Consider the following 54,566-nt stretch of genomic DNA (forward strand, 5'->3'; position numbering starts at 1 on the left):
AGTGGACCCCGACGCGCCGCTCGGCCGGGCCGAGCCGCCCCAGCCGTTGCGGGAGGTGTCGATCAGCATGCCGATGCCGCTCGGCAGGCCCGCGGAGACGAACGCGTTGTACATCGCCGTCGCGAACGGAACCTCCGAGAAGTACGGGTTCCACTGGTAGAACGTCGCCGACTTGAGCTGCTGCCCGCCGACGGTCAGGTTCGGATCGGGCAGGTTCGGCTCGGTCAGCGGGGTGTAGTTCGCCGTGTCGCTGATGAAGCCGTCGATGCTGTTCACCCCGGCCGTCGTGCCCTGCAGCACCTGCTTGACCAGGTTCACGAACGGGCCGAAGTTGCTGTCCCAGCCCAGCCACGCCGAGTGCGCGATGTCCAGGTAGTTGTAGACGTTGGAGATCGCGTGCAGCTTGTTCAGCGCGTACTGGATGCCCTGGGTGTACGCCCCGGTGGACTGCGCTTCGGCGCACTTGGCCGTCGAGGTGTTGGTGATCAGGTTGGGCAGCGAGTCCGGTTCGACGACCGCGACGACCCGCAGCGGCGCGTACTTCGCGTCCGAGAGGATCGAAGCGATCGGGTCGATGTACTCGCTCTTGTAGCGGGCCAGGCCGTCCGTGCCGGCCTGCAGCTCACCGTTGGACGCCAGCGCCGCGCAGTCGCGGTTGGGCAGGTCGTAGACGACGATCTGGATCGTCACCGGCGTCCCGCCGCTCGCCTGGCTCAGCGCCGCGTCGAGGTGCCCGCGCAGGCCGCGAGCGCTCGACGTGCCCTCGATCGCCGCGATCCGGTCCAGCCACACGGCGGTGGAGGTGTTGGCGACCTTGGCCATCTGGGTGCCGAGCGTGCCGCCCTTGGCCGCGGCCGCGGCCGACACCTCCGACGACCAGTCCGGGTTGACGTACCCCTTCGCCCCGGAGTACGGGTTGTCCACGTGGGTCCCGGGCTGGGGCGTCGTGGTCGGTCCCGTCGGGGTCGTGGGCGTCGTGGGGGTGGTCGGCGTGGTCGGGGTCGTCGGCGTGGTGGACGGGCCACCCGTGGTGCCGTCGCAGACGACGCCGTTCAGGGTGAACGTCGCGGGCACGGCGTTCGTGCCGGAGTACGAGCCGTTGAAGCCGAAGCTCGCCGTCGCGTTCGACCCGAGCGCGCCGCCCCACGAGGGGTTCTTCGCGCTCACGTGCTTGCCGCTCTGGCTGAACGTGGCGCTCCAGCCCTGCTGCACCTGCTGGTTGCCGGCGAAGTCCCACTGGACGTCCCAGCTCGTGAGGGCGTCGCCGAGGTTGGTCACCGCGAGGTTCGCGGTGAAGCCGGTGTCCCACTGGTTGACGGTGTAGGTGACCTTGCACCCGGTGGCGGCGGTCGCCGGGCTGCCGCCGGCCACCAGCAGCCCCGCGACGACCGCGGCGGCCGTCACCGAGGAAGCCGCGGCGAGCCGCACCTTCCTCTTCGGGGACCAGAATTCACTCCTCATCGAGTGTGCTCCTTCGTGTTCGGTGGACGGGTCAGGTGGTGCAGGCGGTCGCGCCGACGGCGAAGCCGCTCGGCGAGCCGGTCGAGGCGCCGGTCGCCTGGAAGCCGATCGACGTCGAGGCGCCGCCGGCCAGGTCGGGCGCCCAGGTCGGCGCCTTCGCGGTCGCTTGCTGCCCGGATTGGGTGACGGTGGCGCCCCAGCCGCCGGTGATCTGCACTCCCGAAGGCTCGGTCCAGCCGAGCGCCCAGGTCTTCAACGGCGACGTCCCGGTGTTCTTGAGGGTCACCGAGGCGACGAAGCCGCCCTGCCACGTGTTGTCGACGTGGTAGGTGACCGCGCAGCTCACCGCGGGTGGCGGATCGGTCGTCCCGCCGCCCGAGCCCACGGGCGGGATGAGGTAGGGCTGCAGGATCGCCTGCTTGGCCTGGTTGACCGTCGTCCAGTCGTCGTTGAGGATGCCGCCGGTGTCCCCGGAGTTGGGGTTCCACGACCAGTACGTGAAGCTCATCCCGGAGGTCCCGGTGCCGGCGTACTTCATCAGTTCCTGCAGCCACGTCTTGTCGCGCGGGTCGGCGAGGGTGGTGCCGAACTCGCCGAGCAGCACCGGCGCGATGTTCTGCTTCTGCAGGTAGCCGAAGAAGTGGTCCCACAGCGCCGGCAGGTTCGCCGGGAAGGACGGGTCGGAGAACCACGGCTGGGCGAACACCGAAGTCGCGTACTCGTGCGCCGAGTAGACGAGCTTGTCCGGTTTGGACAGCCGCACCGGGAACTGCTGTGCCCCGGAGAGGTTTCCGCCCCACCAGCCGCACTGCGGGTCGCCGGTGCCGCTGACGCAGTCCACGCCCTCGACGATGACCAGCCAGTCCGGGTTGGCCGCGAGCACGGCGTTGCCACCGCGTTCGGCGGCCAGGCGCCAGTCGGTCGCGGTGTCACCGCAGCCCCAGCACGCTCCCCCGCCACCCTGGATCGAGTGCGGTTCGTTGTGCAGGTCGGCGCCGATCACCGTGGTGTTGCCCTTGTAGTGCTGGGCGAGCATCGTCCAGTCCGACAGCCACCGGCTTTCCGGGTACGCGCTGGTGTACCAGAGCGGGGACTGCGCACCGGAGTCCGGCCGGTGCTGGTCGAGGATCACGCGCATGCCCTTGGTCCCGGCGTAGGCGATGATCTTGTCGAGCACCTGCAGCCCGGACAGCCCCTGCAGGTCCGGGTTCTGGACGGCGTCGATGCTGGTGGGTTTCGACCCGCTGTCGAACAGCTGGTTGGAGTACGGCAGCCGCAGCGTGTTGTAGCCGAGGCCCGCCATCTGGTCGAGCATGTCCTTGTAGTTGCGGCTCCACAGACCGTGCGGCGAGTAGTTGCCGGTCTCCGCGCCGAACCAGTTGATCCCGGTCATCCGGACCGGGGTCCCGGTCGCGTCGACGAGCTGGGAACCGTTGGCGTGCCAGTAACCCGTCCCGGTCCCGGAAGCGGCGGAGGCCGCGGTGGCCGGGGACGCCGTGAGAACGGCGCCCCCGACCAGTGCGGCGACCACCAAGGAGAGCAGTCGCTTCATCGAGTGCCTTTCAGCCGAACAGGGCGACGTGCGCGGCGAACGCCGTGGCGATCTCCGACTGCGCCCAGAACCGGTGGTAGGTGAACGTCGGCGCGGCGCCACCGTCCAGGTAGGACTGGACCTTCGGCCACTGCGGGTCGCTCTTGTAGAAGGAGCGGATCGACAGGAACGTCGAGCTGGAGCTGATCGCGTCGCCGTTCGGCATCGTGCCGGTCCACCCGGTGGGCACGTACAGCCCCTGGTCCGTGGTGGCGTTGTAGGTGTCGTCGAACCGGTTGTAGTCCGTCCGGGTCTCCGGCACCGCGATGCCCTTGGTGTCGGTGTTCGCCGAGAGCGCCGTGAGCAGCTGCTCCCCGACGGTCTTGGCCTGGGCGTTGCTCGACCCCGACGCGTAGTAGAGCAGCGTCTTGGCCAGCGAGGCCGCGACCCCGACGTCCTGGCTGAAGTTCTTCACCGTGACGTGCAGGCTCGTGTTCGAGCCCGGGCTGGTGGCGTTCCAGGTGTCCGGAGCGCCGCTCCAGGTCAGGTCGGCCGGGATCTGGAAGCTCCCGCCGGCGCCGACCGTGGTGTTCGCGATCGCCCAGGGGACCCACTTGTCGAGGATCTTCTTGGCGCGCGCGTCGCCGGTCGCCTGGTAGTACTCGGCGATCCGCTCCATGCCCCACGTCTGGAAGCCGAACCACTGGTTGCTCGGCGGGTCGTGCCAGACCGGCTGCTGGTCGTAGAACATCCCGTAGAACGTCGGCGTGCCGGACGGCGGGGTGCCGTACTGGCCTTCCCAGCTGTTGGTCGCGCCGCCGGCGAGCCCGCCTTCGGACGACTGCAGCCACTGCAGGAACTCCAGCTGCCGGCCGAGGCTGGTCGCCCAGTCGCTCGCGCCGGTCGCCGAGGTGACCTTCAGCCCCGGGTCGGCCGACAGCGCGTACGCGGCCAGCGGGTTCTGGTAGCCCTGGTGGGCCGCACCGTCACCGATGCGCCAGGCCCACGCGCTGGCCGAGTCCATCGACCCGCCCCAGGCGTAGTACCAGGAGACCAGGTAGTGCTCGCTGTCCTTGCCGGTGCCCGCGGCGCAGGTGGACGCGCCGACGCAGTTGCCGATCTTCTTGAAGTACTTGTCGAACAGCGAGTACCGGAGGTAGTCGCCCATCTTCGACGCCTTCTTCACGACCGCGGAGACGTCGGCGCTCTTGCCCTGCGCCGCCGCCCACTTCTCGGCCTGGAAGGCCACCTGCACGGCGCGGGCGTCCGCGTCGGGCGCGTCGGTGTACTTCCACTGCTTCGCGTACGACGAGTCGCCGGTGAACAGGTCGAGGTAACCGTTCTTGCCGCCGAACTTCAGGATGTCGCAGCTGGGCTGGGTGACCGTCTCCCAGACCGACTCCTGCGACCCGCGCTGGAAGGTGTTGATGAACGCGGGCGCGGTGTTCGTGCCGTCCTCGCAGTGGCCGAACTTGTAGATGTTGTCGACGTCGAGCAGCCAGTGCATGCCGTAGACGTCCGCCGAGCCGTAGGCCGCCTTGAGCTCGGCCGCGATCGGGTCGGCCCCGACGGAGACGCCGGACTGCAGCTGCGACGGGTACTGCTTCGGGCTCGGGTACTCGGCCGCGTAGGTCGCCGGCTTGCTCGCGTTGTAGCCGGAGTTGCCGGGCTGGTCGGTCGCGGACGGGATCGCGTAGGTCTCGATCGACGTCCAGGCCTGGTTGAACGGGGCCCAGTCACCGGTGATCCGGCCGTAGGACGCTTCCAGCCACAGGTAGTAGCTGAACGCCTCCGACGTCGTCTCGTGCCCGTGGTCCGGTGCCTCGACGATCAGCGTCTCGATCGAGTGGTAGGGCACCAGGATGTTCCCGAACTTGCGGAAGTAGCCGTTGTTCGGGTCCTTGATCTTGTTGTACTGCGTGAGGAACGCGAGCTGGTAGTCCGAAGTGGACGACGAGATCTCGTTGACCGTCACCGTCGCGGCGGTGTAGCCGCTGCTGCTCGCGGTGAAGGTCGCGCTGCCCAGATCTCCCCCGTTGTCGGCGCTCTTCACCGTGACGTTCTGCGGCGTGTTCCAGTCCGTCGTCGAGAAGCTGAGGCTCGTCGGCGTCGCAGAGAGGTCGGTGCTGCCCGCGGTCCGCGCGACGGTGACCGTGACCGGCGCGGTGGGCGCCCCGGCGAGGCTGACCGCGAACGTCGTCGTGCCGCCCTGCTTGACCTGCGCGGTCGCCGGGGTGGCGACGATCGTGGGTCCGGAGAGGACCTTCACGCTGACCGGGGTGGACGACGTGCTCGCGCCCTTGTTGTCGTAGGCCTTGGCCGTGATCGAGTAGGTCCCGGCCGGGACGTTGCCCCAGCTGCCTTCGAACGGCGCGGCCGTGTCGGTGGCCAGCAGCGTGTCCCCGGCGTAGAACTCGACCTTGCTCACGGTGCCGTCGCTGTCCGCGGCGGTCGCGGCGAGCGGGATCGACGCGGGTGCGTAGTAGGTGCCGCTCGCGGTGGGCGAGGTCAGGGTGACCGTCGGCGCCTTGTTGGCACCCGTGCACGCCGTGCCGTTGACGGAGAAGTCGGTCGGTGGCCGGTTGGCGGAGCCCTTCGACCCGTTGAAGCCGAAGCTGGTGCTCGCCCCGGTGTCGAGGTGGCCGTTGTAGGAGAGGTTCGTCGCGGTGACCGCGGCGCCGGACTGGGCGAAGGTGGCGCTCCAGCCTTGCTGGACCTTCTGGCCGTCGAGGAAGGTCCAGCCGACCTTCCAGCTGTCGAGCGGCGAGCCGTCGTTGCGCAGCGAGACGTTGGCGGTGAACCCGGTGTCCCAGTCGTTGGTGGTGTAGGTGACGGAACAGGCGACATCGGCGCCGAGCGCCGGGGGTGGTGCGACCAGCGCGGCGGCGGCCGCGACCGTGGCCGTGACCAGGGCCAGGCCGCGCGACCGGCGCAATCTGCGCCATCGGGGAGAGGAACGCATGGCTGCGGAACTCCTTTGTCCGTAGGGAGCCAGCGATCTGGGAGCGCTTCCAGGCGCAGACGGTAGCCAGCCGGAAACCTGGATGTAAAGAATCGAGTCAGAAGGACACCTCGCCCGCGGACGTCACTTCTGCGCACCGGGCGAACGACGGCTCACTGAACACTCCTGAACAGCTCCACCCGAAAGTGGGTACGCCACCTGTTCGGCGTAGTGAAGTGGTGACTTGGAGTGTTGAGGAAACGCTGTTTAGCGCCGAAAGCGTACATCTCGGCCCGCGAGGTGCCGCCCAGCGAGACCGCACGCTGGACCGGGGTGCGGGATCGTGCGCGGCCGAACGAGCGCACGGCGTGCTCCGCGTGCCGGACCCGGCCCGCCGGGCGCGCCCGCGTTTCAGCCAGCACAGCCGCACACCCGGCGGCTCGGCAAAGGTCAAGACACCTCGGCGAGGGAGTTCAGCTCGAGGCGCGCACCGCCAGCGACACCGGCAGTATCTGCTGCCGCGGCTTCAAGCTCTGGTCGTCGAGCAGCTGCAGCAGCGTCTCCACCATCGCGTGCACCTGCTCCCGCGGGTCCTGGTGCACCGACGTCAGCGGCGGGTCCATCGCCGGGGCGAGGGTGGCGTTGTCGTCGAAGCTGACCACCGCGACGTCGGCCGGGATGCGGCGGCCGGCCGCGTCCAGCGTGCGCAGGGCGCCCACCGCCATCATGTCGCTCGCCACGAACACCGCGTCGAGGTCCGCGTGGCGGGCCAGCAGCGCGGACATCGCGTTCGCGCCGCCGGACAGCGTGAAGTCGGCCTCTTCGGCCAGGTCGGCGGGGTCGAGGCCGGCGTCGAGGAGTGTCTTGCGCCAGCCCGCGAGGCGGTCGATCGAGGCGCTCTGGTCCTGCGGGCCGGCGATCGTCCCGATCCGCCGGCGCCCGGCCGCGACCAGGTGTTCCACCGCCAGGCGCGCGCCGCCTTCGTTGTCGAAGTCGACCACGTGGACGCCGCGGCGGATGCCGGCGGCCTGGCCGCCGAAGACCACCGGGATGCGCAGCAGTCGCAGGGCCTTGGGGAGCGGGTCCGCGCGGTGCGGCGCGAACACCAGTGCGCCGTCGACGTGGCCGCCTTCGAGGAAGCGGACGGTCTTGCTCAGGTCCTCGCGCGTGTCGCTGAAGATGAGCACCATCTGGCGGCCGACGTCGGCGAGTTCGCGGTACCCCGCGCGCATGACGGACGTCCGGTACGGGTCGTCGAGGAGCCGGTTTTCCGGCTCCGAGAGCACCACGGCGATCGCGCCGGTGCGGCGGGTGACCAGCGAGCGGGCCGCCTGGTTCGGGGAATAGCCCAGGTCACGGGCCGCGGCTTGGACCTTCTCGCGCGCCGCCGCGCTGACGTACGCGTCGTCGTTCAGCGCGCGCGACGCCGTCGACCGCGACACGCCGGCGAACGCCGCGACGTCCTCCAACGTCGGCCGCTCTTCATCCCCTGCTCGAGGCCCCACGCCTACCGCCCTCGCTCCCGCAACCACCTGGACGTCGACAGCTTAACCGGCAAGCGTGGTCAAGTCCGGGAGCGCTCCTCGCAGGAAACGCTCCGGTTACGACCCCTTGACACCGGTGAGACCCCCAAGCAGACTCTGCGACACCTGGGAGCGCTCCCAGATCGGCTCCCAGCAGTGAGAGCGCTCATTCCCGTCAACAAGGTGGTTGGACACGTGAGAACGATCCGGAACGGCCTGGTCCTGGCACTGGGCATCACGATGACGGCGCTCGGCGCCACGGCCTGTGGTGGGGGCGGTGACAGCAGCACCCCGCCCGCGGCGGGCCCGAACGAGCACGTGGACCTGACGCTGGCGACGTTCACCGAGTTCGGCTACGAGGCCCTCATCCCGGAGTACGAGCGGCTTCACCCGAACATCAAGATCACCCACCGCAAGACCGGCCAGGGCGGCCCGTACCACGAGGAGCTGGTCACCAAGCTCGCCGCCGGCTCGGGCCTCGCCGACGTCACGGCGCTCGAAGAAGGTCACCTGTCCGACTTCCTCGACAAGGGCTCGAAGTTCAACGACCTGAGCAAGATCGGCCCGGCCGACGCCTCCCCCGACCGCTGGCTGAGCTGGAAGTACGACGCCGCCAAGACCAAGGACGGCAAGCTCATCGGCTACGGCACCGACATCGGGCCGCTGGCCATGTGCTACCGCAAGGACATGTTCAAGGCCGCCGGCCTGCCGGACGACCCCGAAGCGGTCAAGCCGCTGTTCGCCACCTGGGACAGCTACTTCGCCGCGGGTGCGGACTTCGTGAAGAAGAGCAACGGCAAGGCCTGGTTCGACTCGGCCGCGCAGAACTTCAACGCCATGGTCAACCAGCTCCCCGAGGGCTACATCGGCAGCGACGACAAGCTCGCCGTCGAGAGCAACCAGGGCATCAAGGACGCCTGGACCAAGGTCACCGACGCGGTCGCCAAGGGCGAGTCGGCCAAGCTCACCGCGTTCAGCAACGAGTGGAACACCGGCTTCAAGCAGGGCGCGTTCGCCACGAAGGTGTGCCCGGCCTGGATGCTCGGCGTGATCAAGGAGCAGGCCGGCCCGGAGAACGCGAACAAGTGGGCGGTCACCGCGGCCTTCCCCGGCGGCGGCGGCAACTGGGGCGGCTCGTACCTGACCGTGCCGACGCAGTCGAAGCACCCGAAGGAGGCCGCCGAGCTCGCGGCCTGGCTGACCGCGCCGGAGCAGCAGATCAAGGCGTTCCAGGCCAAGGGCACGTTCCCGAGCCAGGTCAAGGCCCTCACCGACCCCGCGCTGCTGAACAAGACCGACGACTACTTCGGCGGCACGAAGGTCGGCGAGCTGTTCGCCGAGCAGGCCAAGAAGGTCCAGAAGCCGCAGTACAAGGGCCCGGGCGACGGCCAGATCCAGGAGAACGCGTCCAGCCCGGCACTGCAGGCCGTCGAACAGGGCAAGTCGGCGGCGGACGGCTGGAACCAGATGGTCGACGCCGCGAAGAAGATCACGCGCTGAGCCGATGACCGTCCTCGACAAGGTCGCGCCGGAAGGGAGTAAGGCCGGGGAGCGCACGTCTCCCCGGCCCACCTTCCGTCACCGGTTGAGCCGGTGGGACGTCAAGGTCTCGCCGTACCTCTACATCGCGCCGTTCTTCATCCTCTTCGGGATCGTCGGGCTGTTCCCGCTGCTCTACACCGCCTACGTCTCGCTGTTCAAGTGGGAAGCCGGGAGCGACGACCCCGACTTCATCGGCCTCGACAACTTCAAGGAGCTCTTCGCCGACGCGCAGTTCTGGAACGCGCTGACGAACACGATCAGCATCTTCCTGCTCTCCAGCGTCCCGCAGATCATCATCGCCGTGCTGCTGGCGGCCCTGCTCGGCGCCCGGCTGCGCGGGGCCACCGGCTGGCGGGTGGGCATCCTGCTGCCGTACGCGGCCAGCCTCGTCGCCATCGGCATCATCTTCGCCAACCTGTTCGGCCCCAAGTACGGGCTGATCAACGGCGTGTTGCAGACCATCGGGCTGGACCCGGTCGATTGGCAGGCCAGCCGCTTCGGCAGCCACGTCGCGATCGCGATCATGGTCAACTGGCGCTGGACCGGCTACAACGCCCTGATCGTGCTGGCGGCCATGCAGGCCATCCCGAAGGAGCTGCACGAGGCGGCGCTGATCGACGGCGCCGGCACGTGGCGCCGCTTCTGGAACGTCACCCTGCCACTGCTCCGGCCGACGCTGATCTTCGTCACCATCACCTCGACGATCGGCGGCCTGCAGATCTTCACCGAGCCGAAGCTGTTCGACGCCATGCCCGGGTCGAACAACGGCGGTTCCACCAACCAGTTCCAGACCGTGACGCTGTACCTCTACCAGACGGCGTTCCAGAACGCCGATCTCGGCTACGCCTCGGCGATCGCCTGGGTGCTGTTCCTGATCATCGTGCTGATCGCGCTGGGGAACTTCTTCCTCACCGGCCGGCTCGCCCGTCCCCAGGCGGTGAAGAAGAAATGACGACGCTCCAGAGTGGACTGCGGCAGAAGGTCGCCACGCTCGGCAAGCCACGCAAGGCGACCTACGTCGTGCTGGCGATCTTCGTGCTCGGTTCGCTGTTCCCGTTCTACTGGTCGTTCCTGGTGGCCAGCCGCGACAACGGGATGCTCACCGAGCGCATCCCGCCGTTCGTGCCCGGCGGCAACTTCTTCGCCAACGCCGCGCGGGTGTTCGACACCGTGCCGTTCTGGAAGGCACTGGCCAACAGCGTCATCGTGTCCGGCACGGTGACGCTGACGACGGTGCTGTTCTCGTCGCTGGCCGGGTTCGCCTTCGCCAAACTGCGGTTCCGGGGTCGCAACAAGCTGTTCGTGTTCATCGTCGTCACGCTCGCGGTGCCCACCCAGCTCGGCATCATCCCGCTGTTCATCGCGATGTCCGAACTGGGCTGGACCGGGAGCCTGACGGCGGTGATCGTGCCCAACCTGGTCACCGCGTTCGGCGTGTTCTGGATGCGGCAGTACACAGTGGACGCACTGCCGTACGAGCTGATCGAGGCCGCGCGCGTCGACGGCTGCAGCATGATCCGGATCTTCTGGAACGTCTGCCTGCCCGCGGTCCGGCCGGCCGCGGCGATCCTGGCGATGTTCACGTTCATGATGTCGTGGAACGACTTCCTGTGGCCGCTGGTGGTCCTGGACGCGGGCAACCCGACCGTCCAGGTCGCGCTGGAGAAGCTCCAGAGCGGCTACTACGTCGACTATTCGCTGGTGCTGGCCGGCACGACCCTGGCCACCATCCCGATCCTCATCGTCTTCGTCCTCCTCGGCCGCCAGATCGTGGCCGGGATCATGCAAGGTGCCGTGAAAGGGTGAACATGTCCGTACATCCCGACAGCGTTCGGGCGGAGACAGCGCTGATGTTCCCGCCCGGCTTCGTCTGGGGCGCCGCCACCGCGGCGTTCCAGGTGGAAGGGGCCACCACGGCCGACGGTCGCACCGACTCGGTCTGGGACGTCTTCGCGCGCCGTCCGGGTGCGGTCGTGGGCGGCGACACCGGCGACCCGGCGGCCGACCACTACCGCCGCTACTCCGAGGACGTCGCGCTCATGCGGCGCCTCGGGCTCGGTGCCTACCGCTTCTCGCTGGCCTGGCCGCGGGTCCGGCCGGACGGCGGCGAGCCGAACGCCGCCGGGCTCGCCTTCTACGACCGGCTGGTCGACTGCCTGCTCGAGGCGGGCGTCCAGCCGTGGGCGACGCTCTACCACTGGGACCTGCCGCAGGCCCTGGAGGAAAAGGGCGGCTGGACCTCGCGGGACACCGCGTACCGGTTCGCCGAGTACGCGGAGTCGATCGTGGAGCGCCTCGGTGACCGCGTCGCCAGCTGGTCGACGCTGAACGAGCCGTGGTGCGCGGCGATGCTGGGCTACGCGGGCGGCATCCACGCGCCCGGCCGCACCGATCACCCGGCCGCCGTCGCCGCCACCCACCACCTGCTGCTGGGCCACGGGCTGGCGATGGACGTCATCCGCCGCCACGCGGCGGGGGTCCCGGCCGGGATCACGCTGAATCTGTACCCGGTCGCCGCGCACGACCCGGCGAACGTCGCCGACGTCGCGGCGGCCCGGCGCATCGACGGCCTGCAGAACCGGCTGTTCCTCGACCCGGTGCTGCGCGGCGGCTACCCGGACGACCTGGTCGCCGACCTCGCGCCGTTCGGGCTGGAGTCGGTCGTGCGGGACGAAGACGCCGCCGTGATCGCCGCACACGTCGACTGGCTGGGCGTGAACTACTACCGCGACTACCGCGTCGCGGGCCGCCCGGTACCGGGCAGCGAGCCGGCGGGCCCGGAGTGGGTCGGCGCGGGCGACGTCCACTTCGTCCCGGACCCGGCGGCCCCGCGCACGGACTCGGGCTGGGAGGTCCAGCCGGCCGGCTTGACGGAGTCCCTACTGCAGGTGCACCGCGGCTACCGTCGGGTCCCGCTGTACATCACGGAGAACGGCGCGGCCTACCCAGACGTCATCAGCGACGGCGGTGACATCGTCGACACCGACCGGGTCGCGTTCCTGGACTCCCACCTCCGGGCAGCGCACGACGCCCTGGCGGCGGGAGTGGACCTGCGCGGGTACTTCTACTGGTCGCTGCTGGACAACTTCGAGTGGGCCGAGGGGTACGCGAAGCGGTTCGGCCTGGTCCACGTGGATTACGAAACGCAGGTCCGGACGCTGAAGCGCAGCGCGCAGTGGTATTCCCGCGTGATCGGGATGAACGGCCTGGGCTGACCCGGGGATCCGTGGCGGGCACCGGCGCGGGTGCCCGCCACGAGCCGCCCCAATGTGGCATTGGTTGCGTCAGACGCACCCAATGTGGCGTTCGGTGCGTCTGACGCACCGAACGCCACATTGGGGCGCTTGAGCCGAGGGCGTGCATTCCGGGACCGCCATTGCCAGACTGGCCGGTATGGGACTGCGCAGCGAAGCTTGGTTCAACAACCCCGCCGACCCCGGGATGACCGCGCTCTACCTCGAGCGGTACATGAACTGGGGCCTCACCCGGGAGGAGCTGCAGTCCGGCAAGCCGATCATCGGGATCGCGCAGACCGGCTCCGACCTGTCCCCCTGCAACCGGCACCACCTGCAGCTCGCCGACCGCACCCGCGAAGGCATCCGCGAGGCGGGCGGGATCGCCATCGAGTTCCCGGTGCATCCCATCCAGGAGACCGGCAAGCGCCCGACCGCCGCCCTCGACCGGAACCTCGCCTACCTCGGACTGGTCGAGACGCTCTACGGCTACCCCATCGACGGCGTCGTCCTGACCACCGGCTGCGACAAGACCACCCCCGCCTGCCTGATGGCAGCCGCGACCGTCGACCTCCCCGCCATCGTGCTGTCCGGCGGCCCCATGCTCAACGGCTGGCACAACGGCGAGCGCACCGGCTCCGGCACCATCATCTGGAAGGCGCGCGAACTGCTCGCGGCCGGTGAGATCGACGACGCCGGGTTCATGGAGCTCGTCGCGTCGTCCGCGCCGTCACCCGGGCACTGCAACACCATGGGCACGGCCTCGACGATGAACGCGCTCGCCGAAGCGCTCGGGATGAGCCTGCCGGGCTGCGCGGCCATCCCGGCGCCGCACCGCGACCGGGCGCGGATGGCCTACCGCACCGGGCTGCGGATCGTCGAGATGGTGCGCGAGGACCTGAAGCCGTCCGACATCCTGACGCGCGAGGCGTTCGAGAACGCCATCGTGGTGAGCTCGGCGATCGGCGGCTCGACCAACGCGCCCATCCACATCGGCGCGATCGCCCGGCACATCGGCGTCGACCTGCCGCTCGAGGACTGGCAGCGGCTCGGCCACGCCGTCCCGCTGCTGGTCGACCTGCAGCCCGCGGGCAAGTACCTCGGCGAGGAGTTCCACCGCGCCGGCGGCGTCCCCGCCGTCGTGCACGAGCTGATGCGGCACGACCTGATCCACGAAGAAGCCCGGACGGTCAACGGCCGCACGCTCGGCGAGAACTGCCGCGACGCCGAAGCCGGCGACCGGGACGTCATCCGGACGTTCGACACCGCGCTGACCGCCGACGCCGGCTTCCTCGTGCTCAAGGGCAACCTCTTCGACGCGGCGATCATGAAGTCCAGCGTCATCTCGCCGGAGTTCCGGCGCCGCTACCTGGCCAGCGGGGTCTACGAGGGCACCGCGGTCGTGTTCGACGGGCCGGAGGACTACCACGCGCGCATCGACGACCCGGACCTCGGCGTCGACGAGCACTCGCTGCTGGTCATGCGCGGGACCGGCCCGCTCGGCTACCCGGGCTCCGCGGAGGTCGTGAACATGCGGCCGCCGGCGGAGCTGATCAAGCGCGGGGTGCACGAGCTGCCGTGCCTCGGCGACGGCCGCCAGTCGGGCACGTCCGGCTCGCCGTCGATCCTCAACGCATCCCCCGAAGCCGCGGCGGGCGGCGGGCTCGCCGTGCTGCGGACCGGCGACCGGGTGCGGATCGACCTGGCCGCGGGCACCGCCGACGTCCTGATCCCCGACGAGGAACTCGCGCTGCGCCACAAGGAGCTCGCCGAGGCGGGCGGTTACCCGGTGCCGGAAGCGCAGACGCCGTGGCAGGAGATCCAGCGGTCGATGGTCGACCAGCTCTGCGACGGCATGGTGCTGCGCCCGGCGGTGGCGTACCAGCGGATCGCCGAGACGAAGGGCATTCCCCGCGACAACCACTGATTTCACCGCACCGGCCCGCTTTGAACGGGTCCCGAGCGGGTATCACTCCGGTAGCCGAGGCGAGGAGGATCCCATGCTTCCGGAGCGAGAACACCACGCGCTGCGCGAAATCGAAGCGGAGCTGCGCGCGAGTGACCCGGCGTTCGCCGCCGCCTTCAGCGGCCACAAGCTGCGCGGGGTCAGGCGCTGGAACCTGCTTCTGGTGCTCTGCGACGTCACCGCCGTCGTGATGCTGCTCGTCGGCCTCTTCGCCCGGGACGCCGCGCTCGTGCTGTGGGGCACGGTGAGCTCGGGAGCGCTGGTGGCGTGGCACATCGCCCGCGCCGAAACTGCTCGCCAGGACACCGAAGACGGCGCCGCCCCGACCGCGGGCGCGCACTGACCCGGCGCTCCACAGTGGACTAGGCGTCGGCCTTCGCCGCGCCCGCGACCGCCTCGGCCATGGCGGGCACCAGCGCTTCGTCGAACACGCTGGGCACGATCCGGTCCGGCGCCAGGTCTTCTCCGACGACGTCGGCCAGCGCGTGCGCGGCGGCGAGCAGCATGTGCTCGGTCACCCGCGGCGCGCCCGAGTCGAGCAGCCCGCGGAACATCCCGGGGAACGCCAGCACGTTGTTGATCTGGTTGGGGAAGTCACTGCGCCCGGTCGCGACGATCTCGGCGTGCTGCCCGGCCGCCTCGGGATCGACTTCCGGGTCCGGATTCGCCAGCGCGAACACGATCGCGCGCTCCGCCATGGCCTCGACGTCCTCGGGCGCCAAGAGCCCGCCGGCGCTGACGCCGATGAAGACGTCCGCACCGCGCAAGGCGTCCTTCAGCGAACCGGGGGCACCACCCGTGTTCTCCGCCAGCCAGCCCTTCTCCCCCACCAGGTCCCGGTCTTCGTGCAGGACGCCTTCGCGATCGCAGACGACGATCCCGTCGGACGGGTAGCCGGCGCGCAGCAGCAGCCGGGCGATCGCGCTGCCCGCCGCGCCGGCGCCGGAGATGACGACCGACGTCCCCGCGGGGTCGCGGCCGGTCAGCTTCAGCGCGTTGTGCAGCGCGCCGAGCACGACGACCGCGGTGCCGTGCTGGTCGTCGTGGAAGACGGGGATGTCGAGCTCGTCGTGCAGCCGCCGCTCGACGGTGAAGCAGCGCGGCGCGGCGATGTCTTCGAGGTTGATCGCGCCGAACGACGTCGCGAGGTCCTTCACCGTGCGGACGAGGTCGTCGGGTTCGCGGCTGACCGGGCAGATCGGCCAGGCGTCGACGTCGGCGAACCGCTTGAGCAGGGCCGCCTTGCCCTCCATCACCGGCAGGGCGGCGGCCGGGCCGCGGTCGCCGAGCCCGAGCAGCGCCGAGCCGTCGGAGACGATGGCGACCGAGTTGGCCTTGACCGTCTCCCGCCCGAGCGCGGACGGGTCGTCGGCGACCCGCTTCGCCTGGTCCGCGACGCCCGGCGTGTAGTGCTCGGCCAGGTCCTCGGGGGTTTCCAGGGCGACGCGGGTCGCCACTTCCACTTTTCCTCGGCTGCGCGTCATACCGGCCGGGTACCCGCGCGGCGCGGTGCTCAGTCGTAGGAGAGCGCCTCGACCAGCTCGCCCGCGCTCGGGTTCGCCAGCGCCCTGGCCACGTCGGCCTGCGCGACGATCCCGACCAGGTCGTGCCCGTCGATCACCGGCAGCCGGCGCACTCGGTGCTCGGACATCGTGCGCAGGATCTGCTCGGCGTCGTCGTCGGCACCGATCGTCACGGCCTCGCCCTGGGCCAGCTCACCGACGTGGAGCGCGCGCGTGTCCTTGCCCTCGGCCAGCACCTTCACGACGATGTCACGGTCGGTGATCATGCCCTTCAGCCGGTTGTCCTCACCGCAGATCGGCAGGGCACCGACGCCCAGCCGGGCCATGGTGACCGCGGCGTCCTGCACGGTGTCGGACTCGCGGGCACAGGTGGCGTCCGCCGTCATGATGTCGCGTGCGGTGGTCATCGTGAACTCCTTTCTTCCGGTTGCTGGACGGCTACCCGGGGTCGCCGGGTTTACTCGGCGGCCGTCCGGGGAATTTCCGGCCACATGCCGGATTCCCGCGGCGCCGAGCCGCCGGACACCACCGACTTCGACCGCCTGCGCTCGGCGGCGTCGGGGTGTCAGGGGTGCACGCTGTACCAGGACGCCACGCAGACCGTCTTCGGCGAAGGCACGGCCGGGGCGAAGGTCCTCGTCGTCGGCGAGCAGCCGGGCGACAAGGAGGACGTGGCGGGCGAGCCGTTCGTCGGCCCGGCGGGCAAGCTCCTGGACCGTGCGTTCGAGGAGGCCGGCTTCGACCGGCGGTCGCTGTACGTGACGAACGCGGTCAAGCACTTCAAGTTCAAGCGCGAGGGCAAGCGCCGCATCCACCAGAAACCGGGCCGCACGGAAGTGGTCGCGTGCCGCCCGTGGCTGCTGGCGGAGCTGCGCGCGGTGCGCCCGGAACTGGTGCTGCTGCTGGGCGCGACGGCCGCGCAGTCGGTGCTGGGCCCGAAGTTCCGGCTCACCGAGCACCGCGGCGAGCCGGTCGAGCCGCCGGAGGACCTGACGGAACTGGTGCCGTCCGCGGTGGCGACGGTCCACCCGTCGGCGGTGCTGCGGGCCCCGGACCGGGACGAGGCGTACGCGGCTTTCGTGGCAGATCTCAAGGCGGCGGGCAAGCTGCTGGGCTGAAGTCAGCCCAGCTTCGCCAGCGCGGCCTCGGCCGACGCCGCGTGCCCGTCCAGGTCGCGCCACGGATCGTCCTTGCGGGCCAGCCGCTGCTTCTCCTTCGCCAGGCTCCAGCCGTCCGGGTCGGCCTTGCCCAGCTCCCGCCAGTCCAACGGCGTCGCCGCCGCCGCACCTGGCCGCGCACGCAGGGAGTACGGCGCCACGAACGTCTGCGCGTACCCGTTCCGGTTCGCGTCCAGGAAGATCCGGTCGCCGCGCTTTTCCTTGCGCTGGGCCGTGGTCAGGCGGTCCGGGTCGGCAGCCGCGACGCGGTCGGCCAGGGCCCGGGACAGGTCCAGCACGACTTCGGTGTCCGACTTCGCGTCCAAGGGTGCCAGCACGTGGAAACCACGGCCGCCGGTGGCCTGGACGAACGCCGTCAGCCCTGCGCGCTCGTATTCGTCACGGATGCGCCGGGCGGTCGCGCGCAGCTCCGCCACCGGCGTGCGGTCCGGCGGGTCGAGGTCCAGCACCAGGCGGTCGGGCCGCTCCGGAGCATCCACAGTGGACAGCCAGACGTGGAACTCCACCGTCCCCTGGTTCGCCAGGTACTCCAGCGTTTCCGCGTCGTCGCAGACCACGTAGTCGTCCGTCCCGCCGCCGCGCCGGGGGACGCGCTCGACGCGGACCGAGTCCGGGAAGTGCTCGCCCGGGTGCTTCTGGAACCAGCCCTGCTTCGCGATGCCGTCCGGGAAGCGCCGCAACGTCAGCGGGCGGCCGCGCAGGTGCGGCACCATGACGTCCGCGACGTCCCGGTAGTACCCGACGACGTCGCCCTTGGTCAGCCCGTCGTCCGGGTAGAACACCTTGTCCTCGTGGGAAATCTTCATGCCCGCTCCCGTACGACGTCCGCGGCCTTCTTGTCCTCGCGCAGCCCGGCGAACCGCGGGTGCCGCAGCCGCCCGTCGCGCGTCCATTCGGAGAAGCCGATCTGCGCCACCAGCTCCGGCCGGACCCAGTGCGCGCCGCGCTCCCCCACCGGGCCGTGGAACGGCGAGCTCGGCGTCTCCAGGTCCTTCAGCCGCGCGTGCAACGACGCCAGCAGCCGCTCGTCGAAGCCGGTGCCGACCTTGCCCGCGTACTTCAGGCCGCCGTCTTCGTGGTAGCCGAGCAGGAGCGCGCCGAAGCCGTGCCGGGCGCCTCGGGGATCGGTGAAGCCGCCGATGACGAGTTCCTGACCCTGCGCGCACTTGAACTTCAGCCAGTCGGGTGACCGCCCGTGGTGGTACGGCGCGTCGGCCCGCTTGGCGATGACGCCTTCCCAGCCCCGCCGGCAGGCTTCCTCGAAGAACTTCTCGCCCTCGGTGTTGCGGTGCGCCGACAGCCGCAACGGGTCACCGAAGTCGAACGCGTCCCGCAGCAGCGCCTTCCGCTGCCGCAGCGGCAGGCCGGTCGTGTCCTGGTCGTCGAAGTACAGCAGGTCGAACAGGTAGTAGTAGACGCGCACGCCGGTCGCGCGGGCGCGGACCGGGTCGCTCACGTGGATCCGCGGCTGGAGCGCGGCGAAGCTCGTGTTCGCCCCGTCGAACGCCACGATCTCGCCGTCGGCGACGAACCGCGGGCCGCCCCGCGCCGCGAGGCCGTCGACGATCTCGGGGTAGGCGGCGTCCATCACCTTGCGGTTGCGGGAGTACAGCGTCGGCGCACCGGAGTCGCGGACGCAGATCGCGCGGACGCCGTCCAGCTTGCGCTCGAAGATCCACTCTTCGCCGGAGAACCGGCGGTCGGTGAGCGTGGCCAGGGTGGGCTCGCGCCAGCCGGGTCCGGTCACGAGGCCTTCAGCGCCTTCTCCAGCTCGGCGCGCGTCATCTTCGACCGGCCCTTGACGCCCTGCTCGCGGGCGAGCTTGTCCAGGTCCGCTTTGGACAGTTCGCCGAGGTCCCGCTTGGCCGGCTTCTTGGCGCCGCCCTTGCGGTTCTTCACGCTGCGCGAGAGCGCCTCGAAGAGGTCGACGACGTCGGCCGAGGGCTCCGGCTCCTCTTCGTGCGTGATCTCCTTGCCCGCTTTCTTGGCCTTGATCAGCTCTTCGACGCGCTTCGAGTACTCGTCGCGGTAGTCCTCGGGCCGCCACGGCGCGGTCATCTCGTCGACCAGCGCGAGCGCCATGTCGAGCTCCTTCGGCCGCGGCTTCGGCAGCTCGGGCAGCTTGCCCATGACGTCCTTCGGCTTCCGCAGGTCCGCGACGAAGTGCAGGGTGTTGAGCACCATGACGCCCTCGCCGGCACGGACCGCCGCGAGGTATTCCTTGCCGCGCAGCACGAACTTCGCGACGCCGGCCTTTTCGCTGCGGTCCATCGCCTGCAGCAGCAGGCCGTACGCCTTGGCGAAATCTTCCTTCGCCGGCTTGAGCCAGTACGTCTTGTCGAAGAACCAGGGGTCGATGTCGTCGAGCTCGACGAACTGCTCGATGTCGATCCGGCGGGACCGCTCGGGCGCGATCTCGTCCAGCTCGTCCGGCTCGACGAGCACGTGGTCGCCGCCGCCGAGGTCGTAGCCCTTGACGATCTCGTCCTGGCCGACCTCGTCACCGGTCCGTTCGTTGACGCGGCGGTTGCGGATCCGGTCCGACGTGCCGCGTTCGAACTGGTGGAAGTGGATCGTGTGGTCCGCCACCGCGGGGTACAGCTCCACGGGGACCGTCACCAGCCCCAGGCTCAGCGCGCCGCTCCACACCGGTCTCGCCATCTCGACCTCCTCACCGGCAGCGATACCCGTGCGGCGGTCTCCCGAAACTCAGCGTGACGGGGGGTCAGGCCACTTCGCTGGCGCGGCCACCGCGGTGCAGGCCGAGCATCTCCAGCAGCCGGGCGCAGTCCTCGGGGTCCTTGGCCTGGGCCGCGACGGCCAGCGCCGCCTTGTGCCGGGTGCGTTCCTGCGCCGGGGAGTCACCACCCTCCAGCAGCAGGTCCGCCACCGGTCGCAGGTCGTTCCGCTTGTCTCGCATCTCCGCTCCCCTCCGGGCATCCGCCTGTGCGTCTCGCCGGCCGGTTACCCCGGATCACTTCCTGAAACACAGGAGGCACCCGACGGGGCTCTGGAGACGCCGAACATTAGGCCGAACGAGTGAATTCGCCCGGTACGCGCCCTGGAGACGGCAAGGTAGATGAGACCCACGTCACACCAGGAGGCCGGATGGGCACCCAGATCCGCATCAGCCGCGAAGGCGGCTCACTCCCCTGCGAGGTCTGCGGCTTCCCGACGATGCACGTGGCGCAGGTCGTCGCGGACGACGGGACGGTGCTCGGCCGCACCCTGGTGTGCACGACCTGCCAGCTCGGCCGGCTCCGCCAGGAACCGGCCGCGGAGCCGGACTCGCCGCCGGACGAGGTCACGACGGGCTGAGAAGGGACGGGCACGGCTCACGCCGTCGTCGTCACCACCGCCGCCACGAAGTCCGCCGCCACCTCGTGCAGCTTGCGGTTGCCGTCCTGCGACCGCTTCACGAGCCGCTGGAACGCCTCCTCCGCCGTGATCCGGTGCGCCGCCATCAGGATCCCCTTGGCCTGGTCGATCACCGCGCGCGTCTCCAGCGCCCGGTTGAGCTGGTCCACCAGCTCGCGAGCCGCGAAGTACCGCCGCGCGCTGCGCAGGCCGAACACCACGGTCGCCGTGTACAGCTCCAGGATCTTCGTGCCCAGCTCGCTGAAACCGTGCTCGCCGAACCCGAAGAGGTTGACCGCGCCGGACATGTCCTCGTCCACCGTCAGCGGGGCCGCCAGGAAACTGGCCACCCCCAGCTGCTCGGCCGCCGTCACGAACTGCGGCCAGATGTCCCCCACCGCACCGACGCCGACCCGGACCGGCTGGCCGGTCTCGGCGGCACGCAGGCACGGGCCGTCGCCGATGCGGTACTGCTCGCGGTCGAAGTTGACCGCTCGCTGGTCGGTGCTGGCGACCGTTTCCGGAACGCCTTCGCGCACGAGGGTGATGCTCGCCATGTCGGCTCCCGGCACCACGTGCACCACGTGGTCGCACACCGCCTGCAGCATCTGGCCGAGGTCCAGCTCGGTGTCCAGCATCGCGGTCAGCGACTCCATCGCGACCGTGACTTCGTCCAGCCGTGCGGTGAGCTGCTCGTGGCCGCCCGTCATCCTGGTGACGCCCCTTCATCCTTTGCTCAGGGCGCTTGAAGACCAGGGAGGACCCGGGCGCGCGCCACTAGTGGGCCGCTAGCGCTTTAACGGGTCCGGGCGCGAGATTACTGCATCGCGATCGGCGCGGGCACGAGCGGTCACCAGCGCGGCGCGCCACGCGTCCGTTCGGAGCAACGACGGTCGCGGGCCTGTCCGAAGTGGACTTCCCCCCGGCGCGGTCAGCCGCGCAGAGCCGGGAGCAGTTCCTTCTCGGCGAAGTCGAGGAAGCCCTCCTGCTGGTCGCCGCCGATCTGGACGAGCGCGACGTCGGTGAAGCCCGCCTTCTCGAACTCGCGGACACCTTCGACGATCGGCTCCACGTCCGGGCCGCAGGCGATCGAGCCGGCGACGTCCTCCTCGCGGATGAACTGCGTCGCCCCGGCGAACCCGGCCGGGCCCGGCAGCTCGGCGTTGACCTTCCAGCCGCCGGCGAACCAGCGGAACTGCTCGTGCGCGCGCTTCACCGCGGCGTCGCGGTCGGGACCCCACGAGACCGGCAGCTGCGCGATCTTGCGCGTGGGCGGCCCGAGCCGGGTCGCGTCCCACTCCTGGGCGAGCTCCACCTTCGGCTCGACGGCGATCATCGCGTCGGCGACCGGGGCGAACCGCCGCACCGACTGCGAGCCGGAGACGGCGACGGCGACCGGCGTCCGCTTCTCCGGCAGGTCCCACAGCTTCGCGGAGTCGACGCGGAAGTGCTTGCCCTCGTAGTCGAAGTACCCGCCGTCGAACAGGCCGCCGATGATCTGCACGGCCTCGGCCAGCATGTCGTGGCGGACGTTGGCCGGCGGCCAGCCGCGGCCCACGACGTGCTCGTTGAGGTTCTCGCCCGCGCCGAGCCCCAGGGTGAACCGGCCGGCCGAGAGCGCCTGCACGGTCGCGGCCTTCTGCGCCACCACGGCCGGGTGGTACCGCATGATCGGGCAGGTCACGTACGTCATCAGCTCGACGCGCTCGGTGCTCTGGGTGACCGCGCCCAGCACGCTCCAGGCGTAGGGCGCGTGCCCCTGCTCCGCCAGCCACGGCGAGTAGTGGTCGCTCATCACCTCGAAGTCGAAGCCGGCCGCTTCCGCACCGGCGGCGAACCGGACCAGTTCGTTCGGCCCGGTCTGCTCGGTCATCAGGGTGTAGCCGATCCGCATCGGCGCCTCCTCTCGTCAGCCCGTCGCGTACCCGGGTGATGCGGTGGGTAATCACCCGGCAACGACGTTTACCGGGTGATCAACCGGGTATCCGCCTGCGGGAAGAAGGGAGCAGCCATGCCTCAGTCGTGGAGCGGCAAGCGCGAACGCCAGTACGAGCACATCAAGGACTCGGCCGAAGACCGCGGCGCGAGCACCGGGCGGGCCAAGGAGATCGCGGCCCGGACCGTGAACAAGAACCGCGCGCAGTCGGGTGAGTCGCGGCAGGCGAGCAAGACGTCGGTCAAGGACAAGTCCCCGCAGCAGCGCGGCGGCGAGCGGTCGGGCAACCGCAAGGGCCCGGGCGGGCCGACCAAGGACCAGCTCTACAACGAAGCCAAGAAGAAGAACATCGACGGCCGTTCGAAGATGACCAAGAAGGAACTCGAACGGGCGCTGGGCCGGTGACATCGGTCCCCTTGAACGACCCCGAACCCCCAGTGTCAGCATTCCCCCAGATGGGTAGTACCTCCGGCATGGAAGAAATACCAAGTGGTGGCTCGCTCGGCGGCAAACCGACCGTCGAGGAGATGCTCGACGAGCTCGTCGAGCTACGGCTCCCCGCCATGGCGGAGCAGATTCCCCTGGTCCGCATGCTCACGCACGGCGTGGTCTCGCGCGCGGACTTCGGGCTGGACGCCATCGCCGACGCGAAGATGGCCGTCGACGAAGCCTGCGCGCAGCTCGTCCAGCTCGCCGAGCTGGGGTCGCAGCTGCACTGCCGCTTCCGGCTCGCCGTCGACGGGCTGCACGTCGTCGTCTCGACCCGCTCGACCGATCCCCGCCCGCCGAGCGACCGCACGTTCGGCTGGCACGTGCTGACCACGCTGAGCCGGTCGGTGACCGCGCACTGCGACGTCCTTCCCGGTGGAGGCGCGGGCATCGTCACGATCGAGCTGGTGCTCAACCCGGGAACGAGCGCGTGAGCGGCGAGCGCAAAACCGTCCTCCACCGCCCGGACGAGTACGCCCACTGCGAACCGTTGTTCGAAGAGCTGGGCGAACTCGACGCCGACGACCCGCGGCGCGATGCCGTCCGGAGCAAGCTGGTCACCGAGCTGCTGCCGCTGGCCGAGCACATCGCGACGCGGTTCTCCGGCCGCGGCGAGCCGCGTGAGGACCTGGTCCAGGTGGCGCGGATCGGCCTGATCAACGCCGTCGACCGGTTCGACCCCAGCCGGGGCCACGACTTCCTGTCGTTCGCGGTGCCGACGATCATGGGCGAGGTCCGGCGGCACTTCCGGGACACCGGCTGGTCCGTGCGCGTCCCGCGCCGGCTCAAGGAGCTGCACCTGTCGCTGAGCCAGGGCTCGGCGACGCTTTCGCAGCGCCTGGGCCGCGCCCCGACGCCGACCGAGCTGGCCGAGCACCTGAACCTGGACGTCGACGAAGTCCGCGAAGGCCTGATGGCGGGCAACGCCTACCAGGCGCTGTCGGTCGACAAGCCCGTGCACGACGACGCCGAGGCGCTGTCGCTGGCGGACACGATGGGCGAGCCGGACCACGAGATGGCCATGGTGGAGAACCACGAGGCCCTCCAGCCGCTGCTGCAGGAACTGCCCAAGCGCGAGCGCGCGATCCTGGTGATGCGGTTCTTCGGCGGACTGACCCAGACCCAGATCGCCGACCGCGTCGGCATCTCCCAGATGCACGTTTCGCGGCTGCTGTCGCAGACCCTCGAGCAGCTGCGCGGCAAGCTGACCGGCGAAGGCTAGGCGGCGGCCGGCCCGGACCGGGCCGGCCGCGACGTCACCCCTTCCGCAGCCGCCGCCACTCTTTCGCGAACTGCTTCCGCAGCCGCTCCGCCCGCTCGGCGTCCCGGGCGTGCAGCATCCCGAACGTGAAGGTGTTCTGCCCTTCGCCGTGCCCGGCGATGGCGAGGTGGCGCAGGACTTCCCGGCCGACCACGGTGTCCTGGTGCGCGCCGAGCGTCTGCTGGACCGCCTTGACGTTCTTGCGCCACTTCCGCACCTTCTTGCCGGACACCGGCTTCACGGTGTCGGCGGCGTACCGGGCCCGCTTCGCCTTCTTCCGGACGTCGTGCAGCGCGTGCTCCAGCTCCTCGCCGGACAGGCCGTGCGTCGCCGCCTCGGCGCGGGTCAGCTTCCGCGCCGCCTTTCCCAGCGGCTTGCGCAACCCGGCCTTCGCCGGCTTGCCCGCCTTCGCGGTCGACGGCGGGTCCGTCACCACCTCGTCCAGCGCCCGGAGCAGCGCGAGGTAGCGCTTGCCGGTCAGCGCGGTCAGCGCGCGTGTGCGCCCTTCCTCCGCCTCGCGGGCGAAGTAGCGGGTGAGGAACTGGCGCAACGGCCCGAACACCAGCTCCGGCGGCAGCTCGTCGAGCTGCGCGCGCAGCCGCTCTTCGCTGACTTCGGCGTCCCTCGCCGGGGCCAGCTGGCGGCCGAGCCACTGCAGCTCGGCCGCCAGGCCGTCGGTCCGCTCCTTGTCGAGTACTGACCCGAACGTGCGAAGCGTGCTCCGCAGCTTCCGGGCCGCGACGCGCATCTGGTGCACGGAGTCGTCGACGCCGAGCCGCACGCCCACGTCCGCCCGGCGCAGCCCGGCCGCGTGCTCGCGCAGCGACGCCACCACGACGTCCCCCGCCGACGGCTTCTTGCCGAAGCGCGGCGGCGCCGGGACGCGGTCGCCGACGAGGCGGCGGAGTTTCGAGGACCACGGCGAAGCCGAAGCGCCGGCGTCGGCCAGCGCGCGGTCGAACTCCTCGAGCAGGCCCGGTTCGGTGTCCGGGTCGAGTTCCAGCTCCAGCTCGCGCCACTCGTCGAGCCGCGCAGCCTCCCCGCCCGCTTCGCCGGTGACGTGGTCGTCGGTGAGGGTCGCGATCGTGCGGCCGTCGGCGGCCGCCAGCCGGTGGGCGAACCGGTCGGTGCGCAGGTGCGCGATCGGCACCAGCTTCTCCCCCAGCGTGTACGCGCGCACCAGGCGCCGGAACCGGCCCGGCACCTTGTGGACGTCCCCGCCCAGCGGGAGCTGGATCTCCTGCCGCTCATCGGCCGACACCGGCAGCTTGAGGTGCCAGCCCGCGTCGTGCCCGCCGACGCGACGCCGCAGCGTGATGCCGGCCGCCGCGAGCCGGAAGGTCTCGGTGTCGTAGTAGGACGCGTCGAGGACCTGCTCGACGGGATCGTCCTGGGCCGCGACGCCCGCCACGCCGATCAGCCGGGGCACGCCGCTGCCCGCCGCGACCTCGTACTTGCGTTCGCGTTCGATCACCGACGACGGCGCTGCCATGGTCATCCTCTCCTGGGGGCCGGTTCTCCTCCTGGCATACCCGGCGCGCTGCCCGCCGACACGGGATTCGGCGCGCGAGCAGCGGGTATCCGACCCGGAAACCCGAGCCCGGACCAGGAGCGTGCATGAACGGCAGCCAGCCCGCAACCGACCTGACGATCGTCCTCGCCGGTGACCACCGGGAGCTGGACCGGCTCTGCACCGAGCTCGAACTCGGCCAGGGCAGCCCGGAGAACCGCAAGGACCTCTCGGACCACCTGATCGCGGAGCTGGTCCGGCACGCCGTCGCCGAAGAACCCTTTCTCGACGGCGAAGGCGACCTCGCCGAAGCGGACCGGCTGATGCGGCAGCTGGAGGGCGCGGGTCCGCAGGAAACCCGGTTCGAGCGGCTGCTGGGCGGGCTCATCCGGACCGTGCGGCGGCACGTCCGCGACGAAGGGCCGGCGGCGGTGACCGAGGTGCGCCGCCGCTGTTCCCCCGAACGGCGGACCGAGCTGGGCCGTGCGGTCCTCGAAACCCGGGAAGCCGCCGCGACCCTGCCCCACCCCGACCTGGCCGACCGGGTGCCACCGGCCGAGCGGCTGTGGCCGGGCCCCGGGTTCGTCGACCGCGCCAGAAACGCACTGCTGCGGCCCGGGCAGGGCGAGAACGCACCGGCATCGGGTTGAATGGGGTCCGTCACCACCACGGACACAGCGAGGACCGATGAGCGTCAGTGAAGGCGAGTGGGCCCGGGACCGGGCCTGGTTCGGACAGGACGGCGCGCCGGCGCCGGGCCCCCTGGCGGGGCAGTTCGCCGACCTGACGCGGACGCTGCTCGACGCGACGCCGACGGTCGGCGGCGTGCTCAAGCTCGTCGTCGGCGCCGCGGTCGCGATCGTCCCGGACGCCCACCTGGTCAGCGTCACCCTGCGCGGCCCCGACGGCCGGTTCCACACGCCGGTCGAGACCGACCCCGTCGCCCTCGAGCTCGACCAGCTGCAGTACGACCACGGCGAAGGGCCGTGCGTGGAATCGGCCCGCCCGGACGGCCCGGCCGTCGGCTGGTCCCAGGACGTGGGCCGCGACCCCCGCTGGCCGTCGTTCGGCCCGGCCACCGCCCGGCACGGCTACCACTCGGTGCTGGCGACGGCGCTGCTCCCCGACGCCCGCCCGCCGCGCCTTTCGGGAGCGCTCAACATCTATTCGCGGACCCCGGGGGCGTTCGACAGCCGGGCCATCGACATCGCGCTCCTGCTGGCCACCCACGCGTCCCTCGCGCTCGCCCACACCGAAGCACTCGCCGCGGCCGAGCTGGAGACCGAAAACCTGCGCCGCGCGATCAACAGCCGGGACGTGATCGGCCAGGCGAAGGGAATCCTGATGCAGCGCCGCGGCATCACCGCCGACGAAGCCTTCGACGTGCTGCGGCGCGCGTCCCAGGACCTCAACGTGAAGCTCGCCGAGCTGGCGCACACCCTCGCCACCCGGCACACCGAGATCGACATCCCGGCCCGCGAGCGGTGAAAGCGCCCCAAGGTGGCCTTGCCTTGGGGCGCTTTCGACGGGCTACTGGGCCGAGTACGGCGAGCGGTTCTCCAGCGACGGGCTGACGTCCGGGTACCGGCCGTCCTGGCCCGGCACCGGCGTCACGGTCGGGGTCTGCGGCTCCACCCGCTGCGGACGGCTCCCGCGCTGGACGACCGCCTCGACTTCCTGCTCGCCGCGGATGCGGGCCAGCACGCCGAGGGTGATCGCGTGGGCGATCGCGAGGATCAGGAGCAGGACGCCGAGCCGGCCGACGACGCCCGGCAGGTCGCTGTCGCCCATGTCGATGGTCGAGATCAGCGCCAGCACACCCAGCGTCGCCAGGTGGAACAACACCGTGACCAGGCGGGTCATCGAAGCGCCCGCCGCGGGATCGCCGTAGGAGTTCTCCAGGTACCGCCGTCCGCTGCGGTAGATGATCTGCCCGTCGATGAGGACCAGCGCGATGCCGATCGCGAGGAACGACAGATACGCGTTCGTGGTCATGCCGGACGCTCCTTCCAGGGGGACCTTGCCGGAGGAATACCCTCGGCGTCGCTCAGGGAAACGCCGAGGTCACCCCGTGAAGGCGTCCGGATCCGGCCCCGTGCGGCGGCCGGCGTCGAGCTTGCCGATCGCCGTCATGTCCTCGTCGTCGAGTTCGAAGCCGAACACGTCGATGTTCTGCCGGATCCGGTCCGGGGACGACGACTTGGGGAACACGATGTTCCCGAGCTGGAGGTGCCAGCGCAGCACGACCTGCGCGGCCGTCCGCCCGTGCTTGCCCGCCAGCTCGGCGAGCACCGGGTCGTCGAGCACTTCGGCTTGCGCGAGCGGGCTCCAAGCCTCGGTCGCGATGCCGTGTTCCCGGTGGTAGGCGCGCAACTCGCTCTGCTGCAGCGCGGGATGCAGCTCGATCTGGTTGACCGCGGGCACCGTCTCGGTTTCTTCGGCGAGCCGGTCGAGGTGCCCTGGCTGGAAGTTCGACACGCCGATCGCGCGCGCCTTGCCCGCGCGCAGGATTTCCTCGAAACCCTGCCACGTGCGGACGTAGTTTTCCTTGTGCGGCAACGGCCAGTGGATCAGGTACAGGTCGACGTGGTCGAAGCCGAGCCGGCGCAGGCTCCCTTCCAGCGCGGTGATCGCGTTGTCGTGGCCGTGCGCGTCGTTCGCCAGTTTCGTGGTGACGAACACGTCTTCGCGCTTCAGGCCCGATTCCGCGATCCCGGCGCCGACACCCGCTTCGTTCCGGTACATCTGCGCGGTGTCGATGTGGCGGTAGCCGGCTTCGAGGGCCGTCCGCACCGCCTGCGCGGTTTCGTCCGGCGGGATCTGGAAGACGCCGAACCCGAATTGCGGGATCCGCACGCCGTTGTTCAATTCGACAGTGGGAACTTCGGCGGTGGTGGTCATGAGTGCGGCCTACCCGTGGCCTCCGGACGCGAAACACGGCGGGGCGGTCTGCCACCGCCCCGCCGTGCGTTTCACCCTGATCGGGTTAGGAGCCCGGGCGGTCCACGTCGCCGCGCCAGCCGCCGGTCTCCCGGCCGCGCTGCTCGATGAACTCCTTGAACCGCTTCAGGTCGCCCTTCACCCGGCGATCGAGCACACCCAGCTTGTCGGCGACGTTCTCGGCGAAGCCCTCCGGGTCGATGTCCATCTGCGCGGTGACTCGCGTGTGCGAGTCGTCGAGCCGGTGGAAGGTGATGACGCCGGCGTGGTCCGGCCCGGAGTCGGACGTCCACGCGACCCGCTCGTCGGGGTGCTGCTCGGTGATCGTCGCGTCGAATTCGCGCGTCACGCCACCGAACTTCGTCACCCAGTGGGTGTGCGTGGCGTCGACCTGGCGGATCTGTTCGACGCCTTCCATGAACCGCGGGAACTCCTCGAACTGCGTCCACTGGTTGTAGGCGGTGGAAACGGGGACTTCCACGTCCACGATTTCGGTGATCGTGCTCATGCACTCCTCCTGGTCGGTGGTGGAATTCCCCGGCTACCCGGTGGTCGGGGAGTCAAACGCGCCGTGATTGACCCGCCGCGCGCCGGGTACCCGGCGGCCAGGTGAAGGAGGTGTTCCGTGATCGAAGAAGTGAACGAGAAACCGGCGGCGGACCGTTCCGTCGGCGAACTGGTGACGGACCTGACCGACGAGGTCAAACGGCTGGTCCGCGACGAGATGCGGCTCGCGGTCTTCGAACTGCAGCGCAAGGGCAAGAAGATGGGCTTCGGCGCCGGGTTGTTCGGCGCGGCGGGCCTGTTCGCGTTGTTCGGCGCCGGCACACTGGTCGCGGCCGCGGTGCTGGCGCTGGCGCTGGTCCTCCCCGGCTGGCTCGCGGCGGTGATCGTCGCCGTCGCGCTGTTCCTGATCGCAGGGATCGCGGCGCTGGCAGGCAAGAAGGAAGTGACCCAGGCGGTGCCGCCGGTGCCCGAAGAAGCGATCACCGGCGTCCGCGAAGACGTGGACACCGTGAAGCAGGGAGTGCGGACATGAGCGGTGAGTTCCCGAAGAACGCCGAGGAGGCGCGGCTCGACCGGGACACCACCCGGGAAGAGCTGACCGAAACGCTGGAGGCGCTCGGGCAGAAGCTCGACGTGAAGAGCCGGGTCAAGGAAAACGTCGACGAGAAGCTCGACGTGGCCACCGCGAAGGTCGCCGACGTGACGAACGAGCCGACCGCGGTCAAGTTCCGCCAGGGCGCCGACGCCGTCCGGGCCAACCCGGTGCCGGTGTTCGCCGGCGTCCTCGGCCTGCTGATCGTGATCCGCCTGATCCTGCGACGGAGGAACGACTCGTGAACAAGGTGTTGTACAAGCCGCTGAGCTGGGTGATCGGCGCCCTCGGCGGTGTCCTCGCCGGCCAGGCGTTCAAGCAGGTCTGGAAGCGAGTGGCCGGTGAGGAAGACGCGCCCGACGCCACCGACCGCGACTACACCTGGCAGCAGGTGATCATCGCGGCGGCGGTGCAGGGCGCGATCTTCGCCGCCGTCAAGGCGGCCACGGAACGAGCGGGTGCCGTCGGCTACCGCAAGGCGACCGGCGACTGGCCGGACGACTGAGCCGGGCCGATCACTCCACAGTGGACGGAGGGAGGCGTGACCGCCGGGCGGTCACGCCTCCCCGCCGGGCTCGGCGGTGAGGCCGACGAGTGCGGCTCCCACGCGCGGGTGAATCTTCAGCACCAGGTCGGCGCCGGTCGCCTCGAGCGAGCGCGTCACCGCGTGGCCGCTCACGACGACGGCGAGGTCGGTGCGGTCGTGCGCCCCCAGCAGCGACCGGACGCCGGCGCAGCTGAGGAAAGCCACCCTGGTCAGGTCCGCGACGACCCGCTCGCCGGTGGCCAGGGCGTCGTCGAGCGTGCCGACAGTGGCGGCGTCGATGTCGCCCACCAGGGTGACGACGCGGACACCGCCCGGACGCTCCGTGGTCGTGGCGGTCAGACCGTCGGGTTCGAAAATGGTTCGGAAGATGTCGTGCATGGCGCTCCCTTTCACAGCCTGCAGGGGCGCTGACCGGAGCACGTGTCTGAACAACAGCCAACACCCTGACCGTACGCCACTGGGCCGAGAGGTCAACCCCGCCCGTTTCCCGGCTCCGACCTCGGGTAACCGGCAGAAGACGAGTTCCGGCCGAGAAAGGGGATCCATGCGTGTCGTGATCGTCGGTGGCGGTTTCGCCGGGTACAACGCGGCGAAACACCTCAGGAAAGAAGCAGGCGAAGACGCCGAAATCGTCGTGCTGAACCCGACGGACTACTTCCTGTACCTGCCTTTGCTGCCGGAGGTGGCGGCCGGGATCCTCGACCCGCGGCGGATCGCGGTGTCGATCCCCGACACCCTGCCCGGCGTGCGCCTCGTGCTGGGGACCGCGACCGACGTCGACTTCGACGGCCGCACGGTGGCCTACACCGACCCGGAGGACCAGGAGCACCGGATCCGCTACGACCGGCTGGTGCTGGCCGCGGGCAGCGTCAACAAGCTGTTGCCGATCCCCGGCGTCACCGAGTACGCGCACGGCTTCCGCGGCATTCCGGAAGCGCTGTACCTGCGCGACCACATCACGCGGCAGATCGAACTGGCCGCCGCGGCGGACGACCCGGCCGAACGCGACGCGCGCTGCACGTTCGTGGTGGTCGGCGCGGGCTACACCGGCACCGAAGTGGCCGCGCAGGGCCCCGCGTTCACCGCCGCGCTCGCCGCGCGCCACCCCGAGCTCGCCGGGCAGCCCATCCGCTGGCAGCTGCTGGACGTGGCCGACCGCGTGCTGCCGGAACTGGACCCGCGGCTCGGGCGGACCGCCGACGCGGTGCTGCGCTCGCGCGGCGTCGAAGTGCTGATGAAGACGTCGGTGGATCACGCCGACGCCAAGGGCGTGACCCTGACGAACGGCGACTCGGTGCCCACCCGGACCCTGGTGTGGTGCGTCGGCGTGCGGCCGGACCCGCTGGTCGCCGAGATCGGTCTCGAGACCGCGAAGGGCAGGCTGGTGGTCACCGAGCGGCTGAACGTGCCGGGCCGCGACGACGTCTTCGCCTGCGGCGACGCGGCCGCCGTCCCCGACCTCACCCGCCCCGGCCAGTACACCGCGATGACCGCGCAGCACGCCGAGCGGCAGGGCAAGCTGGCCGGGCGCAACGTCGCGGCGTCGCTCGGCTACGGCCGCCCCGGCACCTACCGGCACCACGACCTCGGCTTCGTCGTCGACCTCGGCGCCGGCGCGGCCGCGGCGAACCCGTTGCACATCCCGCTTTCCGGCCTCCCGGCGAAGGCGGTCACGCGCGGCTACCACCTGATGGCGATGCCGGGGAACCGCGTGCGCACGGCCACCGACTGGTTCCTGGAGCGGCTGTCCGGCCGCCAGACCGTCCAATTGGGACTGGTCCGGTCGGGGTCCGTGCCGCTCGACACGGCCTCGCCGGAAGTCCCCCACCGTGGAAAGGATTCCTGATGGCCGCCGAACCCCTGCGCTCCGAAGGCCCGCCCGTCGTGACGGCCGGCGACCCGGCCGGTCCCAAGGTGATCGTCCTCGACCCCGCGGGCGCGGGCAAGCACGACGAGCTGCCGGGCAGCTGGCGGCCCCTGGCAGAAAAGCGCGCGGTTTTCTGGTGCCGCCTCCCGGCGGGCGGCGCCCTCACCGAAGCCGACGACCTCCTCGGCGACGCGGGCCCCGCCGACCCGGAGATCACGGTGGTGGCGAGCGGCCCGTTCGCGACGGAAGCGCTCCAGCTGGTCGAGCGCCACCCGGGCGCGGCGGCCCGGCTGCTGCTGGTCGACCCGGCGTCGGACGCGTTCCTCCCGGCCGGCGACGCGCGGGAGGCGAACGAAGCATGGCTGACCGAGCACGACGACGTCATCGCGAAGCTGCGGGAGGCCGGCACGGTGGTGCGGGTGGTGGCGTCGAGCAGCGACAGCCCGGAAGACCGGGTGCCCCCGCCGTTGCCGCTGGGTCACCCGGAAGTGGTCGCGGCGGTCCGGATGGCCCTCGGCGACCGCTAGGCCGTCAGTCGAGGCAGAACTCGTTGCCCTCGACGTCCTGCATCACGATGCACGACTCGTTGTATTCATCGGCGTACAAGGTCTGGAAGTGGCTCGCGCCGAGCGCGATCAGCCGGTCGCGCTCGGCCTCCAGCGCGGCGAGCCGCTCGGCGCCCTTCAGCCCGGTGCCGACCCGCACGTCGAGGTGCACCCGGTTCTTGACGACCTTGCCTTCGGGAACGCGCTGGAAGAACAGCCGCGGGCCCGCGCCCGTCGGATCGGCACAGGCGAACGCGGCGCCCTGACGCTCGGCCGGCAGCGACCGGTCGAAGTCGGCCCAGGTGGCGAACCCCGGCGGCGCCGGCGGGACCACGTACCCCAGCACCTCGCACCAGAACCGGGCGACGCGCTCGGGTTCCGCGCAGTCGAAAGTGATTTGCACCTGCCTGATCGTCCCCATCCGCCCACCCTAACTTCGGCGTCCACGGCTTTTGCCGAAGGGGCCCGGCTCCGCCAACGTCTTGAATGAGTCATTCAGGACCTCCGAAGACCTGAATGACTCATTCAAGACGTTGGGCGAGCCGGTCATGACTGCTCCGCCGCACCGCGGGCCAACGCCACGAACCCCCGCACGACCGGGGAAACCGCGCCCGCGCGCCAAGCCAGGCCCAGGTCGATCCGCGGTACCGGATCTTCCAGCCGCCGCAGCACCACCCCGCGGCGACGCAACCCGCGCGCGCGGTGTTCGGGGACCGCCGCGATGCCCGCGCCCTCCGCGACCGCGCGCATCAGCTGCTCGTCCTCCGGCTCCTCGCGCACGATCCGCGGGACCCCACCCGGCCACACCTGCGCGCTGATCGCGTCGTACTGGCCCGGGCCGTTCTCACGCGGCCAGAACACCACCGGCTCCGCCGCGATCCACGCCCGGCGCAGCCGGCTCCGGCGTCGGGCCAGCGCGTGCCCCGACGGCAGCGCGATCAGCACCTCCTCCGAGCCGACCACCGCGACCTCCAGACCCGGGGCGTCCACCGGCGGCCGCACGAAGCCCAGGTCGATCTCGCCCGCGAGGAGCCGGGCCAGGTTGAAGCTCGTCCAGCCGGTCTCCAGCGCCAGGGAAACCTCCGGGTACCGCGCGCGGTACGCCGCCACCAGGTCGCCGGCCAGGGGGCCCGGGGCCGAGCGGGTGTACGCGATCCGCAGGCGCCCGGTGTCGCCGCGGCCGGTCGCCGTGATCACGCCGCGGGCGTGGTCCAGGCGGTCGAGCAGGTCGCGGGCCTCCGCCGCGGCGACGCGACCCGCCTCCGTCAGCGCGAAGCGGGGGCCCGTGCGGTCGAGCAGCGCGACGCCCAGCTCCGCTTCGAACGCGCGGATCTGCTGGCTCAGCGACGGCTGCGACACGAACAGCCGGGCCGCCGCGCGGGTGAAGTGCATCTCCTCGGCGAGCACGGCGAAGTAGTGCCATCGGCGCAGGTCCACCCAGCCACTATAGGACCGGCCTATGACACCAGAAGGATGAAGTCTTGGACCCGCCCGGCCCGCACACGCTGTCCTGGAAGCGTGAACCGCACCGAACGCAAGCTCCGCGCCCTCGCCGCCGGCCACCACCTCGTCGACCCGCTGGCCGGGTTCGTCGACCTCGCCGGGATCCGCGAAGCCGTCGAAGACCTGACGAAGGCCTTCGCGCCACTGGGCCGCGTCCAGCACACGGTCGCCGTCAAGGCGTGCGGCCTCGCGCCGCTGCTTCGCTACCTCGGCGACCTCGGGGTCGACGCCGAGGTCGCGAGCCCGGGCGAGACCGCCGTCGCCGAAGCGGCCGGGGTCCGCGGCCCGCGGCTGGTCCTCGACTCCCCCGCCAAGACCACCGCCGAGCTCGCGCACGCCCTCGCCGAAGGCACCGCGATCAACGCGGACAACTTCCAGGAGCTGGCCCGGCTCGACGACCTCGTCGGGCCGAGCCCGCGCTCGGTGCTCGGCCTGCGGGTCAACCCCCAGGTCGGGGCGGGGCGGATCGGCGACACCAGCACCGCGACCACGACGTCGAAGTTCGGAGTTCCCCTGCGGGACGACCGGAACCTCGTGAAAGCGGCGTTCGCGCGGCGCCCGTGGCTGACGCGGCTGCACGTCCACGTCGGCTCGCAGGGCTGCCCGCCCGAGCTGATGGCCGAGGGCGTGGCGGCCGTCCACGCGCTCGCCGAGGAAATCAACGCCGAAGCCGGGTACCGGCAGGTCACCAGCCTCGACCTCGGCGGCGGCCTCCCGGTGGACTTCACCTCCGACGAGCCCGGGTTCACCTACGCCGACTACGTCGCGACGCTGCTGGCGAAAGTCCCCGCCCTCGCCGACGGGCACTACGGCTTCGTCACCGAGTTCGGCCGGTCCCTGCTGGCGAAGAGCGGGTTCCTCGTGAGCGGCGTCGAGTACACGAAGGTCGCGGGCGGCCAGCCCATCGCCGTGACGCACGCGGGTGCGCACGTGGCGGCCCGCACGGTGCTCCAGCCGGAGCACTGGCCACTGCGGCTGAGCGCGCTCCACGCCGACGGCACGCCCAAGACCGGGCCCGAGGTGCCGCAGGACGTCGCCGGTCCGCTGTGCTTCGCCGGCGACCTCCTGGCGAAGGAACGCCCGCTGCCGCTGCTGGAGCCCGGCGACCTGGTCGTCGCCCACGACACCGGCGCGTACTACTTCGGCGCGCACTACGCCTACAACACGCTCCCCCGCCCGGCCGTGCACGGCTTCACCGTGTCCGAACACGGCGACGTCCGGTTCACGCCGATCCGCCGCGCGCAGACCGTGGCCGAGCTGGTCGCGGACGCCGGCGGCGAACTCGTCGGAGCGCTCCCGGCAGCGTGAGCGACGGCGTACGATCCCCGGCACGCTGAGGGGAGACTGTCATGGGGGTCAGTCGCGAGCTGCCGCGGTTCGCCGCGCTGCCGGTGGGGATCGTCGTCGCCGTCCAGGCGGCCGTGCTGACCGCACTGTCCGGCCGGTACGGCTTCCACCGCGACGAGCTGTACTTCGTCGCGTCGGGCCACCGCCCGGACTGGGGCTACGTCGACAACCCGCCGCTCACGCCGTGGCTCGCCCGCGCGTCGACGGCGGTGTTCGGCGAAACCCCGACCGGTCTCCGGGTCGTCGCGACCTTGCTGGGCATGGCGACCGTCGTGGTCGTGGCGCTGATCGCCCGCGAATTCGGCGGCGGCCGCGGTGTCCAGCTGTTCACCGCGCTCGCGACGGCGTTGTCCTCGTACGTCCTGGTCGTGTCGCACATGCTGGCCACCAACTCGGCGGACCTGCTGCTGTGGTCGCTGATCACGCTGTCCGGGCTGAAGCTGCTGCGTACCGGCGACGGCCGCTGGTGGCTCGCGGTCGGCGCCGCCGCCGGGCTCGGCCTGGCGAACAAGTGGCTGGTGCTGCTCCTGCTGTCCGGGCTCGGCATCGGCGTCGCCGTTTCCGGGCCACGCCCGGTGTTCCGGACCTGGTGGCTCGCGGCCGGGATCGTGATCGCCGTCGTGCTCGCCGCGCCGGTCGTGGCCTGGCAGGCGGCGCACGGCTGGCCGATGCTCACCGTCGCCGGCGGGATCAGCGAGGACGACGGCGGCGAGAACCGCGCGCTCTTCGTGCCGATGCAGCTGGTCCTGCTCTCACCCGTGCTGGTGCCGGTCTGGATCGCCGGGCTCGTGCGGCCGTGGCGCGAGCCGGGGCTGCGCTGGGCGCGCGCCCTCGCGATCGCCTACCCCGTGGTCTGCCTCGAACTGCTGGCGGTGGGCGGGAAGCCGTACTACGCGATCCCGTTGCTGCTGCCGCTGGTGGCGCTCGGCGCGGAACCCGTGCTGCGGTGGCTGGGCCGGGGCCGGGCGACCCGGCGCGTGCTCACCGGCGCGGGCACCGCGGTGTGCGTGGTGGTGTCCGTCCTCATCGGACTCCCCGTGGTACCGCCGACCGCGTTGAACGGCGTCCTGCTGGCCATGAACAAGGAACCCGGCGAGCAGGTCGGCTGGCCGGACTTCGCGGGCAGCGTGGCGGGCGCCTGGCAGCGGATCCCGGCCACCGAACGGGACACCGCCGTGATCCTCGCGGGCAACTACGGCGAAGCCGGGGCGATCGAGCGCTACGGCCCGGAGCTCGGGCTGCCGCGGCCGTACTCCGCGCACATGTCCTACGCGGACTGGGGCCCACCGCCGGACCGGCTGGTCGGGCCAGTGCTGCTGATCGGGCGGATCGACCGCGACTCGCCCGCGGCCAAGCTGATCACCGGCTGCCGGGCGGTCGCGAAACACCACAACGCCGACGGCGTCGACAACGACGAGGAAGGTGTCGTGCTCTCGCTGTGCGCGCTGACCCGGCCCTGGTCGGCGGCGTGGCCGCAACTACGGCACTACTACTGAACGATTCGTCCGGTTCGCGCTACGCTCGGGCCCATGGTGGCGAGGCGCACGGCGGTGGCCGTGGTGGGGGCGGGCCCGGCCGGACTCACGGTGGCGAACCTGCTGCGGCGCGCGGGCATCGCCTGCGTGCTGCTGGAGAAGGAAAGCCGGGCGTTCGTCGAACAGCGGCCGCGGGCCGGGTTCATCGAGGAGTGGGCAGTTCGCGGGCTGGAGCAGCGCGGGCTGGGCGAGCAGCTCGTCGCGAAGGCGCCCCGGCACGCGGAGTTCGAGTTCCGCTTCGCCGGGAAGCGGCACCCTTTCCGCTACGGCGACGTCACCGGGCAGCGGCATTTCGTGTACCCGCAACAGCTCCTGGTGACCGACCTGCTCGCCCAGTACACCGACGCGGGCGGGGACGCGGTCTTCGAGGTCTCGGACGTCGAGCTGCACAACCTGGCCTCGGACTCCCCCGCCGTCACGTTCCGGGACGCCGCGGGCGAGCACCGGATCGACTGCGACTTCGTCGCCGGCTGCGACGGCGCGCGTGGCGTCTCCCAGGGGTACCTGCCGGCGGAATCGACGGTGAAAGCCCACCACGACTACGGAATCGGCTGGCTGGCGCTGCTCGCCGAGGCGCCGCCGTCCGCCGACGGCGTGCTGTTCGGCATCCACCCGCGCGGCTTCGGCGCGCACATGGCCCGCACGCCCGACGTCACCCGGTTCTACCTGCAGACGGCGGCCGGCGAGACCGAGGCGGACTGGCCCGACGAGCGCGTCTGGCAGGAGCTGCAGGCACGGCTGGCGGTGCCGGACGGCCCGATCACCGAGGGACGGCTGATCGAGAAGCGCGTCCTCGACATGCACAACTACGTCGTCGAACCGATGGCGCACGGCCGCCTGTACCTGGCGGGCGAGTCGGCGCACCTGGTCGCGCCGATCGCGGCCAAGGGCATGAACCTGGCCCTGCACGACGCTTTCCTGCTCGCGGAGGCCTTCGAGGCGCACTACGCGGGCGATCCTTCGCGGCTGGCCGGGTACTCCGCCGCGTGCCTGCCACTGGTGTGGCAGTACCAGGAGTTCTCCCTGTGGCTGTCGGACATCTTCCACCACACCGCGGCCACGGCGGAGAACCCGTTCCTGGCGCGCATCGCGGAGGCCCGGATGCGCCGCCTGCTGGGTTCGCCCGCCGCGGCCGCGGCGTTCGCGGAGCTCTACATCGGCAAGGACGCCGACTTCTAGCTCCAGGCGATCTTGAACACCCAGGTGAAGCGGCCGGCTTGCCGCGCCGCGGCCGGGACGTCGATCACCAGCGAGCCGTTTTCCACCGTCCAGTGCAGGTTCCCGCGGTAGCCGAGCAGGGTCACCCGGTCGCCGGCGCGGATCGGCACCGGTGCGTCGACGACCAGCCTGCTGCCCGGGGCGGCCAGCGAATGGACGTAGAACGCTTCGTTCTGCTTGACCGTGAACCGCAGGTCGCCGAGCTGTGCCATGCGTGACCAGTACGTCGTGCCGTAGATGGCCTCGCCGTTGACTTTCAGCCACGCGCCGGCGTCGCGCAGGTGGCGCTGCATGACGTCCGGGATGGTGCCGTCGAAGTCCGGGCCGATGTCGAGCAGGAAGTTGCCGTTCTTCGAGACGATGTCGACGAGCGTGCGGACGACCTCCTCCGCCGTCATGTACCGGTCGTCCGGGGTGGCGCGGTTGTACCCGTAGGAGAACGGGTCGAGGCCGCGGCTCGCTTCCCACTTCGCCACCACGGTGTTCGGGTACGTCGTGTACTCCGGCGTCGTGAAGTCGTGGTCCGGGATGCCGCCGCGGTCGTTGTAGGTGACGTCCTTGGGGCGCTTGCGGTTCTTCGCGCGGTTGAAGTACTCGGTGAGCACGGTCCGGCTGTCGTTGACGCCGCCGATGTCGAACCACAGCACGTCCGGGTCGAACTCCGAGATCAGCTCGAGCACCTGCGGCGCCTGGTAGTCGCGGACGAAGTCCTTGCCCGCGGTGTACCCGGTGTAGGGCAGCGCCGCGCCGGTGTACGGGTTGCGCGGCGCGTGGCCCATCCACGGGTTGTCCGGGTTGAACCATTCGGGCAGCGAGAAGTAGAGGCCGTTGCGCAACTGCGGGGTGTACTTGCGGGACGCCTTGAACAGTTCGTCGATGATGTTCCGCTTCGGGCCGAGCTTGACGGAGTTGCGGTCGCTGACCTCGGTGTCCCACAACGCGAAGCCGTCGTGGTGCTTGGACGTCAGGACGTAGTACTCGGCGCCGGCGTCCGCGATCAGGTTCAGCCAGGTGCGCGGGTCGAACTTCGCCGCGGTGAACATCGGGATGAAGTCGTCGTAGGTGAAGTTTTCGCCGTACTTCTCGCGGTGGTAGGCGTAGGTGGCGCCGTTCGGGTCCTGCTGGTTCTGCCAGTACCACTCGGCGTACTGCTGCCCGACCGGCGCCCACGCGGGTACGGCGTAGACACCCCAGTGGATGAAGATGCCGAACTTGCTGTCGTTGAACCAATAGGGCGCGCGATGCGTCGAGAGCGACGCGTCGGTCGGGCGGAAGTCCGGGACGCCGAGGGTGATCGGCACCTGCTGCGTGGCGAGCGTGCCGCGGCCGGCCGTGACGCGGATCTGGCCGTTCGTGGTGGTCCCTGGCGGCACGGAGGCGTTCGGCGCGAGGCCGAGCCGCACGGTGGCCTGCTCCCCCGGCGCCAGCGCGCGGATGGCGGCCGGCACGGTGGTCCGGCCGCCGGGGACGTCGACGGTGACGGTGACCCGGTCGCGGGCCCCGAGCCACACGGTGCCGGCGTTGACGATCGTCGCCTCGGCGGCTTGCGGGCCGCCGTCGGTGAGCAGGTTCGCGGTCGACCGGCCGTCGAGCACGAGCGCCGAGCGGCCCACGGCGACCGGCTGCAGGGTGAGCGCGAAGACGTGCAGGCTGGCGACGTTCGGCGCGGGGTTCGCGGTCGTCGGCAGGGTCACGGCGACGGCTTCGCGGGCGGGGTCGACCCAGACCTGGCCGGTGGCGAGCGAGACGGGGTTGTTGTCGACGACGCCGCCGGGTGCGTAGCGGAACGGCGAGACGAGGGCGCCGGTGCCGGTGTACCAGTCGGGACCGGAGAGCGAGCCGGTGCTGGTGGTGCCGTCGGCGTAGTGCACGGTCGCGGTGCCGCCGGTGGTTCCGTAGCTGGCCGCGACCAGGAAGTACGCGACGAAGTAGCGCCCCTTCGGCAGGTCGATCCGCTGCCCGGTGGCGGCGATGTTGTTCTTCGCGCCGGCGGCCGCGGAGCCGAGCGTGAACGGCACCCCGCCGACGGTGGTGGTCTGCCCGGCGGGCAGGTGCTCGGCCGGGAAGGTGTACCCGGACCCGTCGAAGTCCCCACCGGTGGCCGACGCGCTGTCGATGCCGTCGTTGGTGAACCAGCTGTCGAGCGCGACGGGAACAGGTGCCGGCGGCGGGACGATCGGCGTGCCCGGGCCATCGGCCGCGGCGTCGACGGGGCTCGCGCCGGCCGGACTCAGGCCGGCGGCGCTCAGTGCCACGGCGCCACCCAGGGCGATGCCGAGGGCGTGGCGGCGGGGGAAGGTCGTCATTGAACCTCCAGGGATCGGATGACTACGGCGGAATGACGACAGAGTTCGCCCCTAATCGGCCCATCTGTCGTTGGTGGAGGTGATTCATCCGATGACTGACCCTGCTCGTTGGGCCTCTCGGTGTCAAGAGGCGATCGATCTGAACCTCGGTGGTGACCGGTGCGTAGTCCTCAGTGACGAGCTGCAGCACTCGACACCCGCGCCAGACCAGCCGCGACGAAGGGCCAGACCGATGTCCACCTACCCGAACGCGCTGAGCCGCCGCGCGATCGCCATGCTCAAGGCGATCGCGGCGGGCCGCGCCGAGCTCCGCTGCAGCTGCGAACCCGACCTCCGCGTGGACGGGCTGCCGTGCTGCGACCAGACCACCGCCCACGACTTGGCCCGCGCCGGGTTGGTCCGGGCGATCGGGAAGCCGTCGCCGGGTCAGTGGGCGCCGGCGGAATTGACCGACGCCGGGCACCGCGCCCTGGGCAGTTTTCCTGCCGCCGCTTGAGTTTTTCTCTTCCGCACGTTGTTCGTGAAGGCCGCCTTCCTGAAGGCGGCCTTCGCGGCTTTTCGGCGTGCCCAGGGCGGCGCGGGCGGTGCGGTGGTGTCTTGAATGACTCATTCAGGTCTTCGGAGGTCCTGAATGACTCATTCAAGACGTTTGCCGAGCGGGTCGGGCAGCGAGTCGGCCAGGCAAACCGGGCGAGCATGAGAAATCGCGGAGCGCACTGAACCCCATCGGGCCGCGGGCCGTGCTCTGGTTGAGGGCGTCTCGCACCGCCCTCCGGGGTTGCCACGATGCAACGATCCGGGCCAGCCTCCGCCCGGTCGGGACCGGGTGCCCCGGCGAGCGGCCGTCGCGGCAACGGCCACCTCGCGCGGGTCCGTCCGGCATCCCCAGAATCCCGGACGGGCCCGCCCCTCGCTGTCCGGGATCTTGTCCGTTCGCTCACCTGATCAGCGGTCCCTGGGTCGGCGCAATGGGGACACCGTGGGTACATGCGACGCTTTCTGGCCGTGAGCGCGGCGATCCTGGCGGGGTTCGGTCTCCTCACGACGGCCGGGAGCGCGAATCCGGAAAGCGCTCTCCCGAACCTCGCTCAACACTCCGTCGGCGGCTGGGTCGGGACCTGGGCCGCGGCTCCCGCGTCCGCCGTGGCGAACACCCCCGACGGCTATCCCGGCTTCTCGATCCGCAACGTCGTGCACACCAGCGCCGGCGGCGGACGGGCGCGCGTCCACCTCTCCAACGCCTTCGGGGCCGCTCCCCTCACCTTCGGGCACGTCACCCTCGCGGTGCAAAGCGACGGGCCGGACGCCGTTCCGGGGACCCTGCGGGAGCTCACCTTCGGCGGGGCTCCCGGCGTCGTCGTGCCCGCCGGGGCCGAGGCGCTCAGCGACCCCGCCGAACTGCGCGTGCCCGCCGACGCCAACCTGCTCGTGACGACCTACGTGCCGACCAAGTCCGGGCCGGTGACCTACCACCCGGCCGCCGCGCAGACGTCGTACTTCACCCGGGCCGGCGACTTCGCCGCCAGCGAGTCCGGTGTGCCCTACACCGAGCAGACTTCCGTGTGGCACTACGTTTCCGGCGTCGACGTCCAGGGCGGCGCCGAGGCCTCGATCGTGGCGCTGGGCGATTCGATCACCGACGGCGTCGGCTCGCAGACCGGGGCGAACCACCGGTGGCCGGACTACCTCGCCGACCGGCTGCACGGCCGGTTCGGGGTGCTGAACGCCGGCATCAGCGCCAACCGGCTGCTGCTCGACGTGCCCGGGTCCGGCGCGGGCCAGAACGCGCTGTCCCGGTTCGACCGCGACGTCCTGAGCGTCGGAGGGGTGCGGACGCTCATCGTGCTCGAAGGCATCAACGATATCCAGCAGACCCCGCACCAGACCGACCCGGACGCGATCACGTCGGCCTACCGCCAGCTGGTGGCGCAGGCGCACGCGCGCGGCATCCGGGTCGTCGGCGCCACGCTCACGCCGTTCAAGGGCTGGCGCGTCTACGACGAAACGCTCGAAGCGACCCGCCAGGCGGTGAACGCGTTCATCCGCACCGGCGGGGTCTTCGACGCCGTCGCCGACTTCGACGCGGCGGTGCGCGACCCCGCCGATCCGCTCACCCTGCTGCCGGCCTACGACTCCGGCGACCACCTCCACCCCGGCGACGCGGGCTACGAGCGGATGGCCGCCGCCGTCCGCCTAGACCGGCTGTGAGCGCGGGATGAACAGCACCGCGACCAGGCTCAGCACCGCCACCGCCACCAGGTAGAGCGACACCGAAAGCGAAGTCCCGGTGGCGGTCTGCAGCGCCGTCGCGATCAACGGCGCGAAGCCGCCGCCCAGCACCGCGCCGACCGCGTACGAGAACGACGCCCCGCTGTAGCGGTAGTGCGGGTCGAACAGCTCCGCGAACAACGCCGACTGTGGCCCGTACGTCGCGCCGAGGCCGATGTTCAGCACCACCACCGCCACCAGCAGCCACCCCGTCGCGCGTGTGTCCACCAGCAGGAAGAACGGGATCGGCCAGAGCACCAGCAGCACCGATCCGGCCAGGTAGACCGGTTTTCGGCCGACGCGGTCCGACCACGCCGCCGTGACGAGGATGCTCACCAGCCACGTCACGCTGCCGACGATCACCACGACCAGCAGCGTGGTCCGGTCGATCTTCAGCACCGAAGTGCCGTAGGACAGCAGGTACGCCAGGAAGATGTAGCCGATCGCGGTGTTCGCGATGAAGCTGCCGGACGCCACGAGCAGTGCCCGCGGCCGCTCGCGCAGCACGTCGACCATCGGACGGCTGCTGCGGGCTTCCTCGTCCCGCAACCGCGTGAAGACCGGGCTTTCCTCGATCCGCAGCCGGATCACCAGGCCGACGCCGACCAGCACGATGCTCGCCAGGAACGGCACCCGCCAGCCCCACGACGCGAACTGCGCGTCGGTCAGGGACCGGCCGAGGACGAAGAACATCAGCTGCGCCAGGATGAGGCCGGCCGGGACGCCGATCTGCGAGAAGGCGCCGTAGCGGCCGCGGTGCCCCTCCGGCGCGTGCTCGACCGCCATCAGCGCCGCCCCGCCCCATTCGCCGCCCGCGCTCAGCCCCTGCAGGAGCCGCAGTATCAGCAGCAGGATGGGCGCCCAGACCCCGATCGCGGAGTACGTCGGCAGCAGCCCGACGCCGACCGTGGCCACGCCCATCAGGAGCAGCGACAGCACCAGCATCGCCTTGCGCCCGACCCGGTCGCCGAAGTGGCCCCAGAGGATCCCGCCGACCGGGCGGGCGAGGAAGCCGACCCCGAGCGTCGCGAACGCGGCGAGGGTGCCGGAAGCGGGTGACAGCGTCGTGAAGAACAGCTTGCCGAACACGAGCGCCGTCGCCGTGCTGTAGATGAAGTAGTCGTACCACTCGATCGTGGTCCCCACCGCGCTCGCCACGGCGACCCGGCGCAGCTGCCGGGCCGCGACCGCGGGGGTGCTCACGACCCGGCGAGTGCGGCCGTCGGGACCAGGTCCTCGGCGAGCAGGTCCATCAGCAGCCCGTCGTGCCAGCTGCCGTCGGGCCCGCGCTCGTAGGAGCGCATCCGGCCGACCGGCCGGAAGCCGAGGGACTGGTAGAGCTTGATCGCGGCTTCGTTGTCCGCCGCTGGGTCGATCACCACCCGGTGGTGCCCGCGCACGGTGAACAGGTGCTCGGCCAGCGTCCGGATGGCGTCCGAACCCAGGCCGCGGCCCTGCCACGCGGGGTGCACGGCGATGTCGATGCCGGCGTGGCGGTACTGCGGATCGGCTTCCTCGAAAGCGAGTTCGATGCCCACGACGACGTCGTCGTGTTCGATGGCGTAGGTCGTGGTGCCCTCGTCCGGGTCCAGCAAGTAGGACACCTGGGCGGCCACCGGCTCCTCGGCGTCGGCCCACCAGCGGGCGACTTCGGGGTGCGACAGGATCTCCTCGAACCGGGCGGCGTCCGGGGCGGCGGCGGGCCGCAGCCGGACACGGCTACCGGTGATCAGGCCGGTCATCGGCCCAGTGTCGTCGCCCGGCGGGCCGGTGTCGAGCCCCGAACGGGGCAGGTCAGCCGTCCGTTCGCGGCTGACCCGGCCGGCGTCACCAGGGGTTGTTGTCGTCCTCGTCCGGATCGGGACGCCGCCGCGGGGGCGGGGAGGCCTGCGGAGCCGACGGCGACGGCGGGACCGCCGCACCGCCGGACGGGGCCGGCGGGACCGGGGGCGGCGAGGCCGGTGGCTGCTGCTCCTCCGGCTCGTCCGGGTCCGGGAACCGGCCGCGCAGCGTGTCGAGCAGCGCCGTGCGGGTCTCGCGGTCCTCGTCGCCGAGCCGCTCGGCCATCACGCCGGCGACGCGCTCGGCGATGCCCGACTGCGCGCGGCGCATCGTCGTGAGGATCTGCCGGGACAGCTCCTCCAGCGGGAACGACTTGACCTTGTTGGAGAACGTCAGGTCGGTGACCGTGCCGTCGGCACCGACGGTCACGCTGACCGCGCCGTCGGAGCTGGTCGCGGTCAGCCGGAGCCGTTCGGTCTCCTCCTGCGCGGCCTGGTAGCGCTCGGCCTTCGCCGCGAACCCGGCCGCCCAGTCGTCCATCCGGCGGATCGCCTCGTCGGGGTCCCGAATCAGGTCCCCGAGCCCGTTCGGGCCCGTCATGCGCTCGTCCTCGCTTCCGCCGCCCGCGGCGACGCCGTGAGCTGCCTCTCGAACGGCTGCGCGTTCGCCTCTTCACCGTCGCGGTAGGACTGCGCGGCCGTCTTGACGTTGTCCGCGAGCCCGCGCACGCCTTCGATCGACGCGCTCAGCGTCTCCTTCGCCTTCTCCCCCGTCGGCCGGATGATCGGCGGGAGGAACGCGCACAGCAGCCCGTAGGCGTGGTCCGACATCGCCGTGTCGGCCGCCGCGGAGGCCGTGTTGAGCCGGTCGACCAGGCCCTCGACGTGACTCGAGTGCGCGACCAGGTCGTCCGGTTCGACCTCGAAGCCGGCCGCTGTCATGCGCTCACTTCCAATCCTGGTTCTTCCAGTCGCCGATCACCGGGGGTGCGACGACCTGCTCGCCCGCGAAGAAGTTCGGGTCGTCGCTCTCGAGGTAGTCGGCGGCCTTGTGTTCCTTGTCGTTGTCGCCCTTGCCGCCCTTGGCACCGGCGCCCATGCCGCCCATGCCGGGGGAACCGGCCGCGCCGGGCTTGCCCGCCGTCGCCGCGTTGCGCGCCGCCAGCGCTTCGGCCTCCGCGGCCGCGCCCGACGCCGCCCCGCCGCTCAGGCTGCCCGCGCCCGTGCCGCGCACGCCACCGCCGACACCCGAGCCGCCGCCCGCGCCCGAGCCACCGCCGATGCCGCCGAGGGACCCGCCCCCGGCGCCGCCGCCGATGCCGCCGAGGCGGCTCGCGATGCTGTCACCGTTGATGCCGCCGAGGCGGCCGATGGTCGGCGTCTTGCCGCCGCCGGGGATGCCGCCCGGGCCGGTGCCGGTGGGCAGGCCGGTGATCGGGTCGATGCCGGGCGGGGTGAACCCGGGGATCGGGCTGCCGCCGCGGCCGATGGTGGTGCCACCGCCACCGCTGGTGTCCGGGATGCTCGGGATCGACGGCGGCGTGTAGCCGCTCCCGCCCGGCCCGCCGCTCGAGGGGATCCCGGACGGCGAGAAGCCGGACGACGTCGTCGAGTCGTCGAACCCGGGGACCGACGAGCCGGGGATACCGGAACCGCTGAAGCTGCCGCCGGGGATCTCCGGGATCGAGCCCGGGTTGAAGCCCGCCCCACCGCCGCCACTGGCCGCCGGGATGCCGGCCCCGGAAAAGCCGGAGCCACCGGCCCCGCCGCCGGGGATGCCGCTGCCACTGCCACCACCGGGGATACCGCTGCCGGAGAAGCCCGAACCTTCCGAGCCCGCGCCGCCGCCCGGGATGCCCGCGCCGCTGAAGCCGCTGCCACCGGCACCGCTACCGCCGGCGCCGCCCGCGCCGTCGAGGCCGGCGGCGTCGAGCTCGGCCGGCGTCCGGCCGGAAGCGGTCGGGTCCAGCGCCGGGTCCATCCGGTCGCGCGCCAGCAGCGGCTGCGCGCCGCCCGCTCCGGCGCCGCCACCGGCCGGGGTACCGGCCATCTGCCGCGTCGCGGTGGCGGTCGGCAGCTTCGGCGGGGCCGGGAACCGCGGCGTGGCGACCGCCGCGCCGATGGTCTCGTCGTACTGGGTCATGATCTGCGCGGCATGGTCCCGCGCGGCCGTCTGGGCCCGGTAGGTCTGCATGGCCTCGCCGGCCGCCGCGGCGTACTGCACCGGGTCGGTCATCGACATCAGGCGCTGGTTGGTGCTCTGCAGGTCGAACTGGACCGGCGGGTTCGCGACCATCTGCCGCTGGGTTTCGTTGAGCGCCTGGGAGTGGATCTCCTGCTGGCGGCCGGCGAGCGTCGCGCCCTGCGCGGTCGCGCCCAGCCACTTGCCGACCCCGGCGAGGTGCTCGCGGACGGCGTCACCGGCGTCGCCCTGCCAGTTGCTGGTGCTCGCGTTGATGGCGTCGGCCAGCGTCTTCTGGTGCGTGCCGAGGTCGTTGCCGACCCGCACCCACTCCTCGGAGGTCTCCGCGACGGTCGCCGGGTTGGCGTCCTGCGTGATGGCCTCGTTCATCTGCTCGTGGGTGGCGTTGGCCCAGAGCGTCTTCGGGGCCCCGCCGTTCTCGCGCATGGTGAGGCCCTCGTCGAGGCCGTGCTTGGCGTCGTCGAGGTGCTGCTGGTACAGCTCCTGGATCTTCTTGTCGCGCAGCACCGGGTCGACGACCGGGCCGAGCCAGCCGCGCCGGATCTCGTCGTCGACCTGCCTGGTGGCCATTTCGCGGATTTCGTCGCCGGACGGCGAATTGTCCGTCTTCAGCGGCCCTACGTAGTACTTCGACGACGAATCGGCCGTCACGTCGTAGAGCGGACTGCGCGGGTTGTAGTCCGGGGACGACGGGTCCGAGACGGACTCGGCGGTGGGTGCCACGGTCTCCCTCAGCTCTGGTCGGCGGTCGGGAGCGAGGTCAGCGTCGCGCGCGTGGTCTCTTCCCGGGACTTGTAGTTCTGCTTGGCCAGCTTGATGGCTTCGATGTAGGTCGGGAACTCCTGCCGCGCGGCCTGCAGCTGCGTGACCAGCCCGTGCTCGTCGGCGGCGGTGTTGACCATGTGCGCGGAGACCCACTGACCGGTCGCGGTGCGGCTCATCGCCGGCGCGTCGTGCAGCCGCTGCAGGTTCGCCCAGCGCTGCTCGAGTGACTCGAGCACGCCTTCCAGCGCCTCGATCAGCTGGTTGCCCGTGGTGTCGTCGATGGCGAAGCCACCGCTCTGCGCGAGCCGCTTCAGCTGGGCGCCGGCCAGGCCGACGCGGACCGCGGCCATGGCCTTCTGCGCGGGTTCGGTCGCGGTCTGCAGCTGCGCCGTCGCCTGGAGAGCCTGGGCAACCGCCTGGGTCTCTTCCGTCATCAGGACTTTCCCTTCCCGGTCAGTAGACAGCGGCGATCGCGTCGCGGATCGCGCGCGCGAGGTCGGCCCGCCCGGCCGGCACGTACTCCGCCGTCAGCTCGCCGGCCTCGCCGGTCGTCGTGTGCACGAGGTAGCGGCCGTCGGCGGTGTCCAGCCAGCTCAGCGGTTCACCGGCCACGCGCTCGCCGCGGCGCCCCTGCGCGGTGACGGCGATGTGGCCGCCGCCCAGCCGGGGTTCGGCGAGCACCCGCTCGAGCACCGCGACGTCCGAGGGCTTCGGCGCCGGCGGGCGGCGGCCCGGCCGGACCACGGCCTTGACCTCGATCATGCCGAAGGCGTCGGTTTCTTCTTCCTCGAACTCGGCGTCGGCGATGCGCTTCGCCGCCATGGCCGAGACTTCGCGCCCGGCGGCGCGGTGCACGACGTGCTTGCCGGTGGTCGCGGCCGGGGCGGGCGGCAGCACGCCCGTGACGACCTCGACGAGCTCCTCGTCCGCGAACAGCGAGAACAGCAGTTCGTCGGTGTCCGGGTTCTGGGTGATGCCCAGCGCCTGCGCGCCGTCGGTGACCACGAGCACGGCGACGTCGGCGCCGAGGCCGTCGATCCCGCTCACCGCAACCGAAACCCGGGGGTCGGCGAGCAGCTCGAAAGCCGTGCGCACCCCGGGGTGCAGCTCACCGGAAACCGACAGCCGCCGCTCCTCCAGCGCGTCGTACACCTGACGCGCGACCCGGACGAACCGCACCGGGTCCGTCGGCAGGTTGCCCGCGCGCAGCGGGTACCGCCGGACGTCGCCGCCGGTCGCCCGGCCGACTATGAGGGCTTCGAAGACCTCGAGGACGAACTCGAACCGCTCCGCCATTTCCCCTCGCCGATTCTCCGTCGTCAAACCTTCAAGCAACTCTCCTTACGAAGAGTAGCAGTGCGGTTCGGGGCCCGGACGGCACCGCCACGCGGGTGCCCGAAAGACCACGATCCCCTGGACTGCCCGGGCAAAGCGCCGTCCGTGACCGGTTCACCCGATGCGGTGCTGGTGGACGCGAAGCTGCAGGCTGACGAGGTCGAGCAGGGGCGTGGCGACGCCGAGTGCCCGGGCACGCGCGGTGAGATCGCCGAAGATCTGCTCCCCCTCGACCGGGTGACCGCCGAGCAGGTCGCGGTAGAGCGAAGATCCCCCCATCGCGGGATCCGTCACGGTCTTGCGCGTCGCTTCGAGGTCCGCCGCGGGCACCGGGTACCCGGCCGCTTCGGCGACAGCGGCCGCTTCGGCCACCACCGCCTCGGCGAACTCGGTGCCGCCCGGCACCGCGACGACGTCGCCGATCGTGCCGCGCAGCAGGCTGTTGATTCCGCCGATCGCGGCGATGAACACCCATTTCGCCCACATCGCCTCGGTGATCCGCTCGCTCCGGACGGCGGGGAACCCGGCGCCGTCCAGCGCCGCGCCGACGTCGGCCAGCCGCGGCGGGGCGGGTTCGGTGCGGGCGCCGTAGGCCAGGTGCTGCAAGGGGCCGAGCCGCCGGATCGCGCCGTCGTCGTCGATGGTGGTCATCACCTTCGCGACGCCGCCGAGCACGGCTTCTTTGCCGAACCGCGCGTCGAGGGCCTCGAGGTGGGCGAGGCCGTTGAGGAACGGCAGGACCAGCGTTCCCGGGCCGACCGCGGGCGCGAAATCGTCGATGGCCGCGGCGAGGCCGGTGGCCTTGACGGCCAGCAGCACGAGGTCGTAGGTCCCGGCGAGCGTCCCGGTCTCGGCCAGCGGCGGCGTCAGCACCGTCTCCTCGCCGAGCCCGACGATCCGCAGGCCGCTGTCCCGCAGCACCTTCGCCCGGCCCGGCCGGACGAGGAACGTGACGTCCCGGCCCGCCTGCAGCAGCCGCCCGCCGAAGTACCCGCCGGTCGCGCCGGCCCCCACCACCAGAATCCGCAAGTCGCTCACCTCAAGACGTACGCCGGGCGGCGGCCACAGTATTCCCACAGCAAGACACAGCGAACGGACAGGTCGATCCGGATCCGCGTCCCGTTGCACGGGCATGGGAACACGGATCCGCCGGACGCTCACGGGCGCGGGACTCACGGCCGCCGCGCTGACCGCCGGGGTACTGGTCTCGGCCGGCGGCGGGTCCGCCACCCGGGCGCCGGCACCCGCGGTGGCGGACCCGCCGCCCAGCACCGGCCCGGTGGCGTCGACGTCGGAGATCCCCTACCCGGATCTGTCGTCGGTCGCCGCGGGCGTCGCGGACGCGGTGACCGCCGCTTCGCCGCGGACGAGCGTCGGGTTCGTCCTGTACGACCGGGAGGCGGGGAGGGAATTGGCGTCCCTCGGCGCCGACGAGCCGTACTACACCGCGTCGGTGGTCAAGCTGCTGATCGCCATCGACGAGGTGCGCGACGACACCACGGGCGCGTGGGCGCTGCCGGACGCCGACGCCGTCCAAGACCTCACCGACATGCTCGAGGGCAGCAACGACGCGATCGCGTCGGCGTTCTGGGAGCGCAACGGCGGCAACGCCATCGTCACGCGCACGGCGGCGCTGCTCGGCCTGGCGCACACCACGCCGCCCGCGGACCCGGCGCAGTGGGGCATGGCCGAGACGAGCGCCGGTGACGTGCTGGCCGTCTACCAGTACCTGGAAGACACCATGCCCGACGAGGTCGCCCAGCCGATCCTGACCGCGCTGGGCAACGCCCGGAACCCGGCTGACGACGGCTGGGACCAGTACTTCGGCATCCCCGACGGCCTGAGCGGGATGTCCTGGCAGGTCAAGCAGGGCTGGATGATCCTGCGCTCGTCGCTGGTCCTCAACACCACCGGCGTGGTCGGCGACCGCCACGTGGTGGTGCTGCTGACGCGGCAGCCGCCGATTGCCTCGGCGAAGGGCCGCGCGGCGGTGACCGCCGGCGTCAAGACGCTCGCTCCCCTGCTGGCGCGGCTGAACGCGACGTGATCCCGCGGGCGCGATCGATGTCCGGACCCCGGTACAGCCGTTCGGGGATTTGGGCCAGCGTCGAGGGGTGGACCTGCGGACCGAGGCCGTAGAGCTTCTGGAAGCTCATGATGAGCGGCCGCCAGCGGTCCGGGTCGATGTGGTCGTCGCTGCCGGCCGCGCGGATGTCTTCGTGGACGAACACGCGCTGCACCCGCACCTCGAGCGCGACGATCCCGCCGCGCTGCTGTTCGTCCTCGTCGGCGAGCGGGTGCACGGCCTCGAGAACGGCCTCCATGGCCACCGGGCATTCGGCGACCCGCGGCGGCGCGACGGTTTCGGACGCGACGGGGGTGAGCCCGGCCCGCTCGAACTTCTCCGCGACGTGGAAGTACCCCCGCTTCCGCTTCCCGTCCGGCACGGGATCGGACCCGGTGGTCAGCGCGAGCCGGTCGACCGCCGCGGCGAGGGCGTCCGACGGCAGGTTGAGCACGCATTCGCCGGTGCGGAGGAGGTTCTGGGTGGTCTTCGAGCGGGCGCCGAGCCCGAGCATCGCGCGCCAGCCGAGCCAGAAGGCCGAGGACATCGGCGCGAGGTTGGCGGAGCCGTCTTCGTTGGTGGTCGAGATGAGGACGACCGGGGTGCCGAAGTAGAGGATGCCGGGCTCGATGGCCGTGTGCGCAGGGGTTTCCGTCTTCACGGGGTTGATCCTGCCGTCCACAGGGGACGCTCCGCTGGCGGGAATCGGCCATCGCGATTCCCGCCAGCGAACCGTCAGCCGCAGTGCTCGGCGCGTTCCTGGTCCGTCATCGCCGCGGTGTGCTGGGTGATGTCGCCGGTCGAGCCGGGGACCGGGCCGTCCGCGTCGAAGTCCTGGTACCAGATGTAGTGGCCGTAGAACCGGTCGCCGAAGTGCATTTCGTAGGTGCCGTGCACCTTCTGCATCTTCGGTGCCCGCTCCACCCAGCCCTTCTCGCCCGGCCGGACGTCGACGTTGGTCGCCTGCCCTTCGGTGTGCGACGACTCCCAGGTGTGCTGGTACGACGTCTCGATGGACACCTTGAACACTTCCGAGAACCCGTATTCGGCCGACAGGGAGACGCCGAAGCTGTTCGACTCGCCCGTCGTGTCGGACCAGTTCACGGTGCTGCGCTGCAGGTCCTGCGTGCAGTTGTAGGCGGCCTCGCCGACCTGGTGCCCGGCGCCCGTGTGCTCCTCCGGCGGGCCGGCCGGGTGGAACACGCACGAATCCGTGCCGTTGTCGCACTTGTCGAGCAGTTCCCGGGCGGTGGGCTGGTCTTCGGCGGACGCGGCCGGGGCGGTGAGCACGAGGCCGGCGGCGGTCACCAGGCCGAGGCCGGTCGCCACCCACGTGGTGCGCTTGCTGGTCATGCGGTCACTCCTTCTTCCGTGGGTGGCTCAGCTGAAGCCGATCGACTGGGTGCGGTCGTCCATGAAGGACCCGACGTTGCCGGTGTTCTCCTTGAACGGGCCGTCGCGGTCGCCGCCGAGGTTCGGCTCCGGGTAGAGCCAGATCCAGCAGTTCCCCCACGGCTGCACCGACGAAATCTTGTTCTTCCAGTCGTCACCGAGATCGAACTGCCAGTTCACCCAGCCGTCCTTCTTGCACAATTCCGGTCCGGTGATGGTCAGCGAGTTCCCGGTGTAGTCCGGACCGTCGAAGAAAGTGCCCTGCACGACGTCCCCGTTCGCCTGCGCGGTGAGCGCGACGCGGCTGGAAGAGCACTGCTGCACACCGGTTCCCGTGTTGAGGACACAGTGCCGGGTCGCCGGCGCCGCACTCGCCGGGGCGACCGCGGCCAAGGTCAGCGCGGTCGTCGCGATCGCTGTCGCCATGGCTTTTCTCGTTCCGTTCCCCATTGTTCCGGCTCCTTTCCGCGGAATGCGTGTCGAATCCGTCGATGATCCGAACGTAACCCCAGCATCTCCGGCCCGCGGTCCCGTTGCCCCCTGGTCCGGCGGGGTCTGCCTCGATCACCCGATTCCGGCGGTAGATCTTGACAACCGGTGATCGCCGTCCTACCGTGGGTCCACGCCGCCGGGTTGTCCAGACCATTTATTCACGTCCGTGAACGAATGGTGCAGCGTCCCCATCGCGAAAGGACACCCACGATGCGCGTGCGTGCCTTGTTCGTCCTGCTGGCGGTCCCGGCACTGGCCGCGGCCACCGCGTTGCCCGCCGTGGCGGCGGATCCGTCCGTGGCCCCGGGCGGCAACTTCGACCTGTCGGTCTGGCAGCTGCAGGAGCCGGTCGGCTCCCCCGGCAAGCCGACCACGATCTCGTCGTCCCGGCTGCAGGGGCCGAACGGCTTCCAGGACAGCTACTTCTACACCGACACCCGCGACGGCGCGATGACCTTCTGGGCGCCGGAAAAGGGCGTCACCACGCCGAATTCGAACTACGCGCGGTCCGAGCTGCGCGAGATGAACCGCGACGGCTCCGCCGCGAACTGGTCGCTGAGCGGCTCCCACAAGCTCAGCGCAACGCTGCGCGTGGTGTCCGTGACGTCGAACGTGTGCGTCGGCCAGGTGCACCTCGGCACCGGCGGGTCGTCCACGAAACCGTTGCTGGAGCTGTACTACCGCGCGAGCGGCGACATCGTGCTGGGCACGGAGAACTCTCCCGACGGCGGGCAGACGCCGCACACCGTCGGCCACGTCTCGCTCGGCAAGACGTGGACGTACACGATCGGGATCTCCGGCGGGAACACCATCGACCTCACGGTCAACGGCAGCACCACGCACTACGGCATCCCGTCGTCGTTCAAGGCGTACAAGCAGTACTTCAAGGCGGGCTCGTACAACCAGTCCTCTTCGGACAGCACGACGAAGGGCGCACGGGTCGCGTTCTACGGCTTGAACGTTTCCCACGGCTGACGGGGAACGGCCCGGCCGCCACCGGGCCGCATCCGGTCAGCGCCAGCCGAGCTCCGGGGCCACGTGGGTGAGGATGTCCTCCAGCACGTGCGCGTTGTAGTCGACGCCCAGCTGGTTCGGGACCGTCAGCAGCAGGGTGTCCGCGGCCTGCACGGCCTCGTCCTCCTTGAGCAGCCGAACCAGTTCGTCGGGCTCCGCGGCGTACGAGCGGCCGAAGATCGCCCGGGTGTTCTCGTCGATCATGCCGACCTGGTCCCGCGAGTGGCGGTCGCGGCCGAAATACGCCCGGTCGACGTCGGTGGTGAGGGCGAAGATGCTGCGGCTGACCGAGACCCGCGGCTCGCGGGTGTGGCCGGCCTCCTGCCACGCGTCCCGGTAGGCCTCGATCTGCTTGCGCTGCTGGACGTGCAGCGGCTCGCCCGTCTCGTCGTCCTTGAGCGTGGAGCTCTGCAGGTTCATGCCCAGCTTCGCGGCCCAGACGGCGGTCGCGTTCGAACTGGATCCCCACCAGATGCGCTCGCGCAGCCCCTCCGAGTACGGCTCGACGCGCAGCAGGCCGGGCGGGTTGGCGAACATCGGCCGCGGGTTCGGCTCCGCGAAGCCCTCGCCGCCGAGGACCTCGAGGAACAGCTCGGTGCGCCGCCGCGCCATGTCGGCGTCGGTCTCGCCCTCGGCCGGGGCGTAGCCGAAGTAGCGCCAGCCGTCGACGACCTGCTCGGGGGATCCCCGGCTGATGCCGAGCTGGAGCCGGCCGGCGGAGATGAGGTCCGCGGCCCCGGCCTCCTCGGCCATGTACAGCGGGTTCTCGTAGCGCATGTCGATCACACCGGTGCCGATCTCGATCTTCGACGTGCGCGCGCCGATGGCCGACAGCAGCGGGAACGGGCTGCCGGCCTGCCGCGCGAAGTGGTGCACGCGGAAGTAGGCGCCGT

57 protein-coding genes (2 of these 57 only partly in view) are annotated in these 54,566 nt (G+C 71.2%); 25 read left to right on the plus strand and 32 right to left on the minus strand.

What is annotated here, in order from left to right:
- The 4 genes from H4696_RS11560 to H4696_RS11575 form a co-directional block, all read right to left on the minus strand.
- Window positions 1-1,461 carry the 5' portion of a glycoside hydrolase family 6 protein gene (locus H4696_RS11560; protein WP_086861463.1) on the minus strand. 348 nt of this gene lie to the left of the window's left edge, so 1,461 of the gene's 1,809 nt are visible here — the first part of the coding sequence; it begins with the start codon at window positions 1,459-1,461; its stop codon lies beyond the left edge, outside the window.
- A 31-nt stretch (window positions 1,462-1,492) separates the two neighbouring features.
- A complete protein-coding gene (locus tag H4696_RS11565) occupies window positions 1,493-3,013 on the minus strand; it encodes a cellulase family glycosylhydrolase (RefSeq protein ID WP_086861464.1) in 1,521 nt (506 codons plus the stop codon).
- Window positions 3,014-3,023: 10 nt separating this feature from the next.
- Window positions 3,024-5,954: a glycoside hydrolase family 48 protein gene (locus H4696_RS11570; protein ID WP_192782254.1), complete on the minus strand. Its 2,931-nt coding sequence runs from the start codon at window positions 5,952-5,954 to the stop codon at window positions 3,024-3,026.
- 452 nt (window positions 5,955-6,406) lie between these two features.
- The gene (locus tag H4696_RS11575) at window positions 6,407-7,402 is read right to left on the minus strand and encodes a LacI family DNA-binding transcriptional regulator (protein WP_192782255.1); all 996 of its coding nucleotides are present in this window, start codon (window positions 7,400-7,402) and stop codon (window positions 6,407-6,409) included.
- 249 nt (window positions 7,403-7,651) lie between these two features.
- On the opposite strand from H4696_RS11575, the gene H4696_RS11580 reads away from it, so the two are divergent.
- From H4696_RS11580 to H4696_RS11605, 6 genes are all read left to right on the plus strand, one after another.
- On the plus strand, window positions 7,652-8,956 hold the full coding sequence (locus tag H4696_RS11580) for an ABC transporter substrate-binding protein (protein WP_086860520.1): 1,305 nt from the start codon (window positions 7,652-7,654) through the stop codon (window positions 8,954-8,956).
- Between the two features lie 4 nt (window positions 8,957-8,960).
- A complete protein-coding gene (locus H4696_RS11585; RefSeq protein ID WP_086860518.1) occupies window positions 8,961-9,950 on the plus strand; it encodes a carbohydrate ABC transporter permease in 990 nt (329 codons plus the stop codon).
- A complete protein-coding gene (locus tag H4696_RS11590) occupies window positions 9,947-10,804 on the plus strand; it encodes a carbohydrate ABC transporter permease (RefSeq protein ID WP_086860516.1) in 858 nt (285 codons plus the stop codon). Before H4696_RS11585 ends, H4696_RS11590 begins: the two co-directional genes overlap by 4 nt.
- The gene (locus tag H4696_RS11595; protein WP_169734994.1) at window positions 10,801-12,213 is read left to right on the plus strand and encodes a GH1 family beta-glucosidase; all 1,413 of its coding nucleotides are present in this window, start codon (window positions 10,801-10,803) and stop codon (window positions 12,211-12,213) included. Before H4696_RS11590 ends, H4696_RS11595 begins: the two co-directional genes overlap by 4 nt.
- 178 nt (window positions 12,214-12,391) lie before the next feature.
- Window positions 12,392-14,158: an IlvD/Edd family dehydratase gene (locus H4696_RS11600; RefSeq protein WP_086859827.1), complete on the plus strand. Its 1,767-nt coding sequence runs from the start codon at window positions 12,392-12,394 to the stop codon at window positions 14,156-14,158.
- Between the two features lie 73 nt (window positions 14,159-14,231).
- On the plus strand, window positions 14,232-14,540 hold the full coding sequence (locus H4696_RS11605; protein ID WP_086859829.1) for a DUF3040 domain-containing protein: 309 nt from the start codon (window positions 14,232-14,234) through the stop codon (window positions 14,538-14,540).
- A gap of 19 nt (window positions 14,541-14,559) precedes the next feature.
- Here H4696_RS11605 and H4696_RS11610 read toward each other — a convergent pair whose 3' ends face one another.
- Complete coding sequence (locus H4696_RS11610) at window positions 14,560-15,654, minus strand: NAD(P)-dependent malic enzyme (protein ID WP_249026990.1); 1,095 nt, start codon at window positions 15,652-15,654, stop codon at window positions 14,560-14,562.
- A gap of 56 nt (window positions 15,655-15,710) precedes the next feature.
- Complete coding sequence (locus H4696_RS11615) at window positions 15,711-16,127, minus strand: CBS domain-containing protein (RefSeq protein ID WP_086859833.1); 417 nt, start codon at window positions 16,125-16,127, stop codon at window positions 15,711-15,713.
- 84 nt (window positions 16,128-16,211) lie between these two features.
- On the opposite strand from H4696_RS11615, the gene H4696_RS11620 reads away from it, so the two are divergent.
- The gene (locus H4696_RS11620; protein ID WP_086859834.1) at window positions 16,212-16,838 is read left to right on the plus strand and encodes a UdgX family uracil-DNA binding protein; all 627 of its coding nucleotides are present in this window, start codon (window positions 16,212-16,214) and stop codon (window positions 16,836-16,838) included.
- 2 nt (window positions 16,839-16,840) lie between these two features.
- On the opposite strand, the gene ligD (H4696_RS11625) is transcribed toward H4696_RS11620, so the two are convergent.
- The 4 genes from ligD (H4696_RS11625) to H4696_RS11640 form a co-directional block, all read right to left on the minus strand.
- The gene (gene ligD / locus H4696_RS11625; RefSeq protein WP_086859836.1) at window positions 16,841-17,704 is read right to left on the minus strand and encodes a non-homologous end-joining DNA ligase; all 864 of its coding nucleotides are present in this window, start codon (window positions 17,702-17,704) and stop codon (window positions 16,841-16,843) included.
- Complete coding sequence (gene ligD / locus H4696_RS11630; RefSeq protein WP_086859838.1) at window positions 17,701-18,645, minus strand: non-homologous end-joining DNA ligase; 945 nt, start codon at window positions 18,643-18,645, stop codon at window positions 17,701-17,703. The genes ligD (H4696_RS11625) and ligD (H4696_RS11630) overlap by 4 nt, the downstream gene beginning before the upstream one ends.
- Complete coding sequence (gene ku, locus H4696_RS11635; RefSeq protein ID WP_086859839.1) at window positions 18,642-19,559, minus strand: non-homologous end joining protein Ku; 918 nt, start codon at window positions 19,557-19,559, stop codon at window positions 18,642-18,644. Before ku ends, ligD (H4696_RS11630) begins: the two co-directional genes overlap by 4 nt.
- 64 nt (window positions 19,560-19,623) lie before the next feature.
- Window positions 19,624-19,818, minus strand: coding sequence for a hypothetical protein (locus H4696_RS11640; RefSeq protein ID WP_086859841.1), 195 nt, complete (start codon window positions 19,816-19,818; stop codon window positions 19,624-19,626).
- 188 nt (window positions 19,819-20,006) lie between these two features.
- Between H4696_RS11640 and H4696_RS11645 the strand changes: the two genes are divergently transcribed.
- Window positions 20,007-20,216, plus strand: a complete 210-nt coding sequence (locus tag H4696_RS11645) for a hypothetical protein (protein ID WP_086859843.1) — start codon at window positions 20,007-20,009, stop codon at window positions 20,214-20,216.
- A gap of 17 nt (window positions 20,217-20,233) precedes the next feature.
- Here H4696_RS11645 and H4696_RS11650 read toward each other — a convergent pair whose 3' ends face one another.
- Both H4696_RS11650 and H4696_RS11655 read right to left on the minus strand, forming a co-directional pair.
- Window positions 20,234-20,965: an ANTAR domain-containing response regulator gene (locus H4696_RS11650; protein ID WP_086859845.1), complete on the minus strand. Its 732-nt coding sequence runs from the start codon at window positions 20,963-20,965 to the stop codon at window positions 20,234-20,236.
- A gap of 221 nt (window positions 20,966-21,186) precedes the next feature.
- A complete protein-coding gene (locus H4696_RS11655; protein WP_086859847.1) occupies window positions 21,187-22,149 on the minus strand; it encodes a TIGR03557 family F420-dependent LLM class oxidoreductase in 963 nt (320 codons plus the stop codon).
- Between the two features lie 117 nt (window positions 22,150-22,266).
- Between H4696_RS11655 and H4696_RS11660 the strand changes: the two genes are divergently transcribed.
- The 3 genes from H4696_RS11660 (at window position 22,267) to H4696_RS11670 (ending at window position 23,902) form a co-directional block, all read left to right on the plus strand.
- Window positions 22,267-22,596 carry a plasmid stabilization protein gene (locus tag H4696_RS11660; protein ID WP_086859849.1) on the plus strand — a complete coding sequence of 110 codons (330 nt, stop codon included), beginning with the start codon at window positions 22,267-22,269 and terminating at the stop codon, window positions 22,594-22,596.
- 68 nt (window positions 22,597-22,664) lie between these two features.
- The gene (locus H4696_RS11665; RefSeq protein ID WP_086859851.1) at window positions 22,665-23,114 is read left to right on the plus strand and encodes an ATP-binding protein; all 450 of its coding nucleotides are present in this window, start codon (window positions 22,665-22,667) and stop codon (window positions 23,112-23,114) included.
- Window positions 23,111-23,902: a SigB/SigF/SigG family RNA polymerase sigma factor gene (locus H4696_RS11670; protein WP_086859853.1), complete on the plus strand. Its 792-nt coding sequence runs from the start codon at window positions 23,111-23,113 to the stop codon at window positions 23,900-23,902. Before H4696_RS11665 ends, H4696_RS11670 begins: the two co-directional genes overlap by 4 nt.
- A 34-nt stretch (window positions 23,903-23,936) precedes the next feature.
- Here H4696_RS11670 and H4696_RS11675 read toward each other — a convergent pair whose 3' ends face one another.
- Window positions 23,937-25,439 (minus strand): CYTH and CHAD domain-containing protein, encoded by a 1,503-nt coding sequence (locus H4696_RS11675; protein WP_225955656.1) that lies wholly within the window; start codon window positions 25,437-25,439, stop codon window positions 23,937-23,939.
- A 119-nt stretch (window positions 25,440-25,558) separates the two neighbouring features.
- Between H4696_RS11675 and H4696_RS11680 the strand changes: the two genes are divergently transcribed.
- Window positions 25,559-26,101 carry a hemerythrin domain-containing protein gene (locus tag H4696_RS11680; protein WP_086859855.1) on the plus strand — a complete coding sequence of 181 codons (543 nt, stop codon included), beginning with the start codon at window positions 25,559-25,561 and terminating at the stop codon, window positions 26,099-26,101.
- A 37-nt stretch (window positions 26,102-26,138) separates the two neighbouring features.
- Window positions 26,139-26,939 (plus strand): GAF and ANTAR domain-containing protein, encoded by an 801-nt coding sequence (locus tag H4696_RS11685; RefSeq protein ID WP_086859857.1) that lies wholly within the window; start codon window positions 26,139-26,141, stop codon window positions 26,937-26,939.
- A gap of 42 nt (window positions 26,940-26,981) precedes the next feature.
- Here H4696_RS11685 and H4696_RS11690 read toward each other — a convergent pair whose 3' ends face one another.
- The 3 genes from H4696_RS11690 to H4696_RS11700 all read right to left on the minus strand — a co-directional run bounded on the left by H4696_RS11690 (window position 26,982) and on the right by H4696_RS11700 (window position 28,899).
- Window positions 26,982-27,446, minus strand: coding sequence for a hypothetical protein (locus H4696_RS11690; protein WP_086859859.1), 465 nt, complete (start codon window positions 27,444-27,446; stop codon window positions 26,982-26,984).
- 69 nt (window positions 27,447-27,515) lie between these two features.
- Complete coding sequence (locus H4696_RS11695; protein ID WP_086859861.1) at window positions 27,516-28,352, minus strand: aldo/keto reductase; 837 nt, start codon at window positions 28,350-28,352, stop codon at window positions 27,516-27,518.
- Window positions 28,353-28,437: 85 nt separating this feature from the next.
- Window positions 28,438-28,899, minus strand: a complete 462-nt coding sequence (locus tag H4696_RS11700; RefSeq protein WP_086859863.1) for an SRPBCC family protein — start codon at window positions 28,897-28,899, stop codon at window positions 28,438-28,440.
- A gap of 117 nt (window positions 28,900-29,016) precedes the next feature.
- Between H4696_RS11700 and H4696_RS11705 the strand changes: the two genes are divergently transcribed.
- The 3 genes from H4696_RS11705 to H4696_RS11715 are packed head-to-tail and all read left to right on the plus strand — an operon-like array spanning window position 29,017 to window position 29,995.
- Window positions 29,017-29,430 (plus strand): phage holin family protein, encoded by a 414-nt coding sequence (locus H4696_RS11705; protein WP_086859865.1) that lies wholly within the window; start codon window positions 29,017-29,019, stop codon window positions 29,428-29,430.
- The gene (locus H4696_RS11710; RefSeq protein ID WP_086859867.1) at window positions 29,427-29,735 is read left to right on the plus strand and encodes a DUF3618 domain-containing protein; all 309 of its coding nucleotides are present in this window, start codon (window positions 29,427-29,429) and stop codon (window positions 29,733-29,735) included. The genes H4696_RS11705 and H4696_RS11710 overlap by 4 nt, the downstream gene beginning before the upstream one ends.
- The gene (locus H4696_RS11715) at window positions 29,732-29,995 is read left to right on the plus strand and encodes a DUF4235 domain-containing protein (RefSeq protein ID WP_086859869.1); all 264 of its coding nucleotides are present in this window, start codon (window positions 29,732-29,734) and stop codon (window positions 29,993-29,995) included. The genes H4696_RS11710 and H4696_RS11715 overlap by 4 nt, the downstream gene beginning before the upstream one ends.
- A 51-nt stretch (window positions 29,996-30,046) precedes the next feature.
- Here H4696_RS11715 and H4696_RS11720 read toward each other — a convergent pair whose 3' ends face one another.
- Entirely contained in the window at window positions 30,047-30,415 is a 369-nt protein-coding gene (locus tag H4696_RS11720) for an STAS domain-containing protein (RefSeq protein WP_086859871.1), read from the minus strand.
- Between the two features lie 166 nt (window positions 30,416-30,581).
- On the opposite strand from H4696_RS11720, the gene H4696_RS11725 reads away from it, so the two are divergent.
- The gene (locus tag H4696_RS11725) at window positions 30,582-31,883 is read left to right on the plus strand and encodes an NAD(P)/FAD-dependent oxidoreductase (protein WP_086859873.1); all 1,302 of its coding nucleotides are present in this window, start codon (window positions 30,582-30,584) and stop codon (window positions 31,881-31,883) included.
- A complete protein-coding gene (locus H4696_RS11730) occupies window positions 31,883-32,431 on the plus strand; it encodes a hypothetical protein (RefSeq protein WP_086859875.1) in 549 nt (182 codons plus the stop codon). Before H4696_RS11725 ends, H4696_RS11730 begins: the two co-directional genes overlap by 1 nt.
- A gap of 4 nt (window positions 32,432-32,435) precedes the next feature.
- Here H4696_RS11730 and H4696_RS11735 read toward each other — a convergent pair whose 3' ends face one another.
- Together H4696_RS11735 and H4696_RS11740 are read right to left on the minus strand one after the other, a co-directional pair.
- Complete coding sequence (locus H4696_RS11735; protein WP_086859876.1) at window positions 32,436-32,870, minus strand: VOC family protein; 435 nt, start codon at window positions 32,868-32,870, stop codon at window positions 32,436-32,438.
- 125 nt (window positions 32,871-32,995) lie between these two features.
- The gene (locus H4696_RS11740; protein ID WP_086859880.1) at window positions 32,996-33,886 is read right to left on the minus strand and encodes a LysR family transcriptional regulator; all 891 of its coding nucleotides are present in this window, start codon (window positions 33,884-33,886) and stop codon (window positions 32,996-32,998) included.
- An 81-nt stretch (window positions 33,887-33,967) separates the two neighbouring features.
- Between H4696_RS11740 and H4696_RS11745 the strand changes: the two genes are divergently transcribed.
- From H4696_RS11745 to H4696_RS11755, 3 genes are read left to right on the plus strand one after another with little or no spacing between them, the layout of a single operon-like run.
- Window positions 33,968-35,260 carry a type III PLP-dependent enzyme domain-containing protein gene (locus H4696_RS11745; RefSeq protein WP_338078669.1) on the plus strand — a complete coding sequence of 431 codons (1,293 nt, stop codon included), beginning with the start codon at window positions 33,968-33,970 and terminating at the stop codon, window positions 35,258-35,260.
- Window positions 35,261-35,301: 41 nt separating this feature from the next.
- The gene (locus H4696_RS11750) at window positions 35,302-36,795 is read left to right on the plus strand and encodes a glycosyltransferase family 39 protein (RefSeq protein ID WP_086864390.1); all 1,494 of its coding nucleotides are present in this window, start codon (window positions 35,302-35,304) and stop codon (window positions 36,793-36,795) included.
- A gap of 33 nt (window positions 36,796-36,828) precedes the next feature.
- Window positions 36,829-38,013 carry a 4-hydroxybenzoate 3-monooxygenase gene (locus H4696_RS11755; RefSeq protein WP_086864391.1) on the plus strand — a complete coding sequence of 395 codons (1,185 nt, stop codon included), beginning with the start codon at window positions 36,829-36,831 and terminating at the stop codon, window positions 38,011-38,013.
- Here H4696_RS11755 and H4696_RS11760 read toward each other — a convergent pair.
- Window positions 38,010-40,358: an alpha-L-fucosidase gene (locus H4696_RS11760; RefSeq protein WP_192782257.1), complete on the minus strand. Its 2,349-nt coding sequence runs from the start codon at window positions 40,356-40,358 to the stop codon at window positions 38,010-38,012. The genes H4696_RS11755 and H4696_RS11760 overlap by 4 nt on opposite strands.
- Window positions 40,359-40,590: 232 nt before the next feature.
- On the opposite strand from H4696_RS11760, the gene H4696_RS11765 reads away from it, so the two are divergent.
- Together H4696_RS11765 and H4696_RS11770 are read left to right on the plus strand one after the other, a co-directional pair.
- Complete coding sequence (locus tag H4696_RS11765) at window positions 40,591-40,854, plus strand: hypothetical protein (RefSeq protein WP_086864392.1); 264 nt, start codon at window positions 40,591-40,593, stop codon at window positions 40,852-40,854.
- Between the two features lie 491 nt (window positions 40,855-41,345).
- A complete protein-coding gene (locus H4696_RS11770; RefSeq protein WP_086861268.1) occupies window positions 41,346-42,566 on the plus strand; it encodes an SGNH/GDSL hydrolase family protein in 1,221 nt (406 codons plus the stop codon).
- On the opposite strand, the gene H4696_RS11775 is transcribed toward H4696_RS11770, so the two are convergent.
- The 8 genes from H4696_RS11775 to H4696_RS11810 all read right to left on the minus strand — a co-directional run bounded on the left by H4696_RS11775 (window position 42,552) and on the right by H4696_RS11810 (window position 49,739).
- Window positions 42,552-43,829, minus strand: a complete 1,278-nt coding sequence (locus tag H4696_RS11775) for an MFS transporter (RefSeq protein ID WP_086861270.1) — start codon at window positions 43,827-43,829, stop codon at window positions 42,552-42,554. The genes H4696_RS11770 and H4696_RS11775 overlap by 15 nt on opposite strands.
- Complete coding sequence (locus H4696_RS11780) at window positions 43,826-44,368, minus strand: GNAT family N-acetyltransferase (protein WP_086861272.1); 543 nt, start codon at window positions 44,366-44,368, stop codon at window positions 43,826-43,828. Before H4696_RS11780 ends, H4696_RS11775 begins: the two co-directional genes overlap by 4 nt.
- An 85-nt stretch (window positions 44,369-44,453) precedes the next feature.
- Complete coding sequence (locus tag H4696_RS11785; RefSeq protein WP_086861274.1) at window positions 44,454-45,008, minus strand: YbaB/EbfC family nucleoid-associated protein; 555 nt, start codon at window positions 45,006-45,008, stop codon at window positions 44,454-44,456.
- Complete coding sequence (locus H4696_RS11790) at window positions 45,005-45,349, minus strand: type VII secretion target (protein ID WP_086861275.1); 345 nt, start codon at window positions 45,347-45,349, stop codon at window positions 45,005-45,007. Before H4696_RS11790 ends, H4696_RS11785 begins: the two co-directional genes overlap by 4 nt.
- Window positions 45,350-45,353: 4 nt before the next feature.
- Window positions 45,354-47,333, minus strand: coding sequence for a hypothetical protein (locus tag H4696_RS11795; RefSeq protein ID WP_086861277.1), 1,980 nt, complete (start codon window positions 47,331-47,333; stop codon window positions 45,354-45,356).
- Between the two features lie 8 nt (window positions 47,334-47,341).
- Window positions 47,342-47,809: a hypothetical protein gene (locus H4696_RS11800; protein ID WP_086861279.1), complete on the minus strand. Its 468-nt coding sequence runs from the start codon at window positions 47,807-47,809 to the stop codon at window positions 47,342-47,344.
- 19 nt (window positions 47,810-47,828) lie between these two features.
- On the minus strand, window positions 47,829-48,671 hold the full coding sequence (locus tag H4696_RS11805; RefSeq protein ID WP_086861281.1) for an ESX secretion-associated protein EspG: 843 nt from the start codon (window positions 48,669-48,671) through the stop codon (window positions 47,829-47,831).
- Window positions 48,672-48,824: 153 nt separating this feature from the next.
- Complete coding sequence (locus H4696_RS11810) at window positions 48,825-49,739, minus strand: ketopantoate reductase family protein (RefSeq protein WP_192782258.1); 915 nt, start codon at window positions 49,737-49,739, stop codon at window positions 48,825-48,827.
- A gap of 103 nt (window positions 49,740-49,842) precedes the next feature.
- Between H4696_RS11810 and H4696_RS11815 the strand changes: the two genes are divergently transcribed.
- A complete protein-coding gene (locus H4696_RS11815; protein ID WP_086859694.1) occupies window positions 49,843-50,757 on the plus strand; it encodes a hypothetical protein in 915 nt (304 codons plus the stop codon).
- Here the strand turns inward: H4696_RS11815 and H4696_RS11820 are convergent.
- The 3 genes from H4696_RS11820 to H4696_RS11830 form a co-directional block, all read right to left on the minus strand.
- The gene (locus H4696_RS11820; RefSeq protein ID WP_169734974.1) at window positions 50,714-51,436 is read right to left on the minus strand and encodes a flavin reductase family protein; all 723 of its coding nucleotides are present in this window, start codon (window positions 51,434-51,436) and stop codon (window positions 50,714-50,716) included. The two genes, H4696_RS11815 and H4696_RS11820, sit on opposite strands and share 44 nt — an antisense overlap.
- Window positions 51,437-51,510: 74 nt before the next feature.
- Window positions 51,511-52,128 carry a hypothetical protein gene (locus tag H4696_RS11825; protein WP_086859692.1) on the minus strand — a complete coding sequence of 206 codons (618 nt, stop codon included), beginning with the start codon at window positions 52,126-52,128 and terminating at the stop codon, window positions 51,511-51,513.
- A 27-nt stretch (window positions 52,129-52,155) separates the two neighbouring features.
- Entirely contained in the window at window positions 52,156-52,593 is a 438-nt protein-coding gene (locus H4696_RS11830) for a hypothetical protein (protein WP_211299672.1), read from the minus strand.
- Between the two features lie 276 nt (window positions 52,594-52,869).
- Here H4696_RS11830 and H4696_RS11835 point away from each other — a divergent pair, with 276 nt between their 5' ends.
- Window positions 52,870-53,634 (plus strand): polysaccharide lyase family 7 protein, encoded by a 765-nt coding sequence (locus tag H4696_RS11835; protein ID WP_086859690.1) that lies wholly within the window; start codon window positions 52,870-52,872, stop codon window positions 53,632-53,634.
- A 36-nt stretch (window positions 53,635-53,670) separates the two neighbouring features.
- Here the strand turns inward: H4696_RS11835 and H4696_RS11840 are convergent, their stop codons facing one another.
- On the minus strand, window positions 53,671-54,566 hold the 3' portion of the coding sequence (locus H4696_RS11840; protein WP_086859689.1) for an LLM class flavin-dependent oxidoreductase. Its footprint extends 127 nt past the window's final position; 896 of the gene's 1,023 nt are visible here — the last part of the coding sequence; its start codon lies off the right edge, out of view; it ends in the stop codon at window positions 53,671-53,673.

Origin of the sequence: Amycolatopsis lexingtonensis (assembly GCF_014873755.1) — a bacterium.
GTDB lineage: Bacteria > Actinomycetota > Actinomycetes > Mycobacteriales > Pseudonocardiaceae > Amycolatopsis > Amycolatopsis lexingtonensis.

What these genes read in the sequence shown, in the direction of transcription:
- ligD (WP_086859836.1), bottom strand. Translation starts at nt 17,704, where the DNA reads ATGAAGATTTCCCACGAGGACAAGGTGTTCTACCCGGACGACGGGCTG.
- H4696_RS11760 (WP_192782257.1), bottom strand. Translation starts at nt 40,358, where the DNA reads ATGACGACCTTCCCCCGCCGCCACGCCCTCGGCATCGCCCTGGGTGGC.
- H4696_RS11815 (WP_086859694.1), top strand. Translation starts at nt 49,843, where the DNA reads ATGGGAACACGGATCCGCCGGACGCTCACGGGCGCGGGACTCACGGCC.
- H4696_RS11665 (WP_086859851.1), top strand. Translation starts at nt 22,665, where the DNA reads ATGGAAGAAATACCAAGTGGTGGCTCGCTCGGCGGCAAACCGACCGTC.
- H4696_RS11675 (WP_225955656.1), bottom strand. Translation starts at nt 25,439, where the DNA reads ATGACCATGGCAGCGCCGTCGTCGGTGATCGAACGCGAACGCAAGTAC.
- H4696_RS11600 (WP_086859827.1), top strand. Translation starts at nt 12,392, where the DNA reads ATGGGACTGCGCAGCGAAGCTTGGTTCAACAACCCCGCCGACCCCGGG.
- H4696_RS11770 (WP_086861268.1), top strand. Translation starts at nt 41,346, where the DNA reads ATGCGACGCTTTCTGGCCGTGAGCGCGGCGATCCTGGCGGGGTTCGGT.
- H4696_RS11615 (WP_086859833.1), bottom strand. Translation starts at nt 16,127, where the DNA reads ATGACCACCGCACGCGACATCATGACGGCGGACGCCACCTGTGCCCGC.
- H4696_RS11565 (WP_086861464.1), bottom strand. Translation starts at nt 3,013, where the DNA reads ATGAAGCGACTGCTCTCCTTGGTGGTCGCCGCACTGGTCGGGGGCGCC.
- H4696_RS11730 (WP_086859875.1), top strand. Translation starts at nt 31,883, where the DNA reads ATGGCCGCCGAACCCCTGCGCTCCGAAGGCCCGCCCGTCGTGACGGCC.
- H4696_RS11685 (WP_086859857.1), top strand. Translation starts at nt 26,139, where the DNA reads ATGAGCGTCAGTGAAGGCGAGTGGGCCCGGGACCGGGCCTGGTTCGGA.
- H4696_RS11835 (WP_086859690.1), top strand. Translation starts at nt 52,870, where the DNA reads ATGCGCGTGCGTGCCTTGTTCGTCCTGCTGGCGGTCCCGGCACTGGCC.
- H4696_RS11780 (WP_086861272.1), bottom strand. Translation starts at nt 44,368, where the DNA reads ATGACCGGCCTGATCACCGGTAGCCGTGTCCGGCTGCGGCCCGCCGCC.
- H4696_RS11650 (WP_086859845.1), bottom strand. Translation starts at nt 20,965, where the DNA reads ATGACGGGCGGCCACGAGCAGCTCACCGCACGGCTGGACGAAGTCACG.
- H4696_RS11825 (WP_086859692.1), bottom strand. Translation starts at nt 52,128, where the DNA reads ATGACCAGCAAGCGCACCACGTGGGTGGCGACCGGCCTCGGCCTGGTG.
- H4696_RS11585 (WP_086860518.1), top strand. Translation starts at nt 8,961, where the DNA reads ATGACCGTCCTCGACAAGGTCGCGCCGGAAGGGAGTAAGGCCGGGGAG.
- H4696_RS11605 (WP_086859829.1), top strand. Translation starts at nt 14,232, where the DNA reads ATGCTTCCGGAGCGAGAACACCACGCGCTGCGCGAAATCGAAGCGGAG.
- H4696_RS11655 (WP_086859847.1), bottom strand. Translation starts at nt 22,149, where the DNA reads ATGCGGATCGGCTACACCCTGATGACCGAGCAGACCGGGCCGAACGAA.
- H4696_RS11720 (WP_086859871.1), bottom strand. Translation starts at nt 30,415, where the DNA reads ATGCACGACATCTTCCGAACCATTTTCGAACCCGACGGTCTGACCGCC.
- H4696_RS11590 (WP_086860516.1), top strand. Translation starts at nt 9,947, where the DNA reads ATGACGACGCTCCAGAGTGGACTGCGGCAGAAGGTCGCCACGCTCGGC.
- H4696_RS11805 (WP_086861281.1), bottom strand. Translation starts at nt 48,671, where the DNA reads ATGGCGGAGCGGTTCGAGTTCGTCCTCGAGGTCTTCGAAGCCCTCATA.
- H4696_RS11680 (WP_086859855.1), top strand. Translation starts at nt 25,559, where the DNA reads ATGAACGGCAGCCAGCCCGCAACCGACCTGACGATCGTCCTCGCCGGT.
- H4696_RS11725 (WP_086859873.1), top strand. Translation starts at nt 30,582, where the DNA reads ATGCGTGTCGTGATCGTCGGTGGCGGTTTCGCCGGGTACAACGCGGCG.
- H4696_RS11735 (WP_086859876.1), bottom strand. Translation starts at nt 32,870, where the DNA reads ATGGGGACGATCAGGCAGGTGCAAATCACTTTCGACTGCGCGGAACCC.
- H4696_RS11660 (WP_086859849.1), top strand. Translation starts at nt 22,267, where the DNA reads ATGCCTCAGTCGTGGAGCGGCAAGCGCGAACGCCAGTACGAGCACATC.
- H4696_RS11790 (WP_086861275.1), bottom strand. Translation starts at nt 45,349, where the DNA reads ATGACAGCGGCCGGCTTCGAGGTCGAACCGGACGACCTGGTCGCGCAC.
- H4696_RS11690 (WP_086859859.1), bottom strand. Translation starts at nt 27,446, where the DNA reads ATGACCACGAACGCGTATCTGTCGTTCCTCGCGATCGGCATCGCGCTG.
- H4696_RS11620 (WP_086859834.1), top strand. Translation starts at nt 16,212, where the DNA reads ATGCCGGATTCCCGCGGCGCCGAGCCGCCGGACACCACCGACTTCGAC.
- H4696_RS11645 (WP_086859843.1), top strand. Translation starts at nt 20,007, where the DNA reads ATGGGCACCCAGATCCGCATCAGCCGCGAAGGCGGCTCACTCCCCTGC.
- H4696_RS11800 (WP_086861279.1), bottom strand. Translation starts at nt 47,809, where the DNA reads ATGACGGAAGAGACCCAGGCGGTTGCCCAGGCTCTCCAGGCGACGGCG.
- H4696_RS11765 (WP_086864392.1), top strand. Translation starts at nt 40,591, where the DNA reads ATGTCCACCTACCCGAACGCGCTGAGCCGCCGCGCGATCGCCATGCTC.
- ku (WP_086859839.1), bottom strand. Translation starts at nt 19,559, where the DNA reads ATGGCGAGACCGGTGTGGAGCGGCGCGCTGAGCCTGGGGCTGGTGACG.
- H4696_RS11750 (WP_086864390.1), top strand. Translation starts at nt 35,302, where the DNA reads ATGGGGGTCAGTCGCGAGCTGCCGCGGTTCGCCGCGCTGCCGGTGGGG.
- H4696_RS11710 (WP_086859867.1), top strand. Translation starts at nt 29,427, where the DNA reads ATGAGCGGTGAGTTCCCGAAGAACGCCGAGGAGGCGCGGCTCGACCGG.
- H4696_RS11570 (WP_192782254.1), bottom strand. Translation starts at nt 5,954, where the DNA reads ATGCGTTCCTCTCCCCGATGGCGCAGATTGCGCCGGTCGCGCGGCCTG.
- H4696_RS11755 (WP_086864391.1), top strand. Translation starts at nt 36,829, where the DNA reads ATGGTGGCGAGGCGCACGGCGGTGGCCGTGGTGGGGGCGGGCCCGGCC.
- H4696_RS11695 (WP_086859861.1), bottom strand. Translation starts at nt 28,352, where the DNA reads ATGACCACCACCGCCGAAGTTCCCACTGTCGAATTGAACAACGGCGTG.
- H4696_RS11640 (WP_086859841.1), bottom strand. Translation starts at nt 19,818, where the DNA reads ATGCGAGACAAGCGGAACGACCTGCGACCGGTGGCGGACCTGCTGCTG.
- H4696_RS11830 (WP_211299672.1), bottom strand. Translation starts at nt 52,593, where the DNA reads ATGGCGACAGCGATCGCGACGACCGCGCTGACCTTGGCCGCGGTCGCC.
- H4696_RS11785 (WP_086861274.1), bottom strand. Translation starts at nt 45,008, where the DNA reads ATGACGGGCCCGAACGGGCTCGGGGACCTGATTCGGGACCCCGACGAG.
- H4696_RS11700 (WP_086859863.1), bottom strand. Translation starts at nt 28,899, where the DNA reads ATGAGCACGATCACCGAAATCGTGGACGTGGAAGTCCCCGTTTCCACC.